Here is a 44857-nt window from a genome sequence, read left to right on the forward strand (position 1 = left end):
GAGCATAGCAATACGTGCCGTATGAATTAATTGTCCGCTGAGTATTCGGCAATTCATGCTAACCAGTATTTCACGGGCATGATAAACCAGTGTCGCCACTATTATGATCGGCAGTGCGGTTCCCAATATCATACTCATGACGGCAATCATTCCCCAATTAAACATACCGCTCGCATTAGCAAACACGAATACCATGATGTCCCCACAGCAGGGCGAATAGTAACCGCAATTGTCATCAAAATAGTGGAAATAACAATCACGATGGCTTTGTACATTTGGTTACTCAACGAAACCAATGACTCACGGAAAGGAAAATTTCATTCCTCTATGATTCTTCCAACGGCCCCACCGGGGGCTTAGCGAAATAAACTCTGAGGATTTTAAAATGAAAAAAGTATTAGCGCTGATCGTTGCTGCAACCATGGGTCTGTCTTCTGTTGCTTTCGCTGCTGAAACTACTGCGGCTGCAACAGCAGCACCAGCTGCAACCAGCACTGTTGCCGCGCCTGCTGCAGAAAAAGCTGCACCAGCTAAAGCAACTCATCATAAAAAACATAAAGCCACTAAACAAACCACAGAACAAAAAGCACAAGCTGCCAAAAAACACGAGAAAAAAGCCCCTGCTCAAAAAGCACAGGCAGCTAAAAAACACGAGAAAAAAGCGCCTACTCAAAAAGCACAAGCAGCTAAAAAACACCATAAAGCCGCTAAAAAATCAGCAACTGCACCAGCTGCATAATGATGTCAGAATGCGGGGTGCTGAGCACCGCACAATCTAGCCAATGACAGACACCCGGTTAATTCCGGGTGTCTTTTTTATAGACTAATCAGCATGATCAATTGTTATCTGTTTGAACTCATTTTTAGTGTGATGACATTGTGTGGTGTCTGACTTGCCTGTGCTCTGTTCCTCTGCGACTCTGGTATTTAGTTTCCCTTACCCCGTCTCAGTGCAGAATATGTTGTTGATGAAGGTAATTGATTATCTGTTGCGTTATTTGCTGATGTAATTGTTCTCTCTCAATGGCCGGAGTCGCACAGATAAAGTTTTCCCCCTCAGCGGCCAGAATAGTGCCCGCGGCAGGTTGGCATATTGGCAGGAAATCAAAATGGCCACTGTTGGCTAAGGTTATCGCGGTAATATTGGGTTGATTGAGTTGTTTTACCCATTTAGTACCAGCCAGATTCACTGAAGCATCTGGCGAGATAAAATAGTGGGCGTTAATCAGTAGCAGTGGGGCGGTCAAATGAGACAGGCTACTGTTTTGGTAAAAAGGTACCATGCCCGGATCCAGTGCAATCGCAAAGTCTAGGCGTCTATCGGCATAATTCCCTTCAAATTTTTCGACTGGCAGTGAGTCTAATTTCACCCGTGCACGAGTATAAAATTGGCAATTAGGTTGTGCTGGCTGTTGCTGGCAACCTGCAACAAATCTTGGTAGTGAAAGTGTGGCACCTAATGCTGCTATGGCGCTGTAACCTCCCTTTGAGTGGCCGATCACTCCAATAGGTTGGTTATCCAAAACGGTTTTCCAATGTGGGTCGGAAAGTAATTTACTGATGACAAAAGAGATATCTTCAGTTTGTAGCCACAGCTGAGCTGATTGCGCGGGTATTGAGTTACCGGTGGTGCTGCCCGGATGATTACTGGCGACCACCACAATACCTTGTTGTACCAGCTTATCCGCCAACCATGCCAAACTGGTATTGTTGCCGCCGCTGCCATGACTGAGAATGATTAAAGGGAAATGTCCGTTGGCAAGAGCCGCATTGAATAAAACAGATGTGCCCTGAAACACCGCATTTTTCCCCAGCAGACTCGGTTTACCCTGCTCGGACGTTGGATAGTAAATCACGGTATCTAACTGACGATGGCGCTGGAGATCATTGAATGAAATTTGGGTTGCTGCAGTTTGCCAGCCATAACTGCTCAGTGGAAAAAACAGGAAAAAACATAAATACAGAACAACATTTTTCATTGTATAACACCTTGATTGGTTGAGTTCTTCACCACCTTAAGAGGGGCGAGATGTTGCAGCGACCTCGATCATGATCCAGTCCCGGAACGTGCTTGTTTTCAACCATCTGGCTGTCTACACTGCGAAACAGTTATTCACGATATCTATTTGTTAAGGCAAAGATATGCCGCTAATTCCGGTCTCTTTTCTGCTATCCATTCTATGTATTGGTCTGTTTTATCATTTAATTAAAACCGGGCGGCAGAGTGTGTTTTTGCTGCTGTTATTGCTGGTTTGCGCGCTGCAAAGTGGCCTGATTGGTTTGCGCTATGGTTATCATTTGGCGCTATTCAATGGCCTACAACCAATAGTTGCCATGACTATTCCGCCACTGACCTATTTAGCTTTATTGAGTACAGCGAAAGGAAGTGTGGGTATTAGCCAAGAGTGGAAACACAGTTTAGCTCCCATGGGTACCCTAATCTGTGTGTGGCTGGCACCACAGTGGCTAGATGCTATCGTCATTATTAGCTATGTGGCATATGGCCTTGCTGTGTTGGTTTATTTACGCCTTGGCGAGGATCGTTTGCAGCAGGTTTCATTGGAAAAAAGCTGGCTCAGTTATCGCTTATGGTTACTGATGGCTATTTTACTCATAGGGTCCGGGATGGCGGATATCATCATTAGCGTGGATTATGCCTTATTTGCCGGAAATCAGGCCGGAGTCATCGTCAGCTTTAGTAATCTATTGATTACACTGGTGATGTGCTACACGCTGGCGACTAGCGCGCGTCGTGGGGAATCGATTTCCGAGGTACCGGCTGAAGCGGGAATAATAGACAATAAGCCGGATAATGAAGCATTGGAGGAACTATTTTCTGCTATCTTATTGACCTTAAAACAAAATAATCTTTATTTAGACAGTCAGCTTAATTTGTCTAAGTTAGCGCGTAAAGTGGGGGTGCCCGCGCGCAAAGTGTCGCAGGCGATTAATCAGCAAACTGGGCAAAATGTCTCGCAATATGTCAACCAGTTGCGGATTGACCAAGCAGCGAAGCTATTGTCGACAACTGAATTACCGGTGGTCGATATTATGCTGGAGGCAGGGTTTCAGACTAAATCCAACTTCAACCGCGAGTTCATGCGGGTTAAGGGTATGACACCCTCACAATGGCGTGAACAGCAACTGTCAACCGACACAAAGTAGCAGGCAAATAATATTTTATTATACAAATCTGATTCAGCCTGCAAACTTATCGGGTATGGTGAATAACACTTTCTATTTTGTTTGAGCACTGCATATGTCTGCTGATTCTGCTCCCGTGCTGGCTAATAGCACGCTACTGACGACTCGCCAAATCACTAAATGCATCCTGTCGATTCTTCGTTTGCTATCTGACGTTCAGTCTGCCACTAGCTGTGCTGCCCGGCTTGCTGGGGTGTAGACTATTCCGAAATAGTTGCTTTGAGCCAATAAAATCGTGGTTTCCCTTATTTATTGCGGTAAGGTCGCTCAATTGGAGTTAAAAAGAGGGGAAATAAATGTATTTACGGCCAGATGAAGTGGCTAAAGTCCTAGAGAATGCCGGCTTTGAGAGAGATTATACGGTTGATCAGGCTTACGGTTATCGGAAAGCGGAGCATTACGTGTATGTTAACCGTGAAGCCCGTATGGGCAGGACAGCATTGATTATCCACCCAGCGCAGAAAGATAAAAGCTTATTATTTGCTACACCAACGGCTACACTTCGTATCAGTGATAAGTATGTCGAATTTCCGCTCTATTTAGCGGGTGAAGCTGAAGATCGCTACGGTATTGCCCATGGTTTTAGCTCAAGAGAAATGTTATTGCGCTACTTGAACAGTATGTTCTAGACAGTTTTCTCGTCCCTCCTGCCGCAATAAATTTCATCCGCCGTAATGTCATCACTAGTGCAATACGGCGTCCGCTTCCTGGTTAAAATGCAGATTATAATTGCGGCGGAATTGCGCCAATTCAAAAGCATCTAAATCAAGCTCGGCAAAATAGAATAGCGCGGCTTCAGTATGCTCGGCTGTTAGCAGCGGGGATATGTGTGAGCGAATCAGCGTATTTCGCCATTGCATCACATTTTCGTCGGAAGGGTCTTTGATAAAGGTTTGATAAATAAAAACCAGATAAGCCGCTTTTCTAACATCTTCGGCATATCCATTGCTGGTGGAGCGAATAAACATCTGCGTTTGACGTTGCCCCATCTCTTGCAGCATTGATTCAATATAAATGGGTTTTATTTTCAGTAAATTAGCCAATGTGTCCACGGCTTTGCGGGTATCTGAGGTCAATACACGATAGCCCACAATAAAAACTACGATCAAAACAGCAATAATTATCCACGTCATGTAGTGTTTCTTTGCGCCATAAAAGGTGAAATTGACAACGTAAAATTATCGGGCTGTTGAATCGCCGGTACAGATAAAATCAACCCAATATCTACTGATTATCGCCACTGAAATTATCGCCATTTTTTTGCTGATTATTCAGATGATGATTAAACGCGGCGGCATCTTTTGCCAAGGCATCAAGATGCGCACCCAATACTTTGATCTGCCTAACCAGCGAATGTTGTTCCGGCAAGGTATTCGCGGTGTTGAGTTTTCTAAGTAACATGTCATTTTTAGCACGCAATGCAGTTTCCCGCGCTTTTGACTGCTCCAATTCATGTTGCAGTGCTGTGTAGCTTACCTGCCATGTCTGGTGCTGCTTCTCAAAAGTTGATTGCAACTCACTCATTGCATTAAGAAACTTTACTTCAAGCTCACGCATTGTCATTGCTTTTCCTTTATGACGGCTTCCGATTTTCAGTGGCAGTATAGCGAAATCTGAGCATAACCTCATCTGCAAGAGTTTGTCTTTTATTAACGGCACGGAACCCAATCCAATGACAGGCTACCCGTGGTTTTATCATAATTAATGAGTGATTTGTTTTTATCATTCATTAATGTGTAAAATAAATAAGCCTTGCTATTACCCTCTCAGCATGCGTTAATAGCGTCATCGGTTTGTAGCACAGACCTATTTATGTAAGCCATTTAAGTAAAGCAGTTCCTAGTTAAAGCGATATTTTTAGACATCACTTCTCCGACGAATTTCCTTCTTTAGTGCCCCCATAAGTAACTCTTGATAAGCAGACCTCAATTGCCAAAATTTGGCACTAATAATGAAGGAAATACCTCTATGTCTACTAAAATGACTGGTTTAGTAAAATGGTTTGATGCTGGTAAAGGTTTTGGTTTTATTTCTCCTGCTGACGGCAGCAAAGATGTTTTCGTGCATTTCTCTGCAATCCAGGGGACTGACTACAAAACTCTTGATGAAGGCCAGAACGTTGAGTTCAGCATCGAGCAAGGCCAGAAAGGCCCTTCAGCTGTAAACGTAGTTGCACTGTAATTTACCTTACTGCAATTAATGTTTCGCTGTAATTAAATCTGATCTAGGTTAGATTTAATGTTGGTGATTTTAATTAAAGTTGCCAACAACCAAAAAAACCTCGCTAAGGCGGGGTTTTTTGTTTTCTAAGATCTCGAATATATTTTATTCGTATGAGATAACTACCACTAATTATATTTAAATTGTCGCCGATATACCGCAGGGGTAATACCAACGGTTTGGCGAAATGCATTTCTAAACCCTTCAACCGTCTGAAATCCACAATATTCGGCAACGTCTACAATATTCATCTGATCCCTTTCCAGTAATTCTTTTGCTGCATGCATTCTTTCGTGTTGTAACCAAATTTTTGGTGTTTGACCGGTAGAGGCGGCAAAGCGACGTAAAAAAGTCCTTTCGCTGAGAGCTAACTCTGCAGCCATCTGGCTGATAGTCCAATTTTTCGCCAGCTCTTCACGCACTCGCTCCATCAATTTTGCCATATCTCGATAGGGTTCTTTGGTCACTGGCGTTGGAATAAACTGTTGTTGTCCTCCTCGACGAAGTGGTGCCATAACTAAGCGCCGGGCCACTTGATTGGCGATTTTAGCGCCAAAATCACGGGTAATAAGATGTAAGCAGGCATCAATACCGGCACTGCTGCCCGCCGAAGTGATGATTTGCCCTTCATCGACATACAGCACATTAGCATCGACATGAATATCGGGATAATGCTGTGCCAGATAATCAGTGTAGCGCCAGTGTGTGGTCGCACTTTTCCCCCGCAATAATCCTGCCGCCGCTAAAACAAACACACCAGAACAGATGGAGATAATACGAGTGCCGCGCGCGACTGCTTGCCGCAATGCCTCAATAAGTTCCAATGAAGGCTGAGCATTAGGGCTGCGCCATCCGGGAATAACAATGGTTTTAGCCTGCGCTAATTGGTCGATACCGGCATCAACCTGAATATGTAGGCCACCATTGGCAGTTGAGATGTTTTTATCCACGCCAACCACTTGGCACTGATACCAAGGGAAATTAAATTCCGGACGCGCCAGCCCAAATATCTCCTGTGCAATACCAAACTCAAACAGACACAGGCCATCATAGGCCAATATCGCGACCCGCCCCGGATCTTGTTCTATCGGGGGGTTAGGGTAATGAGTAGCTGAATGATTCATTGGCGTATCTCAGTGGTTTATTGTCATTTCTGCCACTGTAATCGGCTAATGCTATTTCTTAAAGTGATGCTTCACAATATTTAGTGGAGAAATCAAATGAGCAGTTTAGTTAGCCAAATACCACCGGCCTCTTCTAAGCAAGCATTGCAGCATTTTTCTCAGCGCCTGGCGTATGAAACGGATTGCTCGGATGTCTATACCAGTCAACAGCAAGGAATCGTGGATTTTATTTTAGTGGATGTGCGCAGTGAGGCAGCATTTGCAGCAGTGAATGTGCCAGGAGCAATTAATATTCCTCATCGATTAATGGATACCTCGCTGCTTTCACATTACCCGACAGAGACATTATTTGTCGTTTATTGTGCTGGGCCACACTGCAATGGAGTTCACCGAGCAGCAATAAACTTGAGCCAACTCGGTTTTGCGGTTAAAGAGATGATTGGCGGTGTTACTGGTTGGCGTGATGAGGGCTTGCCACTGAACTATGCTAACAACAGTTCGGTTGATCAAGTCAATGGGACTGTGAGCTGCGGCTGCCAGAGTTGAGTTTCTCTACTGTGATATAAAACGCATAGCTTTCCTTATGTTGGCGATTACCCGCTATTATTCTTGGTACTCATGATGAGTTAGCTGGTAGAGTAATGGCGGTTTAATTATTGCAGGAATTCTGTATGCGTTCTGTTTATCTGTGGGTAGTCGTAGTGGCTATTGGCATGACTGCGGTCGTATCACAGCTTAGTTTCTTTTTCATTGAACCGCAGCAGGGTGCCGATGAGGGGAAAGTGTTGGTGCTAAAGCGCACGCCAAAGATGAGTTTTATTGATAGCCCGCGAGGTTACTGCCAACGCGAGTATCCGACAGAAGATTATTTACGTTGCGAATCGAGAACTCTTCCTCAGCTACTGGAAAACACTCATGCTCTTTATGAGTTGCCGTTTAGCGCTTATTTTTACGAGATGACATATAAAACTAATTTTTAAGCATTATCTGTGAATTACCATCATTCCTATGGCACCATGCATATTAAGATTTTAATATAGATTGCTGTTAAATAGTTTCATAAATTTAATATATAACACATAAAGGAGTTAGCTGTGAATTGGACGGAGGTCTTGGTATCTGGAGGGGTAGCAGCGGTTCTGGGTATTGTTACAACAACATTACGCAACAGAAATAAATTGAGTACGATTAGTGCTATTTTATGGTTTATTATCCCCATAGTTATAGGGAATATTATTTATTACCAATATAATAATCCGAACTGGCTACGTGGCAATGAACGCACTCAAATAGAACAATCACTCGAGAGCTTCCCTGTCTTCCGAACACTCAAACAACAAGAGCCAGCCCTTTATACCCAGCTGATCGACAACTTTATTAAATCGAAGAATGCAGGGCATTCTGAACAACAACTGATTGATGAAATGAAACAATCTGTCGCTGAGTTAACCGTGCAGCGAATTCAGCGAGCATCTGATGAAAACGTGATCGACTATATGAAGATTATTTTGGAAGAGTTACGTTATTATCAGGCCAATAATCGCAGTGAAAAACTCTGTTTTAAGGCGTTGTTTCCACAAGTTAGCGGTGGTGTGAATACCACGAAAGTTCTACCCAGAGAGCTGCTAGATCGTGATCTTGATTCAGTTAATCGTTTGTTCGAGTCTTCAACCGGTGAAGTAATAAAGCCAAAAAATCAAGAGTATGAGAGCAAACTTAATATTGTTATTGAGCAAATGCAGCAGCAATACGGTGATGATTTGCACATGTTCTCAAACCCAGCAAGCGCTGATGTGGATCGAGAAAAAATCTGTGATATGGCCATCGATATGTATAGTGAAATATTGAAACTGCCTCCGAATGAGGCCGGTGCAATTTTACGTTCGATGCTGGGTGGTGAATAAAAAAATCTATCCTGGGTTGGGCATTAAAGAATTCCTATGCCCAGGAATGACTACTGAATCACTCTATTCTCCTTTCTATTATGCTTAGGTTTCGATTAGTGGATATTAACCTCTGATTGAAACTTGCCTTATTATTCTATGCTCTGTCTGGTTATTACAATTAAGAAAATAACAATTTAATCACTTAATGACTAATTAGTCATCTTGATAAAAACAGTAAACTGACTTTCTTATAGGAATTATCTCTTGATAGCAAAGAAACAATAGGTAAATCTTGTTATATATTCGCGTGTGAGAAATTGTCTTCGAAATTTTAATTGTACTTTTTGTCATATCTATAGATGTAGATCAATTTTATTTATTATTAATTTTATTTTTGGCTTGGTTTTTTTGATTTTCCTCATCTAAAACTGATATATGTCACATAAACACTTTAAAACTCTAATTGTCATGGGGAAAATTAGTCATTAGCGTTAAATTAGGTGTCTATTACCCATATTATTGTTTAGTGCTACGCTTAATTGCTTGTTGAATCTTTTTTCTGACTGGCAATGACCTATATTTGCTGGCTAATTTATCAAAGGATGATTCATGTCTAAACGTTTATGGCTCCGGAATAGCTTACTGACCGTCGCTTTATTGAGTGCTTTTTCTATTCCGGTTAGTGCTGCAACTCACACATTGCAGTTGGCTATCGGTGATGAACCGACGGAAGGCTTTGACCCCATGTTAGGGTGGAGTCATGGTAGTTATCTGCTGCTGCACAGCCCGTTACTGAAACAAAATGAAGATCTCAGTTGGAATAGTTTTCTACTGAGCCAGTATAAAACCAGCAACGATGGTAAAACGTGGTTACTGACGCTGAAACCCGACCTTAAATTCTCTGATGGCTCGCCCCTGACCGCGAAAGATGTGGTGTTTACCTACAACAATGCGGCAGCCAGCGGCGGTAAAGTTGATATGGGTAATTTCCTCAAAGCTGAGGAGATCGACCCTCTTAATATCCAGATTCAACTGAAAGCGCCACAAAGTACCTTTGTGAACGTCTTGGGGTCACTGGGTATTGTTTCAGCGGATAAATACGATGCTAAGACCTATGCACAAAAGCCAATTGGTGCCGGGCCATATCGTTTAGTGAGTTTCCAGCCGGGTCAACAAATGATCGTGGAAGCTAACCCGTATTATGCGGGAAATAAAAATGATTTCGATAAACTGATTTTTGTTTTCCTGGATGAAGACAGTGCTTTTGCCGCAGCGCAAAGCGGCCAATTAGGCGTAGTGCGTATTCCTCCCTCGATGGCAGTAGGCCCGGTTAATAACATGAAGTTATGGGTCAGACCGAGCGTGGAGAACCGTGGCATTGTGTTCCCGACGACACCTGCGGGTAAAAAGGATGCGCATGGTTATCCCATTGGTAATGATGTCACCGCCGATGTTGCTGTTCGCCGCGCCATTAACTATGCCATCAACCGCCAGCTACTGGCTGACCAAATCATGGAAGGCCATGCCGTTCCAGCCTATACCGGCGTGCAGGGGTTACCATGGAATAATCCAGACTCTGTCATCAAAGACGGTGATATTGAAAAAGCCAAGCAGATTTTGGAGCAGGCTGGTTGGAAAGTGAGCAGTAATGGCATCAGAGAGAAAAATGGTATTCCTGCTAAAATCACACTTTGGTATACCAGCGGCGATACCACACGGCGTGATTTGGCGCAGGCGATGCGCTCAATGCTGAAACCTATTGGTATTGATGTTGATTTGAAATCCGGCAGTTGGGAAACCGTCGAACGGAATATGCACGCCAACCCGACACTGTTTGGTTGGGGTAGCCTCGATCCGATGGAGCTGTATCATCACTACAGCAGTAAGGCGGCCGGTGTGGAATATTATAATCCTGGCTACTATCAGAATCCGGTAGTGGATAAACATCTGCAACAAGCGCTGGATGCCCCAACCTGGGAGCAAGCGGTGCCATTTTGGCAACAAGTGGATTGGGATGGTACAACCGGTGCAGGTATTCGTGGCGATGCGGCATGGGCGTGGTTATTGAATATCCAACACACTTACCTGGCTAATAGTTGCGTTGATCTCGGCAAGGGGGCGCCTGAGATCCACGGTTCCTGGTCACTGCTCAATAGCCTCGATAGCTGGAAATGGACCTGTCAGTAATGAAGGGCGTTTCACTATTTGCCTTGCGTTTAATTTGCCTACTGCTGATCACCGCTGTGGGCACTTTTACGCTACTGAGTTTCTCCCCTGTTGACCCGATACGTGCCTATATTGGCAGTGAGTTACTGCATGTCCCACCGGAGCAGTATCCACTGATTGCGGCACGTTGGGGGCTGGATTTGCCTTTATGGCAGCGTTTTCTGCATTGGTTTACCCAAGTTTTACAAGGAGACTTTGGTTACTCAATGCTGTACAACGCGCCGGTTTCTCAGGTTATCGGCGAACGTTTTGCTACCTCGTTTGCATTGCTATTTTCGGCATGGCTATTCTCTGGCATTGTTGGGCTATTACTGGGGCTGACTGCCGGGCGCTACCTAAATCGCTGGCCGGATCGCCTGATTTCAACTTTGTCATATTTATTGGCTTCATTACCCACGTTCTGGATTGGCTTATTGCTGCTGTCATTATTTGCCGTGAAACTGAATTGGGCTCCCATTTGTTGTGCATGGACTCCGGGAAGTAATGCTGAGACCGCCAGTTGGAGCGACAAGCTGCATCATCTCATGTTGCCTATGCTCGCCTTAGGATTATTGGGGGTGGGGAATATTGCTCTGCATACTCGCGCCAGAGTGGCCGAAGTGATGAACAGTGAGTTTATCCGCTATGCCCAGGCGCAAGGTGATGAAGGCTGGTCACTGGTTAATTTTCATATTTTACGCCATGCCATAACCCCCGCACTGTGCTTACAATTTGCCTCGGTGGGTGAATTATTGGGGGGATCTTTATTGGCTGAGAAAGTCTTTGCTTACCCAGGGTTAGGGCAGGCCACCATTGATGCCGGTTTGCACGGTGATATCCCGTTATTGATGGGGATTGTGATGTTTTGCGCCATTTTGGTCTTTTGCGGTAACAGCATTGCCAACGCACTGTTACACCGCCTCAATCGGGGGGCTGCACGGCAATTATGACTTATAACCCAAATCTGGCTTTGTTCCGACTCTTCGTTTCCCTAGCGCTATTAACCATTTTAATTGTCTACGGCTACGCAATATATCCTATTGAAATACCAATGGATTTAATGGCTCGTCGCCAACCGCCCTCTCTGTCTTATTGGTTTGGTACCGACAGTTTAGGCCGCGATTTGTGGCTGCGCTGTTTCCAGGGCATGACCACTAGCCTACAAATTGGTTTGATTGCAGCTTTTGTCAGCGGCCTGTTGGCGATGCTCGCTGCCAGTTTAAGTGCGGTCAATAAAACGCTGGATTATCTTATTCGTGGGCTGATTGATAGCATGCTGGCATTGCCGCATTTACTACTATTGGTGCTGATTTGCTTCACGTTAGGTGGGGGGAAACACGGTGTTATTCTGGCGGTGGCATTAACCCATTGGCCAAAGCTTGCCTTGATTTTGCGTGCCGAAATCTTACGTATTCGTGAAACCGATTACGTTATGCTTTCTCATCGGCTAGGTAATAGTAATTTTTACCGTTGGCGTCATCATCTGCTACCGTTATTACTGCCACAATGGATTGTTGGCACCTTGCTGATGTTCCCCCATGCGGTGTTACACAGTGCGGCATTGAGTTTTCTGGGGTTTGGCTTGTCACCTCATGAGCCGTCGTTGGGGATATTATTGGCCGATGCACTGCGCTACCTGAGCAGTGGAGCATGGTGGCTGGCATTTTTTCCGGGCCTGATTTTGGTGAGTTTGGTATTGATTTTTGACCAGTTTGCCCGATCACTGCAACAACTCTGGGTGAGGATAGCCTGATGCTGAAATTTTCAAGCTTTGCCATTGATGTTGCCCACTATCGCTGGCTAGGGCGAAAAACCTGGCACCCTTTGCTGAGTAATATTTCGCTGGAAGTGAATCCGGGGGAATTGGTCGCGCTAGTCGGTGGCAGTGGTGAGGGCAAGAGCCTGTTACTGCAAAGTGTCTTGGGTTTGTTGCCAGATAATATGCGCTGTCATGGTGAAATTATCCTTGATGGAGAGGTTTTATGTGCTCAGGACAAAATCGAGCGGCGCGGTAAAACCTTATGTTACGTGCCTCAAGGGGTGAGTGCGCTGAATCCCTTGATTAAAGTTGGCTCGCAAATGACCCGGGCAGCACAACTCAGTGGGGTAAAACTGCGGCTGGAAGATGTCGCCATGCAATTGCAAACCTACAACCTCGCACCGGGCTTGGTACATGATTTCCCTCGTCAACTCTCTGGGGGAATGGCAAAGCGAGTACTTACTAGCTGTGCGACACTGACGAATGCCCGCTATATCTTGGCGGATGAAGTCACCTCATGGTTAGATGAAGAACATGCCTGTCAGTTACTCACCCATTTACGTGCTTTTTGCCAGCAAGGGCGCGGAATTTTATGGGTAACCCATGACTTAGCGCTAGCAGCGCGTTTCGCCGACAAAATAGCGGTCTTACACCAAGGTGAATTGCACGAGACACTGAGCGCCGATGAATTGAAAAATAACGGTGGCAGCCTATGGTTGCAATCACTGTGGGCAGCATTGCCGGAGCAACAATTTGTTAGCCAGGCGCAGTCGTTAACGGAGGTGGCAGAGTATGTTTAGCGTCGATAATCTGACCATTGTCCAAGGTGGGAAGCGGCTGTGGGATTCTGTCTCATTTTCATTGATGCCGGGAGAGCGGTTAGGTATTTCAGCTCCCAGTGGTTTTGGTAAAACGACTTTAGGGCGAGTATTGGCACAATGGCAGTCGGCGACGTCAGGTCAAATTCGAGTCGGCGGGGCTTTACTGGCTAAAAAAGGGTATTGCCCAGTTCAATTGGTTCCTCAACACCCGGAACAGAGCTTTCACCCTTACCGGACCACCGGTGAGAGTTTGCATGATGCCTGGCAGCCAGATGCCCGGTGGCTTGAGCGGATGGTGGTTAATCCGGATTGGCTAAAACGTCGACCCGATGAGCTCTCTGGGGGAGAATTGGCCCGAATTGCCTTGTTGCGCGCATTGGACCCTCGAACTCGTTATTTAATTGCGGATGAAGTGACCGCACAACTGGATGCTCATATTCAAGCGCAAGTTTGGCAAGTATTACTCGAAGAGACCGCTCGTCGTCCATTGGGGTTAATTATTTTCAGTCACAACAAATCGTTATTAGAGAAAGTGTGTTCACGGATATGGATACCCGAAAGAGAGAGTGAAAAGACTCTTTATCCAAGACCACAGATTAGACCCCATCTTGGTTTGGCGATGATAAAAATAGGATGATTATTAGTAATTATTAATAGGTGTAGCATTAAGAGTTAACGACGAAATAATAATTCAGCGTGATAATCTCATGCTGGAAAGAAGGCTTTATCTTATTTCAAATTATAAATACCTTGATTAAGGTCATATTATTCTTAACTGGGTGGATAACGTTTTGCCATAAAAAGTTAATAATAATTAATATGCCAGATAGACAGGTTTAAATTAATAAATTGAGATATAGATAAATATTCGGCAGTGACAAATTTAATCCAGAAGGCGGTTTTGCTGTTCAATCTGGCATGTGCTATTTTGTGAGGTTAAATTCACCTCAGATTTACTTAGGTTTTTCATCTATATACTCGTATTTTACTAGCATAAAACCCTAATCAGATAGGGCCGTAATACTTTATTTTCGATAAATAAAAACCCCTTAAATAAAATTTGTAACCATTTGATTTTAATTTAAAAAATCATTTTAAATGTAAATGATATACAGTCATGCATATTAAATTTGTAATTAATGATGAATTTTTCAGGTTTTGGACTATATTGGTTAAAGATGTTTTTTTATAGCAAACCCTTGATTTATAGCCATCTCTGCTACAAAAAATCATACTAAAATCTTGTTTTGGAAAAAAGGGGCTCACTAGCTATGACATCAGCCATAGAAGGCAAACGATTAACCGGCTCATCCCCATGTTTATTACTGTTGATAAATAGAGTCATACTTTTCTTTTTCAGTAAACAAATATTAATAAGCACGACTTTAGTATTGCTTGAGATAACTAAAAACGGTAGAAAATACCTACCCATAAAAATCATCATACAAAAAATTCAACGAGATAATATTGTTATTTGCCATTGTAGTTATCTGCTATGTGATAGATGAATAGTCGTTTTCAGTCAGTTGTGCAGCAGAAAAGGTTACCGAATAAATATCTGGCAGCAGATTGATAGTAATTAAAATGTAGTATCAGAATTCGAATGAAGGAGCGGGCAGGAATACAGGAGGATACAGTTAAATTCTGAAACAAGCTCCAGGGCCTATTTTATCAGTAACAACAAGGGATAACGCTTTATAGACAAGTTTTAGAGCTTATAGGTTGTTTTTCTTACTCTCACTTTAACTTTCTTAACCAGATACAGGAGGGCTTATGCAGCTCACCCCAAGAGAAGTTGAAAAGCTCATGATCTACACGCTGTCTGATGTGGCGTTCAAACGCAAAGCGCGTGGCTTGAAACTCAATTATCCGGAAGCCGTTTCTATTATTACAGTGACTGCAATGGAAGGGGCCAGAGATGGTAAATCCGTTGAAGATGTCATGAAAGAAGCCAGCAAAGTTCTCACTAAAGATGATGTGATGGATGGGGTAGCTGATCTGATTCCGAATGTTCAGGTTGAAGCGATTTTTACTGACGGTAGCCGTTTGGTCACAGTGCACGATCCCATTAAATAATAGATGGTCATGAGTAACGGCAGCATGCGAGTAAAACCTGAATTGAATATTGCAGAGGATTAAAGCATGAGCGCAAAGAAAGGCACTAGCACTAAAGGCATTAGCACAAAAGGCACCACAGAAAAAAATATCCCCCTCGGTGGCTGCATTTTAGCTGATGAGCCGATCACCTTTAATGAGAATAAACCCGTTACCAAAGTTAAAGTCCGTAACACCGGTGACCGGCCAATCCAAGTGGGTTCCCACTTCCACTTCTTTGAAGCTAACCGCGCACTTGAGTTTGATCGTACCGCGGCTTATGGCAAACGACTGAATATCTCCTCAACTACCGCAATCCGCTTTGAACCCGGTGATGAAACTGAAGTTTCGCTTATTCCTTTCGGGGGCAAGCAAACACTGTATGGTTTTAATAACCTGGTCGATGGCTGGACCGGTGAGGGTGTCGTTCCTAATAGTGAACGCCCGGATAAGCTCGAGGCTATCCGCCGAGCAGCGGCACGTGGTTTCAAATCATCATCTAAATAACACCTTATCTCAATGAAAATCATCGAAATTCGCATACGTGTAATTAAGTAGCCTGTTACACGCACCGGAAAAAGAAAGGAGCGACAGATGCCTCAAATTTCTCGGCAAGAATACGCGGGTCTATTTGGCCCAACGACGGGTGATAAAATACGTTTGGGTGACACCAATCTATTTATTGAAATCGAAAAAGATCTGCGTGGATATGGTGACGAGTCGGTTTATGGCGGTGGTAAGTCTTTGCGTGATGGGATGGGGGCGAATAACCATCTGACCCGCGATAACGGTGTACTGGATTTAGTGATAACCAACGTCACCATTGTTGATGCCCGCCTAGGGGTGATTAAAGCAGATGTCGGTATCCGCGATGGTAAAATTGCCGGTATTGGTAAAAGTGGTAACCCTGGTGTGATGGACGGCGTGACACCGGGTATGGTGGTTGGGGTTAGTACCGATGCCATTTCAGGCGAGCATTTGATTCTCACTGCTGCCGGTATTGATAGCCATATTCACTTTATCTCTCCACAGCAGGCTTATCATGCGTTATCCAATGGTGTGACCACCTTCTTTGGTGGGGGAATTGGCCCAACCGATGGGACGAATGGGACGACTGTGACGCCAGGCCCATGGAATATTCGTCAGATGCTGCGTTCAATCGAAGGTCTGCCTGTCAACATCGGTCTTCTGGGGAAAGGTAACTCTTACGGGCGCGGTCCTCTTATCGAACAAGCAATAGCGGGTGTTGCCGGTTATAAAGTCCACGAAGATTGGGGGGCGACTGCGAACGCTATCCGCCATTCATTGCGGATGGCGGATGAAATGGATATTCAGGTTTCCGTGCATACTGACAGTTTGAACGAATGCGGCTATGTGGAAGATACCATTGATGCATTTGAAGGCCGCACTATTCATACCTTCCATACCGAAGGGGCGGGTGGTGGCCATGCACCGGATATCATCCGAGTCGCCAGCCAACCTAACGTGCTACCAAGTTCAACCAACCCAACCTTGCCATACGGTATTAACAGTCAGGCTGAACTGTTCGACATGATTATGGTGTGCCATAACCTCAACCCAAATGTGCCTGCAGATGTCTCTTTTGCTGAAAGCCGTGTACGCCCAGAAACCATCGCCGCAGAAAACGTACTGCACGATATGGGGGTTATCTCCATGTTCTCCAGTGACTCGCAAGCCATGGGGCGTGTCGGGGAAAACTGGTTGCGCATTATGCAAACAGCCAATGCGATGAAAGCGTCGCGCGGCAAATTACCAGAAGATGCCGCGGGTAACGATAACTTCCGCGTACTGCGCTATGTGGCAAAAATCACTATTAACCCGGCTATTGCACAAGGTGTCAGCCATGTCATTGGCTCCATTGAAGTGGGCAAAATGGCCGATCTGGTGCTGTGGGACCCGCGCTTCTTCGGTGCCAAACCTAAGCTGGTTATCAAAGGTGGCATGATCAATTGGGCAGCAATGGGCGACCCTAACGCATCACTGCCAACACCACAACCCGTGTTCTATCGGCCAATGTTTGGTGCGATGGGCAAAACACTGCAAGACACTTGCGTCACCTTCGTTTCTCAGGCTGCACTTGATGATGGTGTGAAAGAGAAAGCTGGACTCGATCGTCAGGTTATTGCCGTTAAGAACTGTCGTACTATTTCTAAATACGATTTGGTACGCAATGACCAAACACCAAACATTGAAGTGGATCCAGAAACCTTTGCGGTGAAAGTGGATGGCGTGCATGCCACCTGTGAGCCTATTGATACAGCGGCAATGAACCAGCGCTACTTCTTTGGCTAATAGATGAGTCTGGACGCAAATCCAGTTTATATAAGCATTCAGCTTGCCCATAGTAAGTGTCATCTGGCTTTTGGATGGGGCGATCAACAATTGCTGGGATGAATGGCACAGAAAAGGATTTCATTACTGTGGGCAACTGACAGTCGCAGGGAGTCAATAACATGATTTTGATAGAGCACATTCTTGGCAATGTGAAAAAAGATCCGGTTTGGCAGACAAAGCTCAAAGATGCCACTTTCGATATCTTGGTCTTGGATCAGCGGGAGGCGCAAAAAAGCCGCTGCCGTAAATCCAGTACCCAAGGTCTGGATCTCGGTATTTCTCTCGACCGAAACGTTGTTCTTGCTGATGGTGATGTGCTGGCATGGGATGAAAAAACCCATGTCGCTGTCGTGGTCCAAATCAATTTGCGTGATGTGATGGTGATTGACTTAAGCGAGCTGAAAAGCCGTTCACCGGATGAGTTGATCAAAACCTGCTTTGAGCTTGGACATGCGCTGGGCAACCAGCACTGGAAAGCGGTCACTAAAAATAATGAGGTTTTTGTGCCTCTGACCGTTGCCACCACCATGATGGACTCTGTCATGAGAACTCATGGCTTCCAACATTTGCCTTTCCGTTTTGTTAAAGGGGAAGAGATTCTGCCATTACTCAGCAATTCTGAAGCCCGGCTACTGTTTGGCGGCGCAGAAGACACTGATACCCATGTGCATGTGGCCAGTCCTCTGGATGAGCCGCATGGTTCCGGTTTACATATTCACGGCATTCATTCTCACGGCGATGGACATTCACATAGCCATGATAGTGGCCAGGGTCACAGCCACGCTGATCACGACCACGATCATAAACACTGATCCGGCAGGGGGGCACCGCAATGAATGCATCAGATCTCATTCGTATCATGCAATTTGGTGATTCCGTACTGCCGGTCGGGGCCTTTACCTTTTCCAATGGTGTGGAATCGGCTATCCAGACCGGGGTGGTGCATGACGTGCTAACACTAAAAGGCTTTGTACTCACGGCGCTAAAGCAGGCCGCTAGCTGTGATGGAATGGGGGTTGTCGCTGCTCATAGAGCAGTAGTCGCCGATGATCGCGACGGTATTATCCGGGCTGATTGGGCCGTCAATAACCGCAAGTTAAATGAAGAAAGCCGCCTGATGGCAACCCGAATGGGGAAAAAACTGGCTGAGATGTCCATTCATGTGGTGGAGCATCCACTGATTAGCTGGTGGCTAGAGCAGATAAAGAGTGGTAATACCGCCGGGACTTATCCCGTGACTCAGGCGGTGGTGATGGCAGCACAAGGGATTGGGCAGCGGGAAGTGGTCGTGATGCATCAATATGGTGTAGCGATGACGATTTTAAGTGCGGCTATGCGTTTGATGCGCGTTACCCATTTCGACACCCAACATATTTTATTTGAATTAAATCATGATATTGAGAAGTTCTGTGATGTTGCCGAGATTGGCGATATTGAGCAGATGTCTTCTTATGTCCCCATTGTGGATGTTTTGGCGGCGGTGCATGTGAAAGCGCACGTCCGCTTATTTAGTAATTAATAAGAATGAATTCTGAATACTGGGTTTTTCTGCCGACCGAGTACAGACCAACATCAGATTGCAATAAAGAGGATTATCCCGTGAATAGCCATTCAACTGACAAACGTAAAAAGATAACTCGTATAGGTATTGGCGGCCCGGTAGGTTCAGGTAAAACCGCTATTATTGAAGTGATTACCCCTATTTTGATTAAACGGGGTATTAAGCCACTGATTATTACCAATGACATCGTGACTACCGAAGATGCCAAGCAGGTAAAACGCACCCTGAAAGGCATTCTGGATGAAGAGAAGATCCTCGGAGTGGAGACGGGGGCTTGCCCGCATACTGCGGTGCGTGAAGATCCGAGTATGAATATCGCTGCGGTAGAAGATATGGAGGAGCGCTTTCCTGAGAGCGACCTTATCATGATTGAAAGTGGCGGCGACAACCTGACACTGACCTTCAGCCCGGCACTGGCCGACTTCTATATCTATGTTATTGATGTGGCTGAAGGTGAAAAAATTCCGCGTAAAAATGGCCCTGGTTTGGTGCAGGCAGATATTCTGGTCATCAATAAAATTGACCTCGCGCCTTATGTCGGTGCCAGTTTGGATGTGATGGAGAGTGATACTAAAGTGGTGCGCGGCGGTCGTCCTTATATCCTAACCAACTGTAAAACCGGACAAGGTATTGAAGAACTGGTGGATATGATTATGCGCGACTTCCTGTTTACTCACGTACAGCCGCAAGGAGAGCATGCATGACATCGCAGAGCCAGAATATCGTGGAAACTCCTTCACGGGTTCGTGCTCACGCATTAGGTGTTAACGCGCCGGAATTAGCGAAATATCAGGACGAACCGGCGCAAATGCGTAGCGGGGCAATAGGGAAAAGTGGCTATCTCAAACTGAGATTTGCCAAACGTGAACATCGCAGTATTTTGGCGGAAATGGAAAGACGCGTGCCGTCGTTGGTGCAAAAGGCGTTGTACTGGGATGAAGAGATGCCGCAATTACCTTGTGTCACCATGATTTCAACGTCGGGCTGTATTTTGCAAGGAGACCGGCTGGCCACGGATGTGCTGGTGGAGGCGGGGGCTTGTGCTCATGTCACCACACAGTCGGCGACCAAAGTTCACATGATGAATGCGAATTATGCTTCACAGATACAGAATTTCACGGTGGAAGAGGGGGGGTATCTGGAGTTTATGCCGGACCCACTCATCCCTCATCGTAATTCTCGATTTATTACGGAGACCACGATTCACATTCATCCTACGGCGACAGCGATTTATTCAGAAGTGCTGATGTCCGGGCGTAAGTATCATCATGAGGATGAGCGCTTTGGTTTTGACGTCTATTCATCGCGAGTAGCGGCACACAATTTGGCAGGTAAAGAGCTGTTTGTTGAGAAGTATGTATTGGAACCAAAGTCAGAGAGCCTTGATGCCACTGGCGTAATGCAATCATTTGATGCATTTGGCAATGTGATTTTATTAACGCCCAAAGAGCACCATGAGCGAATTCTGGCGCGAGTGCCCGCCCATTTCGATATCAAGGGGGGGATCGCCAGTGGGGCAACTCGCTTGCCAAATGACTGCGGCATTGTGTTTAAAGCACTGGGTATCGACAGTGCTGGTGTTAAGGCTGAAATACGGCAGTTCTGGAAAATAGCGCGTGAGGAAATTCTCGGCATAACTTTGCCGGAAAAATTCTTATGGCGCTGAAGTGTCATCTCATGTCAGTCAACCATCGCTACATCAGTAAGTGATTCAGGGAACGAGTGCAGCGAACACCGCTGCGGCTTCCAGTAAGAAGGGTAAAAAAATGAATGCGAAAACGGGCAACCAATCCGGCTGGGCACAACTGAGTGCTTCAAATGTCTTCATTGAATTTATCGATACAACGCTGCGCGGCTGTGCTCAGGTTATGTTCCAGAATAACCCGCTGACGGGGTTATTCTTCTTTATTGCGATATTTGTCGGCGCTTATGGTGAGGGCAATCCGGCGGTGGCCTATGGCTGTGTTCTGGGCACTGTGGTTGCGACATTAACCGGGTTAACCATGCGTGACCGCCAGTCATGGCGCTCGGGATTATATGGTTATAACGGGTGCCTGGTCGGAGTGGCATTACCCACATTTTTGGTGGCTACACCGGTAGTTTGGGCTTGTATTGTTTTGGGGAGCATTGTGTCAGTGATTGTTATGGTTTGTATCGCTGATATTTTAAAAACCTGGAAAGTGGCGGCATTAACTGCACCTTTTGTTCTTACCACTTGGATGATATTACTGGCCAGCTATGCCTTTGCCGGACTACATAGCAGTGGGTTACCCACACCGGTGCTACCCCATCAAATTGTTTTAGATGCCGGAGCACCCGCAGCGGGCAATATTTTTGTCAGTATGTTTAATGGTGTCTCTGAAGTCTTCTTATTAAGTAGCTTGGTCGGTGGCATTATTTTTGTCATCGGGCTGTCCATTGCCTCTCTCTGGGCGGCGGTGTTTGCTCTGGGTGGGTCGTTATTGGCACTTTTCACCGCCATATTTTTGGGGGCTGATCCTGCCAGTATTGATACTGGACTTTATGCTTTCAGTGCGGTATTGACGGCTATCGCATTAGGTTCAACTTTTAATAAACCCAGTTGGCGTGTTTTGATTTATACCATTATTGGCGTTATTTTTACGGTAATTGTACAGGGTGCTCTCAACATCTTATTGTCACCTATCGGCATTCCTACCTTGACGATGCCTTTTGTTCTGGCTTCGTGGTTATTCCTGGTACCGAATAAAGATGTCATGCCAGCCCATAGACAATAGCGTTTTATTCTGGAGTACACACATGGCGACTGAAATAGAGAAACGTAGCGCCTTTGGTGAGCCAAAAACGAAACGTCGCGCTATCTATTTGCTGATTGGCTTATTGGTCGTTAACGGGCTGGCGTGGTTTTGGGCTTTTACTGAATTTAATAATAATGCGGTATTAATGGGCATGGCGTTTCTGGCTTATAGTTTTGGCTTGCGACATGCCGTGGATGCAGATCATATTGCTGCTATTGATAACGTCACTCGAAAACTTATGCAGCAGGGGAAGACTCCGATTGCGGTCGGAACGTTTTTCTCACTGGGTCATTCAACTATCGTGATATTAGCCTCACTGGCTATTGCTGCGACCGCGATGGCATTTAAAAATAATATGGAGTGGTTCCATGAGATTGGGGGATTAATTGGCACCCTGGTTTCATCGGTATTTTTGCTATTATTTGCTTTTCTTAATTTAACCATCTTGATTTCAGTGTATAAAAAGTTCAAACAGGTCAAAGCGGGTCATGTGTATAAAGATGAAGAGCTTGACCTACTGCTGACTAATAATGGTGGCTTGCTCGCTCGAGTTTTCAGGCGCGTGTTTAACATGGTCAATAAAAGCTGGCATATGTATCCGGTCGGTTTTTTATTTGGTTTAGGTTTTGATACTGCCACCGAAATTGGTGTCTTAGGGATCTCCGCCGCCAGTGCAAGTCACGGTATCAATTTATGGTCAATAATGCTGTTCCCGATTTTATTTGCTGCTGGTATGGCTTTGATTGATTCGCTCGATAATTTTGTGATGATTGGTGCTTATGGCTGGGCCTTTTCTAAACCGGTACGAAAACTGTATTACAACATTACTATCACCGCAGCGTCGGTTATCATCGCTTTCTTTATCGGCGGTATTGAGGCTTTAGGACTCATTGCAGATAAACTTAATTTAACTGGAGGAGTTTGGACGCCGATTAATAATATCAGTGAGAATTTAGGTGAAATAGGTTACTGGATTATTGGGATGTTCCTGCTGTGTTGGTTAATTTCAGTCGTTAATTATTATATTCGTGGCTATGATAAATTGAGTATTGGTAGTTAACTTTTTACCGTAAAATAAGGCACTCATCAATGAGTGCCTTATTTGTCATATTGACCTTTTCAGATTACATATGATGTTTCTTAGCGAAATTTAAAATATCTTGTTTCATTTCTGACAGTTTACTTTCAGGGGACTTTTTACACACTTCGACCACTTTCGGTGTCACGATAGTGTCGGTCTCGTGAAAGTCTACATAATCGCCTTTCTTATATTGAGTATCATCATTTAGTACCCAATAAACTACTGGAGTAAATGATTTAGGATTCAGATCCAGAAATTCTTTGCAGGTCATATCACTCGGGGTCGTCGCTGTTGCGCTAGTCGTTGTCGGGGTGGCTGCAAAAGTCGTCGCGGCAGCAGAAAGCAATAAACCAGTCAATGCAATATTACGAAGTGATTTGTAGGACATGCTTAATTCCTTATTTGTCTGTTAGAAATCTACAGAGTTAAACTAAGGGTGATAAATATCACTCAGAGATGACGACTCCGGCGTTATTACTTGCTGGAGTACCTTTATATTATTAGTTATAAGGGACGCTAATGCCAATGATGAAGGTTATTATTAAATTCATGATTCAGTATGCATAACTTTACAAACTGTAAAAGTAGCTTTAAAGAATGACTGCCATTCTGTATATCATCATGATGATAATTACACCCTATTAATGTAATGTTTTTCGCTGATATTAGGTGGTTTTATTACTTGATTTTCATCAAAAATAATTTAATTTTAACATGAATTATCTGAGTTTTTATCTATAATCAATTAACCTATAACAATTTTAGTTACTCTATTGATGAAGATATTACAGAAAATTAAATCTAGGCTATCGATACCACATTGTCTGGCTATCCTGGTGGCAATTAATGGATATCTGGTTTTAAGTCCAGTACTTTTCCGGGCTATCACCCACTTTTCAGGAGTAACAAATGAGTTTAGTACTTGGAAGGAGACGCTGAGTTTTCTTGAGTTGGTTGAAATTCCACGGTTTATGATCGGTTTTGTACTGATTTTGATGGCTGTTGCCCTATCAATGAAAACCCGTATAGCCTGGTTTTTCACGGTGTTACTGATATTTACCATCGTTTCTATCAATATCATTATTCTAAAAGATCACAATACACTGACGACTTATTCCATTGTGATTATTGTCGCCTTGATATTTTACTGGCGGGAATTTAATTATTATAGCCTCGGTAGCGGAACGTTTCTTGCTATTGTTAGTATCGCTTCACTGATCGTTTATAGCATGCTGGGCACACTTTATATCGGCGATGAATTCGCGCCAGTCGTCACCGATTTACCGACAGCGTTCTATTTTGCGGTTGTTTGTATGTCAACAGTGGGCTTCGGGGATATTATCCCACATACCACGTTGGCACGAATGTTTACCCTTACGGTGATTATTTCCGGTATTACTGTCTTTGCTGCTTCAGTTTCTTCTATTGCCGGGCCGATAATCAGTAATAATGTTAAACGTATAGTTAAAGGTAGGGCCTCTGACGTGGAACGTAAAAATCATTTTATTATCGTGGGCACCAGCTCTCTGGCACTGAATGTGTATAACGGCCTACGAGAACGCGGTGATGAAGTCACGGTGGTTTGTGCTGTAGGTAGTCAACAGAATTATCCATCTGATGCGGATATTATCGAGGGCGACCCCTCTTCAGTGGTAACATTGAAGTTAGCGGGGGCCGACAAAGCAAAATATATTATCGCACTGTGTGACAGTGATGCCGATAATGCTTTCACCATTCTGGCCGCTAAAGAAATCGCCGGTGAATCCACCAAAACCTTAGCATTGGTGAATGAAACCGAAAATATGAAGAAAGTTAAACGGGTTGAACCTAGTATGGTCTTCTCTCTACCATTATTAGGCAGTGAGTTGCTGGTTAGAACCCTGAATGGCGATACCATTAATAATGAACTAATTACTGAGATGTTCTTTGGTAATTGCCAAAAACTGGATTAATTCAATACTCTGCACCCCTGATATATCAGGGGTGTTAGTGACGTTCAGTGATTCGACCCTTCCAGAGCGGCGACTCTGCGAGGCTGCTGCAAACAGCGATATGTTTATTCAGTCACGGCTTGTGGGTCTTTCGGCTTTTCTTTTGGCCCCACCATTAAACCTAATTCGACAGCAATAAAACCGACAATCAGACTGGCGATCAAATAGCCGATTGAAACGAAAACTTCGCTTGGGTTTTTCATCATTTCGACGGCACCAAAAACAAAACTGGAAAATGTTGAAAGCCCGCCCATGATTCCGGTTCCCACCATTAGATGGACATATTGATTAATTTTACCGTTTTTAAAGCAAGAGGTGACCAACCCTAATAAAAATGCGGCGATGATATTGGCCGCAAAGATATCCATGGGGAAGCCATCGGCCAGTCTGGGTACTGACATCATAATTAATTCACGACACATGGCACCAAAAGCGCCACCGATAAAAACCAGAATAATAAGATTCGGCATAATAATTATCTCCGATTAATAGAATCGTTTATGCTCAATAAGCCAGCCAGGCACCGAATGCCGCGGCGGCTAAACCAAGCAATACAGAAATAATCAGATATCCGGCAGCCATTGCTCTGCCTTGAGCGGTGGCCAGTTTTGCCGCATCTAATTGCATGCTACTAAAGGTGGTATAGCCGCCTAAAATACCGGTCAACACCGCAGCATTTATTAAATCGCCATAACGATCACGCCAGTCAATACTGAAAAGAATACTCAGATAGCCAATAACGAATGCCCCTGAAATATTGATGAGAAAAGTACCGAGGGGAAGATTGCCTTTATATACTTTGCCAACACCGAGTCCTAGCCACCATCGTAAAAGTGACCCGAGCCCTCCTCCAAGCCCTACCCACATTATGTCAATTGCAGTCATAGCAAAGCCCTCAATGGCAATTCGTCAGAGTAATCATAATTGTAGTACAAACAATTTTAGAAATGTTCGAAGAGATCACTTTCATGGGGAAGGGATGACGTTAAAATAGGAATGCCGTTTCAAAATACGATAAATGGAGACAGAAGCCATCATGCCTTACAACGCAGATCCTTCCCGCTACAACCAAATGCAATATCGTTTTTGTGGAAAAAGTGGCTTGCAGCTTCCCGCATTATCGCTTGGGCTTTGGCATAACTTTAGTTTTAACAATACATTAGAATCACAACGAACGTTACTGCGCAAAGCCTTTGATCTGGGAATTACCCACTTCGATTTAGCCAATAACTATGGTCCACCACCGGGTTCGGCCGAGCAAAATTTTGGTAAGTTGTTGCAAGACGACTTTAAGCCTTATCGTGACGAGTTGATTATCTCGACTAAGGCCGGTTATAACATGTGGCCTGGCCCCTATGGTGCAGGGAGCTCACGAAAATATCTGTTGGCTAGCTTAGATCAAAGCCTAAAACGTATGGGGCTGGATTATGTGGATATTTTCTATTCCCACCGTGTGGATGAAAACACGCCAATGGAAGAGACCGCATCAGCATTAGCTCAGGCAGTGCAAAGCGGCAAAGCACTGTATGTGGGTATTTCATCCTACTCTACCGAACGAACCGCCAAGATGGTGGAATTATTGCAAGAGTGGAAAATCCCATTACTGATCCATCAACCTTCCTACAATATTCTTAACCGTTGGGTTGAGCAGACGAATCTATTAGATACTCTGGATAACCATGGTGTGGGCTGTATTGCCTTTACACCATTGGCACAAGGGTTGTTAACTGGGAAATACCTCAATGGTATCCCGGATGACTCGCGGATGAAAAAAGAAGCTGGCGGCTCACTAAAAGAAAATATGTTATCAGCGGCCAATCTGCAGAGCATTAAGTTGCTGAATGAGTTGGCTGAGCAGCGTGGGCAATCATTGGCGCAAATGGCATTGAGCTGGTTATTGAAAGATAGTCGAGTGACGTCAGTTTTGATTGGTGCTAGCCGTCCTGAGCAGCTTGAGGAAAATTGTGCCGCACTGAGTAACCTGACATTCACCGTAGAAGAGTTAACCGCTATTGATCAGCATGTTACCGACGGCCAGCTTAATCTATGGCAGGCTTCTTCGGATCGTTAACTTGACGTAACTGAGTCAGTGTTTGGCATCAGGCAAAAGCCGGAAAATTTCTCCGGCTTTTTGTTGGTAACCATAGGTCTGTTATGGGTTTGTCGCGAGGCCGACTTTTAGCAGTTTACCGTCACTCTCATCCGTTAACAGATACACATACCCGTCTGGCCCGATGCGCACATCACGGATACGTTCACCGCGATCTCCTAGTAGCCGCTCCTCGGCAATCACTTTATCGTCATCAAGTTGCAAACGAATTAGCTCTTTCTGAGCCAACGCGCCGATGAACAACGAATGTTGCCAGGTTGGGAAGCGGGTTGCATCATAAAATGCCATCCCACTGATACCTGGAGATTTTTCCCAATAATATGCTGGCTGTTCGGTACCATCCACATGAGTACCTGTGGCCTCTGGAATGGGAAGACCAGAATAATTCACCCCGTGAGTTGCCAATGGCCAGCCATAGTTTTTCCCCGCCATTAGGATGTTGACCTCATCACCGCCTTTAGGCCCATGTTCATTGGACCACATCACCCCACTCCATGGGTTAAGCGCCAACCCTTGCGGATTACGATGCCCATAGGACCAGATCTCTGGCCTTGCGGGAGACTTTTTCGCAAAGGGATTATCTTTTGGCACCTTACCGTCAAGGGTTAGACGCACGACTTTACCTTGATGCAAGCTCAGGTCCTGAGCAGTAGGGCGCTGGTTATTCTCACCCAAGGTAATAAAGAGATGCTCTTGCTCATCAAAGGCCAATTTCCCACCGAAGTGGTTGCCTGTCGATAGTTTTGGCTGTTGGCGGAAAAAGACAGTGAAGTTCTCAATCGCTGTGCCTTGAGGGTTAAGGCGGCCATAACCTACTGCGGTACCGGCTTTACCCTCTTTTCCCTCCTCGGCGAAACTGAGGTAGACACGGCGGTCTTGAGTAAATTTCGGTGACAAAGCCACGTCTAATAAGCCACCTTGCCCCTTGGCATAGACTGTAGGCACGCCTTTCAGGGGGGCTGATAGTGGTTTCTCTGACTGCCATAAACGCAATTGCCCGGAACGTTCAGTAATCAAGATTCCGCCATTATCAGGCAAAAATGCCAGTGACCAAGGATGGTCCAGTCCATTTTGTAGTTCAGTAACTGTCACGGTGGGGGACGGGGCTGCTAACACAGGCGCTGAGAAAATCACACTGAGTAAGAGCAATTTGACTAATTGCCCGCTCAGGCGAGAGGTCGGTGTTCTATTTCCAAATAACGTCATCACTCACTCCATAAATGTGCAAACACCTGTTAACTTTAGAATATTAATAGAAAATCGGCTATTTCGAATCAAAAACCTGTGATGCTGAACAGCAGATTAATAGCGCGGTGATAGCTAAAATAGTGACATGAACTTCGCTTCACGAATAAACCCATGACGAAAAATCCCGATAAAAGTGGAAAGGTTTGGATGAAACAATTATCAAACCAATAAGATCCCCTAATTTATCCTTCCATATGTTTCAATTCATTTTTACTGTTTTATTTTGTTGCTTATCGATAGGCAAATAAAAACTAACCATATGAAATACAAATGAATTAAACTTAATTCGCCGAGCAAAAAAATAATCATTTTGCGATAAGCATCACATTGTAATCGCTGAGAAATGTGAAGGGCATCAAGATGAAAAGTCAATTAGAGACGATTATAGTGACGCTTGAATTACTGGCTTGTCTGTCAACTCCGTATACTGCCGACAACCAGAAGCAATGGAGCTGGGCAAGGGGCACGATAGAGTACAGGTAAAGGGAATTCACCATTGCACTGGCATATGAATAACTTGTGTCTTTTGAACGTCAAAAGGTGTTGGGTATGGAAAAGAAAAAAATTTATCTATTTTGCTCTGCCGGTATGTCTACCTCGCTACTGGTTTCCAAAATGAAAATACAAGCAGAGAAGTATGAAGTGCCAGTAGTTATCAATGCTTACCCGGAAGCGTTGGCAGCACAACATGGTAAAGAAGCAGATGTCATCCTATTAGGGCCGCAGATTGCTTACATGTTGCCAGAGGTCACCAAAATGTTCCCTAACAAACCCGTTGAAGTGATTGACTCGATCCTTTACGGCAAAGTCGATGGCTTAGGGGTATTAAAAGCTGCTGTTGCCGCAATAAAAAAAGCAAAACAATAAGGGGAGCACTGTGAGCGCATTTATTAATTCTCTGGAAAGGGTCATATTGCCCTTCGCCATTAAGATTGGCAAACAGCAACATATTAATGCTATCAAGAATGGGTTTATTCGGCTGATGCCATTAACCCTGACGGGGGCGATGTTCGTTCTTATCAATAACGTATTCTTAAGCTTTGGCGAAGGGTCGTTCTTCTTCTCGATGGGTATTCGTTTAGATGCCGATACGATTACTACCCTCAATGGTTTTAAAGCGATAGGCGGCAACGTTTATAACGGTACTCTCGGCATCATGTCATTAATGACGCCATTCTTTATCAGTATGGCCTTGGCCGAAGAGAAAAGAGTCGATCCACTGGCTTCGGCTCTGTTGGCCATCGCGGCCTTTATGACCGTAACACCTTACAGTGTTGGTGAGGCTTATGCCGTCGGTGCCAACTGGTTGGGTGGCGCGAATATTATCTCGGGCATTATTATTGGTTTGGTGGTTGCAGAGGTCTTTGCCTTTATCGTGCGACGTAACTGGGTTATCCGCTTGCCAGACAGCGTGCCAACGTCCGTTTCCCGCTCGTTCTCTGCCCTGATTCCTGGTTTTATCATTCTGTCCATTATGGGCGTCATTGCTTATTCCCTTGGATTGCATGGCACTAACTTCCACCAGATCATTATGGACACCATTTCAGCGCCGCTGTCGAAAATGGGCAGTGTTGTGGGATGGGTGTATGTTATGTGCTCTTCACTGTTGTGGTTCTTCGGGATACACGGTGCAATGGCCTTATCTGCACTGGAAAGTGGCATTATGATGCCGTTTGCCTTGGAAAACGTGGCAACCTATACCCAATATGGTTCGGTTGCAGCGGCAGTGGCGGCGGGCAAAGAATTCCATATGTGGGCCAAACCTTTCGTTGACTCCTATATCTTCCTCGGCGGCACCGGCGCAACACTTGGGCTGGTTATTGCTATCTTTATCGGCTCGCGCCGTGAAGATTACCGTCAGGTGGCAAAATTGGGCGCGCCAGCGAGTGTTTTCCAGATTAACGAACCTATTTTGTTTGGTCTGCCGGTCATTATGAACCCACTGTTCTTTATTCCGTTTATCTTGGTTCAACCGGTGTTGGCAATTATCACATCGATTGCGTATTACACCGGTTTTATTCCGCCAATCACCAATATTGCGCCGTGGACTATGCCGGTCGGCTTGGGGGCATTCTTTAACACCAACGGCAGTATTGCTGCGATGCTGTTAAGTCTGTTCAACCTCGGGGTTGCCACCATGATTTATCTGCCGTTTGTGATTATTGCTAACAAAGCACAGAACGAGATAGATCGTGAAGTTCAAAGCGAAGAAGAGATAGCTGATAGCTTGAAATTCTAATCAGTAACCCTATTGAACGTACAAGGCTGGAGGCTGGAATGAAATATCAATTTCCCGATGATTTCTGGTGGGGGAGTGCCACTTCTGCAACCCAATCTGAAGGGGCGTCATTGCAGGATGGCAAGAGCAAGAATATCTTCGATTATTGGTATGACATTGCGCCAGAGCGTTTTCATGACCAGATTGGCCCGGAAAACACTTCCACCTTTTACGAAAACTATCAGCAGGATATCTTGCTGCTAAAACAACTGGGGCATAACACCTTCAGGACATCGATTTCATGGTCGAGACTGATCCCAACGGGTGACGGCGAGCTTAACCCCAAAGCCGTCACTTTTTATAACGCGGTGATTGATTCCTTACTGGCGCAAGGTATCACGCCCTTTATTAACCTCTACCATTTTGATATGCCGCTATGTATGCAAGAGAAGGGGGGGTGGGAAAGCCGCGCAGTAGTGGATGCCTATGCACGTTACGCCAAAATTTGTTTTACCCTGTTTGGCGACCGGATAAAACATTGGTTTACTTTCAATGAGCCAATTGTTCCGGTTGAAGCTGGTTATCTGAATGACCTGCATTACCCTTGTGTGGTTGATTTTAAACGTGCTGTCACTGTGGCCTATCACAGTGTATTGGCGCATACCAAAGCAGTTGAAAACTATAGGGAAATGAAGCAGGGTGGTGAAATTGGTATCATTTTGAATCTGACTCCCACCTATCCTCGTTCTGACAGTGCGCCAGACTTGGTTGCCGCTAACTATGCTGATTTACTGCTTAATCGCAGTTTCCTCGACCCTGTGACTAAAGGTGTTTACCCCGAGGAGCTTATCACGCTACTGCGCGAACATGACTTGCTACCACAGATTGAATCCGATGATTGCCAACTTATTGCCGCTGGCGTCATCGATATATTAGGGGTTAACTATTACCAACCAAGAAGGGTTCAGGCGAAAGATATCCCAACCCCGCTGGATAAAGTAAAAACACCCGAAGACTTGTTTAGTTTCTACCCAATGCCAGGGCGGAAAATTAACCCCCACCGCGGCTGGGAAATTTATGAAAAAGGGTTATATGACATCCTGATCAATCTGAAACAGAATTATGGCAATATCCCCTGTTATATCTCCGAGAATGGTATGGGAGTTGAGGGGGAAGAGCAATTTCTCACGCCATCTGGTCGGGTTGATGATGACTACCGCATTGAGTTCATTCGCGACCATCTGAAGTGGTTGCATCAGGCATTGCAAGAGGGCAGCAACTGCAAAGGCTATCATTTGTGGACCTTTATTGATTGCTGGTCTTGGCTCAATGCTTATAAAAATCGTTATGGATTAGTCCGGTTAAATATCGCGGATCAGTCGCGAGTGATAAAGAAAAGTGGCTATTGGTTTGCGGATGTCGCAAGGCAAAAAGGCTTTAATTAATTGGAGTTACAGTATGTTTGATTTAGATAAAATTATTGATGATGTGCAGCCGACTGATGAGTTGGAAGATGTGGTTATGGGGCTGATTATTAATGCCGGGCAAGCGCGGAGTTTGGCTTATAAAGCTTTAAAGCAGGCCAAAACGGGCGACTTCATCCAAGCCAATGAACTGATGGCACAATCACGTCTGGCACTGAATGAGGCGCATCTGGTTCAGACTCAGCTTATTGAAGCTGATCAGGGGGAGGGCAAAACTAAAGTCACGTTGGTATTGGTTCATGCACAGGATCATTTAATGAACGCCATGTTAGCCAGAGAACTCATTGCAGAGTTGATTGAATTGCACCAGAAGATAGACTAACTCCACCGCATTAATAGCCGTTGTTTTAAATGAGTGAAGGTAAATAAGATGGAAGTCAGATTAGTACGTGAAAAAGACTTTTTTAACGGGAAAGAGTTCCATCTGTTTATTTATAACAAAACGGAGAGTGCGACCGGGTTACATCAGCATGACTATTATGAATATACCCTGATATTAACCGGCATGTGTTACCAGGAAATTAACGGCAAGCGGGTCTTTTTAGAACGTGGCGATTTCGTTTTTATTCCTATGGGCTCTCATCATCAAAGTTTCTATGACTTTGGGGCGACACGAATTTTAAACGTTGGGATCAGAAAGAGCTTCTTTGAAGAGCACTTTTCCCATCTGCTCTCAAGGCCAATTGTGGCCTCGCAAGCTTATCGTCTAAAAGGTGATTTTCTCTCGTATATTGAATCGGCTATTTCTGCACCGCACTTTAGGGAAGACGAACTTACCGAGTTGGTTGAGCTGCTGACATTTTATGTCACTAACCGCATCAGCCATTATAAAGAGAGCGAGGTTAACGACGATATTCCACAATGGCTGAAGAACAGTATCGATAAAATGCATGATAAGTCGATGTTTGGTGAGAAAGCGCTGGTGAATATGATTGAGTTATCCGGTAAAACTCAAGAATACCTTACCCGTGCCACCCGGCGTTATTATCAAAAAACTCCAATGCAGATTATCAATGAAATCAGAATCAACTTTGCTAAAACCCAGCTTGAAATGACGAACTATTTTGTTTCTGATATTGCCTTTGAAGCCGGATATAGCGATACCACCTTATTTATCAAAAACTTCAAGAAATTGACCTCTTTTACACCTGGGAATTACCGCAAGAAATTCAACTGTGTCAGAGAGGGATTATCCGATTAATTCTGGCTGAACATGCGCTGCCGGAATAGGCTTATAAGGCATCCTCGATGGAAAAGTTACTTATTGTAAATGCTGATGATTTTGGTTTATGCAAAGGCCAAAGTTTTGGGATTATTGAAGCATTCCGAAATGGTATTGTCTCCTCGACCACCGCAATGATGAATGGCGCAGCTATTTATCATGCAGCAGAACTCAGCAAACAAAATTCTGACTTACCGGTAGGGATGCATTTTGTTCTGACCTATGGCAAGCCATTAACGGCCATGCCCTCTTTGGTTGATGCCAACGGGGAACTGGGTAAATGGCTGTGGCAGCGTGCCGAGGCTGGAGAGCTGAATCTCAATGAAATAGCTCAGGAGCTGGCGGCACAGTTTGATCGATTTGTTGCTGTATTTGGCTGTTTCCCCACACATATCGACAGCCATCACCATGTTCATATGTTGCCGCAGATTTATCCGCTGATTGAATCTTTTGCCCACGAGAAAGGGGTTGCGCTGCGTATTGACCGCAACCAAGCACAACAGCAGGGTATTTTGCTCAATACACCACGTAGCACTGAATGGTTTGATGCCGGTTTTTATGGCGATGAACTCTCGGAACAGTCATTCTTGCAACTGCTGGATTATGCAGATCAACAGCAAATTCAGTCACTTGAAGTTATGTGTCATCCGGCGTTTGTTGATAAAACTCTCATGACTAGCGGCTATTGCTACCCACGGCTGACCGAGTTAGATGTTCTCACTTCACCGGCATTAAAACAGGCGGTTGAACAGCGCGGTTATCGATTGGGGTCGTATTTAGATTGTTGATTTTCCTGTGAAATAAACTGCGTTGCTGTCCTCGCCAATCTTCAAGCTATCTTGGACAAGGGCATGCGTGCTGCTCTGCACGAACTTGATAGTCATTAAGCCTTTCTATTACAGGAAATGACGTTGATCGTTATTTCCTGGCCATTAACCTATCATCCCGGTGCCATACAGTTATTCTTTAAGAGAGGCCTATAAAGGAGAGCATAAAATCAATGGCCTCACTATTTTTGCAACATTGATTTTTTATGTATGTTGACTTGCTTAAATCTATCCGACGTAACTACGTGTAAAAATATCCGCACCTTGATGAGTTTCGTACCTGATGGGGCAGACGTCAGCAATTGTCTTCGGCACCACTTTTTATATGGCTGTTTTGTATCGTAAAAATAGGGTGTGAAAGTTTATATTAACGATACTTGCGACAAACTTACCTGAGGTTTGGCCATGCAGAGAGGTTATGTGCGTGTTTCGACCAGCGACCAATGGATTGCTTTGCCTATAGTAGGATGCCACCTCATTTATGAAGAAAAGATATCTGGAGCCAAACGAGTCCACCCAGCACTCACTCGCTTGAACATTTACGCTAAGGGGACGTTCCTGGCTGAACCATCAAGCCAGCAGAAACGAAACCGCTAGACATTTTGCAAGGGACTCGGCAGCATAATCAATATTAATTAACGTTGATTCCGAGAAATGCGATTTTATAATGAAAAATATACATATGCCGACAGCACGAGTTTTAAATATAATTGAAGTTATTTCATCCACGGATGACGGTATTAACTTAACCCAATTATCATTAAAAACAGGAATTAACAAGGGAACTATCCATCCTATATTAAAAACACTAGTTGAATATAATTATATTAACTTTGATAAAACCAATAACCTTTATTTCTTGGGGATATCCTGCTCAACTTTATCGCGCTCATTTTTTGAAAAAACATTTTGGCTTAAAATGATTAATCAAGAGATGCAAGGTATTGTCAACTCTTGCAATGAGGTTTGCCAAATGGGCATTCTTGATCGTGGGGAGGTTTTATATATTGATAAAATTCAGTCAGATCAAGCAGTACAGTTAGTTTCAAATATTGGAACTCGATTACCCGCTACGCTATCCGCGTTAGGTAAAGCAATGCTGTGTGATTTTACGGATGAGCAGATCAAGGAATTATACCCAAATGGTTTTATATCACTGACACCTAATAGCGCCGCTGATATTAGCGAGCTGCGAGAGCAATTTAATCAAGTAATTAAAAAAGGTTATGCTATTGATAACCGTGAAATTAATGAAGAGACAATTTGCTATGCTGTCTCTTTAAAGCAACGTGGGAAAACTATCGCTGCAATCAGTGTTTCCATACCTTATTTTCGTGCCAGCGAAGAAAAGGTTAAACAAGTTATAGATGTCCTGATTGATGCGAAGCAACGGATTGAAAACTCTCTCGATAATTTACAGGATATTAAATTAAACAACAGCGTTTCCTAATTCTCCTCCCAGAGCTACTGTGATATAGCTCTAATCATTTAGAAAAAAAACCGACTTGCTTTGACTCTTTTTTGAGCCTGTGATTAACTCGCCTTGTTCATAAATAAAAACATTGTTCATATATACGAATGAGGCAGCTATGCAAAGTACTTACATCACACCCGCAGTAACTGTTTTTGATGAAAAGGGTCGGTTAGATTTAGACAAAAATATTCAATTATATGAATACATTAAGGATTATGTTTCTGGATTTGTGGTAATGGGGAGTACGGGCGAGTTCTTTTCATTAAGCTTTGATGCCTCTAGACAGTTGATAAAACTCGCCTCAGACTTTCAAAAAGGCAGCATGAAAGTGTACGCTGGTGCCAGCCGAATGGATGTAAATGAATCCATCGCATTGGCTAACTATGCCGATGAGTGTGGGTTAGATGGTGTAATGATCATCAGTCCGTATTACTTTAGGTTAACCGATGAGAGTATTTATGATTTTTATAGCCAAATAGCAAAAAATACTAAGGCCAAGATCTTTATCTATAATTTCCCAGAAAAAACTGGCTATAGCATTTCACCAGAAATATGTTTTAAGTTAGCAACAACCTTCCCTAATATTATCGGTTTCAAAGATACCATCCCCGACACCACTCACACTTGTGAAATTATCAATCTGGTAAAAAAAGAACTGCCTTACTTTGAAGTTTATGCCGGATATGATAATAACTTCGCACACAATATTCTTTCTGGTGGTAATGGCTGTATCGGCGGCTTATCTAATATTTTTCCTGAGTTCTTTAAGTCATGGCGCGATGCCTTTACAGATAACAATCTCTTAAGTATTTCGAAGCATCAACAAACCGTAGATAAACTGATGGCCATTTATAATTTACATGACCCATTTATCGCCACACTTAAAAAAACGCTTCAATTACGGGGTGTTATAAATTCTGATTTCATATGTCCACCATTCACCACTGTCAGTCCAGATAAAACAGATTTAATTATTTCGATATTAAAAGAAGCGAACATTCAGATAAAAAACTAACAAATACAATATATACCCAATAGATTTCAAGATAACGGGTATACCCGTCATAGGAAAAGGAGGGTTTAGTGAAGATAACCGCTTATAATAATGAGATACTCAATTCTGCCATCAGTAAATCATGGAAACGCCTCGTACCTTTAATGTTCATGCTTTACTTTATTGCATTTATTGACCGGGTTAATGTGGGCTTTGCTAAAAGTGCCATGCAACTTGATATTTCACTGTCTGACTCAGCATTTGCCTTCGGTGCGGGTATTTTCTTTGCCGCTTACGCACTGTTCGGCATTCCTGCCAACCTCATTTTAAATAAAATTGGTGCACAGAAATGGCTAAGTATCACCACTATTATATGGGGTGTGTTGTCATCACTTACCGGCTTTGTTACCAATGAAACACAATTTATTGTCCTGCGCTTCCTGTTAGGTTTAGGTGAGGCAGGCTTCTATCCAGGCATCTTGCTACTCGCCTCCATTTACTTTCCGAATAAAGTTCGTGGTTCAGTGATTGGTATTTTTGTACTCGGTGTTCCGATGGCACTGACTTTAGGGTCCCCTTTGTCTGGTGCATTACTGGAACTCAATGGCTGGTTAGGCCGACCTGGTTGGTTCTGGATGTTTGTCATTGAAGGGCTACCCGCTATCTTCTTGGGGATATTTGCCTTCTTCTACTTAGATGATAACCCGACTAAAGCCCGCTTCCTGACACAAGAAGAGAAAGAGGCACTGAATGCTCAACTTGAAAGTGAACGCCAGAATACAGATACCAGTTCAGTGCGAATCGCACTAAAAAGTATCAAAGTTTGGCACCTTGCTCTTATCTACGGCACCATTCAAATTTCAGTGTATGGCTTGATGTTCTTCTTACCATCTCAAGTGGCGGCATTAATGGGGTCAACCCTTGGCTTTAAAGAGTCTGTGGTTGCCGCAATTCCATGGGCATGTTCTGCATTCGGCGTCTATTACATTCCACGTATTGCCGACCGCAATCCGCAATATCGAGTGCCAATCTCAGTGATGTGCATGCTGGCAGCGGCTATCGGGTTGGTAGTATCCGCTTACGCAGGCCCGGTATTCGCCATTGCAGCGCTCTGTTTATCTGCCATTGGTTTCTTATCCGTTCAACCTATTTTTTGGACTTTTCCCTCTCAAATATTGTCGGGCTCGGCTTTGGCGGCGGGTATCGGTTTTTGTACCACGATGGGCGCATTCTGTTCATTCCTGGCACCAATGATACGCGTTGAAGTTGACCAAATGATGAATAGCACCACTGCTGGCTTAGTCGCTCTCGCACTCATTACGGTCATAAGTGCAATTTTGATTGGCATGCTGAAAAATAATAATTCAACAGTAACAATTGACTCAAAATAATAATGGAATGCCTTCAATACCACTCATTAAAAGAAGGAAGCAGAACATGTCAAAAATTCTGAAGATTGATGAAAGCGATAACCTGATTGTGGCCCTGAAAAATCTGCAAAAAGGTGAGACGGTTTGCTGGGGTGATGACCATTTTACTCTGATGACCGATGTCAAAGCCAAACACAAGTTTTCGGTTGAAGACATTGCCATTGGTGGCATTGTCTCGATGTATGGTACCCCGGTAGGCAAAGCGACTAAACCCATTGCCAAAGGGGAGGCCGTAACTGTCGATAATATCAAACACTATGCCGCACCAGTGCAACTTAATGATGAACAATACAACTGGCAAGCACCTGATATTTCTTCTTATATTGACCGTACCTTCAAAGGTTACCTGCGCAGCGATGGTCGCGTCGGAACCGCTAACTATTGGCTTGTGTTCCCGCTGGTATTTTGTGAAAACCGCAATGTGACGAAATTGACCGATGCCTTAAATGATGCTCTTGGTTACTCTGACCATTCGTTAACCCGCTTTGCCATGAATTTAGCTGGCGGAGATGCACCACAAGTAAAAGAAAAACTGTTACCGCATATCGAGGGGGTTCGCAGCATTACCGTGAGTAGTGGTTGTGGGGGAGCGGCATCAGACAGCATGACAATGTGTGAAGTGCTGGCGGCTTATGCTGATCACCCGAATGTTATCGGGATTACCGTATTCAGTTTAGGTTGTGAAAAAGCCCAAGTCATCGATTTCAAAGATGCGCTCAAAAAATGCAATCCACAGTTTAGTAAACCCACCCTATATTTTAAACAACAAGAGTGGGAAAACGAAGAGCAGATGATGCAATCAGCGTTGAAAGAAACCTTTGCCTGCATGAATGAGGTTCAACCCACTCCGCGTGTCGATGTCCCTCTATCGCATCTTAAACTCGGAGTTAAATGTGGTGCATCCGATGGATTCTCCGGGATTTCCGGAAATCCGGCAATGGGGCTGGTTTCTGATTGGGTCGTCACATTAGGCGGAGCATCAGCCTTGGCTGAGTTCCCAGAGTTGTGTGGTGCCGAAGGTGATATGGTTAAGCGTTGTCGTCATCCTGAAGACAAGAGTAAATTCTTGAGTCTGATGGCCGGTTACGAGAAAACAGCTAACTTTTTTAACACCTCAATTGCTGATAATCCCAGCCCAGGCAATATTGCCGATGGCTTGATAACTGATGCGATAAAATCGACCGGTGCTGCCAAAAAAGGCGGACGAGCCCCGATAAGTGCTGTTTGCGATTATGCTGAACCCATGCCTGATACCGGACTATCTCTTGTTTGTACTCCGGGCAATGATGTTGTTGCCGTGACAGGTTTGGTTGCGGCAGGCTGTAATGTCGTCATCTTCTCAACGGGATTAGGGACGCCAACCGGTAACCCAATCGTCCCTGTGCTCAAAATTTCTACCAATACTGAAATTGCCAATCGGCTAAAAGATATTATCGATTTCGATTGCGGGCCAGTTATTGAGGGCACACCTTTGTCGGATGTCAGCCAGGCTTTATTTGAGCGGGTTATTGAGACAGCAAGCCGCGATTACGTGGTGAAGTCAGACAGATTAGAGCAGTATGACTTCTTGCTATGGAAACGCTCACTAGATTTGTAAAACAGCAAAATATAAATCGCAGTTACCTTCTGGATAGCTGCTTTTTTATTCTTACCCAACGTTAGATGGAATTAATAACCTTGATGGCTAGGAAGCTGGGTCGTTCTTTTGTCTCGGTTTCCTAACCATAAATATTGACAGCCACAACGCAAATATTACGTTGATGAATAATTGATTTCAGTCATTGCTACCAAGAACTCAAGATTGTGCTGGGCGTCGCTGCAATATGGCGATGATTTTAAACAGTACTCAGCCTGGTAATAGCACGACACAGCGTTATCATCTGACCTGTAACTCGTTGATGGTAAAATAGGTATTGATTACTCCTCTTACGCTAGTCAATGCCGCGTTTAGAGACTACGGGAAATCTTTGGTCGTTTGTTGTCGCAATAATGGGTATCACTCCATTCCTAGTGGCAAAGGTGAAAAATATATTGATCTGACTTTAATTTAATATTCCCCTTGTTTGCAAATCAATATCCCACTAATTTATGAGTAAAATCATCGACTCTTATTATTCCCTCCATAAAAAAATGATGAAGGATCATGATACTCCATCGTTCAGCCATTTTTTCAATAAGCCCGACCATCACGTTTAAGGAAATTTCCCACATAAAAAAAGTCATGTCTGATATAAAGGCAATCATAATTAATTTATCTTTCACATAAGTTAGCTGAAAATATATTCAAATCCGCTTTTATACTCTAGTCAATATGATTAGGCAGTGTTTCCAGTAACTTATCTCAATTATCTTTCACCCGTAAATAGATAATCAAATAATCAACATTAAGAGTCTCCATTCATATGAATAAAAATCCCAATCCCATTAATCGCTCTGCAACGGTTGGTTGTGGAGCACAATTAATACGCCAGTATCCTCGTGGCAACCTGTCAGTTTTAGCGCTTCTTATTTTCGGTATATTAGGCAGTCCCTGCGCTTCAGCTGCCTTTACCCCCGAGGTTATTGGTGAAGAAGTGACAGGGGAAACTCTGGAGTCAGGAGAGACTCAAAATGTCAGAGAGGGCGGCACCGCCAATAACACCACGATTAATGATGGTGGTAGTCAGTTTGTCGAGGATGGCGGCATCGCCAATGACACCACGATTAACGATGGTTATCAGTTTGTCTACGGTGGCATCGCCAATAACACCACGATTAACAATTCTGGTCGTCAGGATGTCAGATATGACGGCATCGCCAATGACACCACGATTAACAATGATGGTTCTCAGTCTGTCGAGGATGGCGGCATCGCCAATGACACCACGATTAACGATTATGGCCGGCAAGGTGTCTACAATGGCGGCATTGCCAATGACACCACGATTAATAATCGTGGCTGGCAGAAAGTCTACAGTAACGCAATAGCCAACAATACCACCATTAATCACAACGGCCTCTTAGAGGTGGACGCCGGGGGAACACTGACAGGACAGACCATCGTCAACGACCGGGGAACCATGACTTCTTATGATGGTGTCATACACAATGAGGGCGAGGTGATTTTCCAGCGTAGCGACGATTACACCCTGAACTTCGACCTCACCGGCACGGGTGGTCTGACACAAAATGGCCCGCACACACTGACCCTTTCTACCGCCAGCACCTATTCCGGTGCCACCACGGTCAATGGCGGTATTATCAAAGCCGGAGCAGACAATGTGTTCAGCGCCAGCTCTGATTATATCACCCAGGCCGGCGGCTCGTTGGATTTGGACGGCTACAACCAGACACTTCAGTCCCTCAATCACGGCGGCACGGTGAACTTTGGTGGGATTGGGGGCAATACCCTGACCATCACCGGCGATTATATTGGCAACGGTGGCCTGCTGAATATGAATTCAGTTTTAGAAGATGACGATTCTGTCACCGATAAACTGATTATCGGTGGCAATACCGCCGGTAACACCTTTGTGCAGGTGAATAATCTGGGGGGCAGCGGCGCGCAGACGTTGAACGGCATTGAGCTGATCACGGTGGGCGGCGTGTCTGAGGGCGAGTTTACTCAGCAGGGGCGTATCGCTGCCGGGGCCTATGACTACTATTTACAGCGCGGGGTGGGCAGCAATGCCGCCAACTGGTATCTGAGCAACGCGATCCCGACAGAGACCCCGGAAGTTCCGGGCGAGCCATCTCCCCCACTGGTTGAGCGGCCTGAAGCCAGTGGCTATAGCGCCAACCTGGCGGCGGCCAACAACCTGTTTGTCACTCGCCTGCATGATCGTCTGGGTGAAACTCACTACATTGATGCGCTGACCGGCGAGCAGAAAGTCACCAGTTTGTGGCTACGCAATGAAGGCGGCCATAACCGTTCCCGTGATTCTCAGGACCAGTTGCGCACGCAAAGTAACCGCTATGTGATGCAACTGGGGGGTGATATTGCTCAGTGGAGCCACACGGGTGCAGACCGTTTCCATCTGGGCCTGATGGCCGGTTACGGTAACAGCAAAAGCACCAGTGAATCACGTTTATCCGGTTACAGCGCCCGTGCCTCGGTGGACGGCTACAGCACTGGGGTGTACGGCACCTGGTATGCCAATAGCGCCGATAAAACCGGCCTGTATGTGGACAGCTGGGCGCAATACAGCTGGTTCAATAACACTGTTAATGGTCAGGGTTTGGCGGCTGAAGAGTACAAATCCAAAGGGGTCACCGCCTCACTGGAAAGCGGCTATACCTTTAAGGTGGGCGAAAATACCGCGAAAAACGCCACGTATTTTATCCAGCCGAAAGCCCAGGTCACCTGGATGGGCGTCAAAGCCGACGAGCATCAAGAAGCTAATGGCACTCATGTTTCAGGCGAAGGCAATGGCAATATCCAGACTCGCCTGGGGGTAAAAGCCTTTATGAACGGCTATGCGGAGCAGGATAAAGGTAAAGATCGGGTATTCCAGCCATTTGTCGAAGCCAACTGGATCCACAACACCAAAGACTTTGGCACCACCCTGAATGGGATCACCGTGAAACAGGACGGTGCGGCGAATATTGCTGAGCTGAAACTCGGAGTGGAAGGCCAGATTAATAAGAGCGTCAATCTGTGGGGTAATGTCGGCCAGCAGGTGGGTAATAAAGGCTACAGCGATACGGCGGTGATGTTGGGTGTGAAATATAACTTCTAATTGACGCTGCACTGATGAATATAAAAGGCGCATACATCAGCTATGCGCTGCTTAATTATAGGCTCTGTTGTCAAAATCTAGTGATAATAATCTAACGACACCATGTCAGCTGAAGGTGTCGCCATTACATGCTTATCATTTTTCACGACAAGCTAGTTAGGAGATTATATGAGATTTTTAATAATTTATTTTTATTGAAAAAATTTTATAGTAAGCAGAATAGAGTTTGTCACTTATTTAATAAAATAGAGTTCCATTTTTAAGTGTTTGGCATGTTAAGATACTTTGTTAATAATATTAAATATTTTTGATTAAAGAATCTCTCAAGTTTCATAAGGTAATTTTTATTCGCTAACGTTTTATTGCGAGGTTACTGCCATGATCACTTTATGGAATACGGTATATATTGAAAACGCGATTAACCGTCTGAAAAGAAAGGAACTGCATTTCGATGATAAATTGCTGTCATATATATCTCCACTGAGCTGGAAGCAAATGAATCTGACGGAAGATAATAGCTGGCGAAACAATAAAAAACTGGCTGAAGAGAAGTATCGACCTTTGCAGCCAGCTGATATCAGTCAGTACAAAAAAAATCTTAATGTACAAAAATTCCGTTTCCCAAACTGATCCTTTATCGCTCGATCTCACACATTTACGTATGAATCTTTACCTCTGGCCAATTTAGGTTAACGACCCGCCGCTGTCCCTTTCTAGTTCCATTTAGACTTCATGTAGTTCTTTGGAATTGCTCATGTGAATAGACCCGGATTTTCTAGAAGGTTCCGTCCCTCATGAACTAGGTACTTTCATAAACTGCAGGTGGTTGATCTTCACTGGCACTGTGAAGATGTTTGGCATTATAAAACATCTCTTTCCAACGATAGCCAGATATCTTCAGCATAATTTTCAGTTATGCAGGTTTCCTTCACGTTCCATCAACGTTCGGCAATCAATTTGAAAGTATTGGTTTTAGCCTCTTGTGAAGACCGGAGCTGCTCTTTTTGATACTTAAGAGGATCGAACTGTTTGCAAGTAACGCACGTGCTTTTGCTCTCAGTTTTCGTGCGTCAGAAAGTGTGACTGAGGGATAGGCTCCAAAACTCTGCTTAGTGCGTAGTTTGGTGAAAGGGCGATAGTAGCGAAATTGCCAAAGTTTATTGCCGCTCGATTTGATTAGCAGTGACAGGCCATTTCTATGATGCAGATGATAATCTGCGTCTTTGGATTTTGCTGCTTTGATTTCCGTATCGGTCAACGGCTTGGTTTGTCTAGCCATGATCAGTCTTCGCTCTTGTAGACCCAACGAAAACCATAATAGCTTTCATTGGGCCTATCAATGGGCCCAAAAGGATTGGATTTAATTAGGTTAGTTCAGACTTCGCGGGACAAATTGAAGGTACAAAAAAGCCCGCAAGGCTTGCGCCATGCGGGCTTTTCGTACTTCATCGGCCTTATCTGGTAATAACCGATGTCTAAATTGGTGGAGCTGGGGGGATTTGAACCCCCGTCCGAAATTACTACACCGTCGGTACTACATGCTTAGTCCAATCATTACATTCGCCGGCCAGCTGCGGATGGACACGCCACTGACAAACTATCCTGATTAGTTTTAATGCTTCCACCCCAGGCAAGGTTTCCACACGAGCTCTTTTAGTTTTGACCTCTCTTGATCCCCGTCCTAAGAGCGGAGGCTAGGGAGAGAGGGCTCTAAGCAGGGTATTAAGCTGCTAGTGCGTAGTTTTCGTCGTTTGCGACTATTTTTTTGCGGTTTTTTACGAGGCCACCGCACCTCGGCATGCACCTTGGGTTTCGCGAATCCCGTCGAATCCAGAATCAGCCCCAAAGAACTTCACTAGTATAACAGAACTATGTCCTGCTAAGCCAGTGACTTAACGATTTGCGTGCTTCATGATGCGCGCTTTATCCAACTTCCATTCGCGATCACGAATATCATCGCGCTTGTCGTTGTCTTTCTTACCTTTGGCCACACCAATTTTAATTTTCGTCCATGCATTTTTCCAATACATAGAGAGTGCGACCACAGTGTAACC

At 44.5% G+C, this 44857-nt stretch carries 45 protein-coding genes, 1 other RNA gene and 2 pseudogenes (1 of these 48 cut by a window edge); 36 read left to right on the forward strand and 12 right to left on the reverse strand.

The genetic code is table 11. The features are described 5' to 3' along the window. A protein-coding gene (locus DJ58_RS0121785) for a hypothetical protein (protein WP_050300835.1) crosses the window boundary here: on the reverse strand, positions 1 to 195 show its 5' portion. Its footprint begins 96 nt before the window's first position; only the first 195 of its 291 coding nucleotides appear in the window; its start codon is at positions 193 to 195; its stop codon lies beyond the left edge, outside the window. Between the two features lie 190 nt (positions 196 to 385). Here DJ58_RS0121785 and asr point away from each other — a divergent pair, with 190 nt between their 5' ends. Further along, complete coding sequence (gene asr / locus DJ58_RS12090) at positions 386 to 739, forward strand: acid resistance repetitive basic protein Asr (RefSeq protein WP_004711614.1); 354 nt, start codon at positions 386 to 388, stop codon at positions 737 to 739. A 208-nt stretch (positions 740 to 947) separates the two neighbouring features. On the opposite strand, the gene DJ58_RS12085 is transcribed toward asr, so the two are convergent. Further along, complete coding sequence (locus tag DJ58_RS12085; RefSeq protein WP_115155716.1) at positions 948 to 1979, reverse strand: alpha/beta hydrolase family protein; 1032 nt, start codon at positions 1977 to 1979, stop codon at positions 948 to 950. Between the two features lie 163 nt (positions 1980 to 2142). On the opposite strand from DJ58_RS12085, the gene DJ58_RS12080 reads away from it, so the two are divergent. Further along, positions 2143 to 3165: a helix-turn-helix domain-containing protein gene (locus DJ58_RS12080; RefSeq protein WP_004711609.1), complete on the forward strand. Its 1023-nt coding sequence runs from the start codon at positions 2143 to 2145 to the stop codon at positions 3163 to 3165. Positions 3166 to 3500: 335 nt separating this feature from the next. Further along, positions 3501 to 3833, forward strand: coding sequence for a DUF2002 family protein (locus DJ58_RS12075; protein WP_004711607.1), 333 nt, complete (start codon positions 3501 to 3503; stop codon positions 3831 to 3833). 54 nt (positions 3834 to 3887) lie between these two features. Here the strand turns inward: DJ58_RS12075 and DJ58_RS12070 are convergent, their stop codons facing one another. Both DJ58_RS12070 and DJ58_RS12065 read right to left on the reverse strand, forming a co-directional pair. Continuing rightward, positions 3888 to 4337 (reverse strand): DUF1198 domain-containing protein, encoded by a 450-nt coding sequence (locus DJ58_RS12070; RefSeq protein ID WP_004711604.1) that lies wholly within the window; start codon positions 4335 to 4337, stop codon positions 3888 to 3890. 91 nt (positions 4338 to 4428) lie between these two features. Continuing rightward, on the reverse strand, positions 4429 to 4767 hold the full coding sequence (locus tag DJ58_RS12065; RefSeq protein WP_032911699.1) for an MbeD/MobD family mobilization/exclusion family protein: 339 nt from the start codon (positions 4765 to 4767) through the stop codon (positions 4429 to 4431). Between the two features lie 405 nt (positions 4768 to 5172). On the opposite strand from DJ58_RS12065, the gene cspE reads away from it, so the two are divergent. Next, the gene (gene cspE, locus DJ58_RS12060) at positions 5173 to 5385 is read left to right on the forward strand and encodes a transcription antiterminator/RNA stability regulator CspE (RefSeq protein ID WP_032816455.1); all 213 of its coding nucleotides are present in this window, start codon (positions 5173 to 5175) and stop codon (positions 5383 to 5385) included. A 167-nt stretch (positions 5386 to 5552) separates the two neighbouring features. Here cspE and ftrA read toward each other — a convergent pair whose 3' ends face one another. Continuing rightward, complete coding sequence (ftrA, locus tag DJ58_RS12055) at positions 5553 to 6548, reverse strand: transcriptional regulator FtrA (RefSeq protein ID WP_004711599.1); 996 nt, start codon at positions 6546 to 6548, stop codon at positions 5553 to 5555. 96 nt (positions 6549 to 6644) lie between these two features. Between ftrA and DJ58_RS12050 the strand changes: the two genes are divergently transcribed. The 17 genes from DJ58_RS12050 to DJ58_RS11970 all read left to right on the forward strand — a co-directional run bounded on the left by DJ58_RS12050 (position 6645) and on the right by DJ58_RS11970 (position 23066). Further along, positions 6645 to 7094, forward strand: a complete 450-nt coding sequence (locus DJ58_RS12050) for a rhodanese-like domain-containing protein (protein ID WP_004711598.1) — start codon at positions 6645 to 6647, stop codon at positions 7092 to 7094. A 125-nt stretch (positions 7095 to 7219) separates the two neighbouring features. Further along, a complete protein-coding gene (locus tag DJ58_RS12045; RefSeq protein WP_004711595.1) occupies positions 7220 to 7528 on the forward strand; it encodes a hypothetical protein in 309 nt (102 codons plus the stop codon). 114 nt (positions 7529 to 7642) lie between these two features. Further along, positions 7643 to 8452, forward strand: a complete 810-nt coding sequence (locus tag DJ58_RS12040; RefSeq protein ID WP_032911698.1) for a hypothetical protein — start codon at positions 7643 to 7645, stop codon at positions 8450 to 8452. 591 nt (positions 8453 to 9043) lie between these two features. Beyond that, positions 9044 to 10621, forward strand: coding sequence for an ABC transporter substrate-binding protein (locus DJ58_RS12035; RefSeq protein ID WP_004711592.1), 1578 nt, complete (start codon positions 9044 to 9046; stop codon positions 10619 to 10621). Then, positions 10621 to 11589, forward strand: a complete 969-nt coding sequence (locus DJ58_RS12030) for an ABC transporter permease (protein ID WP_080544667.1) — start codon at positions 10621 to 10623, stop codon at positions 11587 to 11589. The genes DJ58_RS12035 and DJ58_RS12030 overlap by 1 nt, the downstream gene beginning before the upstream one ends. Continuing rightward, a complete protein-coding gene (locus DJ58_RS12025; RefSeq protein WP_032911696.1) occupies positions 11586 to 12392 on the forward strand; it encodes an ABC transporter permease in 807 nt (268 codons plus the stop codon). Before DJ58_RS12030 ends, DJ58_RS12025 begins: the two co-directional genes overlap by 4 nt. Further along, a complete protein-coding gene (locus DJ58_RS12020) occupies positions 12392 to 13198 on the forward strand; it encodes an ATP-binding cassette domain-containing protein (protein ID WP_004711591.1) in 807 nt (268 codons plus the stop codon). The genes DJ58_RS12025 and DJ58_RS12020 overlap by 1 nt, the downstream gene beginning before the upstream one ends. Then, the gene (locus DJ58_RS12015; protein ID WP_032911695.1) at positions 13191 to 13856 is read left to right on the forward strand and encodes an ATP-binding cassette domain-containing protein; all 666 of its coding nucleotides are present in this window, start codon (positions 13191 to 13193) and stop codon (positions 13854 to 13856) included. The genes DJ58_RS12020 and DJ58_RS12015 overlap by 8 nt, the downstream gene beginning before the upstream one ends. A gap of 1136 nt (positions 13857 to 14992) precedes the next feature. Beyond that, on the forward strand, positions 14993 to 15295 hold the full coding sequence (locus DJ58_RS12010) for an urease subunit gamma (RefSeq protein WP_002215288.1): 303 nt from the start codon (positions 14993 to 14995) through the stop codon (positions 15293 to 15295). Between the two features lie 66 nt (positions 15296 to 15361). Beyond that, entirely contained in the window at positions 15362 to 15820 is a 459-nt protein-coding gene (gene ureB / locus DJ58_RS12005; protein ID WP_004711588.1) for an urease subunit beta, read from the forward strand. An 87-nt stretch (positions 15821 to 15907) separates the two neighbouring features. Continuing rightward, positions 15908 to 17626 carry an urease subunit alpha gene (locus DJ58_RS12000; RefSeq protein ID WP_004711585.1) on the forward strand — a complete coding sequence of 573 codons (1719 nt, stop codon included), beginning with the start codon at positions 15908 to 15910 and terminating at the stop codon, positions 17624 to 17626. A gap of 161 nt (positions 17627 to 17787) precedes the next feature. Continuing rightward, a complete protein-coding gene (ureE, locus tag DJ58_RS11995) occupies positions 17788 to 18480 on the forward strand; it encodes an urease accessory protein UreE (RefSeq protein WP_004711584.1) in 693 nt (230 codons plus the stop codon). A gap of 20 nt (positions 18481 to 18500) precedes the next feature. Continuing rightward, positions 18501 to 19187 (forward strand): urease accessory protein UreF, encoded by a 687-nt coding sequence (locus DJ58_RS11990; protein ID WP_004711583.1) that lies wholly within the window; start codon positions 18501 to 18503, stop codon positions 19185 to 19187. 80 nt (positions 19188 to 19267) lie between these two features. Next, entirely contained in the window at positions 19268 to 19933 is a 666-nt protein-coding gene (gene ureG / locus DJ58_RS11985) for an urease accessory protein UreG (protein WP_004711580.1), read from the forward strand. Then, on the forward strand, positions 19930 to 20895 hold the full coding sequence (locus DJ58_RS11980; protein WP_032911693.1) for an urease accessory protein UreD: 966 nt from the start codon (positions 19930 to 19932) through the stop codon (positions 20893 to 20895). Before ureG ends, DJ58_RS11980 begins: the two co-directional genes overlap by 4 nt. Positions 20896 to 20995: 100 nt before the next feature. Further along, positions 20996 to 21985, forward strand: a complete 990-nt coding sequence (gene yut / locus DJ58_RS11975; RefSeq protein WP_032911692.1) for an urea transporter — start codon at positions 20996 to 20998, stop codon at positions 21983 to 21985. A gap of 22 nt (positions 21986 to 22007) precedes the next feature. Next, positions 22008 to 23066, forward strand: a complete 1059-nt coding sequence (locus DJ58_RS11970) for a HoxN/HupN/NixA family nickel/cobalt transporter (protein ID WP_004711575.1) — start codon at positions 22008 to 22010, stop codon at positions 23064 to 23066. 64 nt (positions 23067 to 23130) lie between these two features. Here DJ58_RS11970 and hdeB read toward each other — a convergent pair whose 3' ends face one another. Beyond that, entirely contained in the window at positions 23131 to 23475 is a 345-nt protein-coding gene (gene hdeB, locus DJ58_RS11965) for an acid-activated periplasmic chaperone HdeB (RefSeq protein WP_004711572.1), read from the reverse strand. Between the two features lie 388 nt (positions 23476 to 23863). Here hdeB and kch point away from each other — a divergent pair, with 388 nt between their 5' ends. Further along, positions 23864 to 25039: a voltage-gated potassium channel protein gene (gene kch, locus DJ58_RS11960; protein ID WP_032911691.1), complete on the forward strand. Its 1176-nt coding sequence runs from the start codon at positions 23864 to 23866 to the stop codon at positions 25037 to 25039. 104 nt (positions 25040 to 25143) lie between these two features. On the opposite strand, the gene crcB is transcribed toward kch, so the two are convergent. Both crcB and DJ58_RS11950 read right to left on the reverse strand, forming a co-directional pair. Then, positions 25144 to 25548: a fluoride efflux transporter CrcB gene (gene crcB, locus DJ58_RS11955; protein ID WP_004711567.1), complete on the reverse strand. Its 405-nt coding sequence runs from the start codon at positions 25546 to 25548 to the stop codon at positions 25144 to 25146. Between the two features lie 34 nt (positions 25549 to 25582). Then, complete coding sequence (locus DJ58_RS11950; RefSeq protein ID WP_032911690.1) at positions 25583 to 25963, reverse strand: fluoride efflux transporter FluC; 381 nt, start codon at positions 25961 to 25963, stop codon at positions 25583 to 25585. A 151-nt stretch (positions 25964 to 26114) separates the two neighbouring features. Here DJ58_RS11950 and mgrA point away from each other — a divergent pair, with 151 nt between their 5' ends. Continuing rightward, complete coding sequence (gene mgrA, locus DJ58_RS11945; RefSeq protein WP_032911718.1) at positions 26115 to 27149, forward strand: L-glyceraldehyde 3-phosphate reductase; 1035 nt, start codon at positions 26115 to 26117, stop codon at positions 27147 to 27149. An 81-nt stretch (positions 27150 to 27230) separates the two neighbouring features. Here the strand turns inward: mgrA and DJ58_RS11940 are convergent, their stop codons facing one another. Further along, on the reverse strand, positions 27231 to 28394 hold the full coding sequence (locus DJ58_RS11940) for a PQQ-dependent sugar dehydrogenase (RefSeq protein WP_032911689.1): 1164 nt from the start codon (positions 28392 to 28394) through the stop codon (positions 27231 to 27233). A gap of 591 nt (positions 28395 to 28985) precedes the next feature. Here DJ58_RS11940 and DJ58_RS11935 point away from each other — a divergent pair. The 13 genes and pseudogenes from DJ58_RS11935 (at position 28986) to DJ58_RS11880 (ending at position 43433) form a co-directional block, all read left to right on the forward strand. Next, the gene (locus DJ58_RS11935) at positions 28986 to 29303 is read left to right on the forward strand and encodes a PTS sugar transporter subunit IIB (RefSeq protein ID WP_032911688.1); all 318 of its coding nucleotides are present in this window, start codon (positions 28986 to 28988) and stop codon (positions 29301 to 29303) included. Positions 29304 to 29313: 10 nt separating this feature from the next. Further along, positions 29314 to 30675 carry a PTS N,N'-diacetylchitobiose transporter subunit IIC gene (gene chbC, locus DJ58_RS11930; protein WP_004711558.1) on the forward strand — a complete coding sequence of 454 codons (1362 nt, stop codon included), beginning with the start codon at positions 29314 to 29316 and terminating at the stop codon, positions 30673 to 30675. 38 nt (positions 30676 to 30713) lie between these two features. Beyond that, on the forward strand, positions 30714 to 32099 hold the full coding sequence (locus tag DJ58_RS11925) for a glycoside hydrolase family 1 protein (RefSeq protein ID WP_032913236.1): 1386 nt from the start codon (positions 30714 to 30716) through the stop codon (positions 32097 to 32099). A 13-nt stretch (positions 32100 to 32112) separates the two neighbouring features. After that, positions 32113 to 32460, forward strand: coding sequence for a PTS N,N'-diacetylchitobiose transporter subunit IIA (chbA, locus tag DJ58_RS11920; RefSeq protein ID WP_004711553.1), 348 nt, complete (start codon positions 32113 to 32115; stop codon positions 32458 to 32460). 48 nt (positions 32461 to 32508) lie between these two features. Further along, positions 32509 to 33339, forward strand: coding sequence for a transcriptional regulator ChbR (gene chbR / locus DJ58_RS11915; protein WP_004711550.1), 831 nt, complete (start codon positions 32509 to 32511; stop codon positions 33337 to 33339). Positions 33340 to 33386: 47 nt separating this feature from the next. After that, on the forward strand, positions 33387 to 34148 hold the full coding sequence (gene chbG / locus DJ58_RS11910) for a chitin disaccharide deacetylase (protein ID WP_004711547.1): 762 nt from the start codon (positions 33387 to 33389) through the stop codon (positions 34146 to 34148). Positions 34149 to 34854: 706 nt separating this feature from the next. Then, a complete protein-coding gene (locus DJ58_RS11905) occupies positions 34855 to 35637 on the forward strand; it encodes an IclR family transcriptional regulator (RefSeq protein WP_004711544.1) in 783 nt (260 codons plus the stop codon). A gap of 139 nt (positions 35638 to 35776) precedes the next feature. Next, entirely contained in the window at positions 35777 to 36676 is a 900-nt protein-coding gene (locus DJ58_RS11900; protein ID WP_004711543.1) for a dihydrodipicolinate synthase family protein, read from the forward strand. Positions 36677 to 36819: 143 nt separating this feature from the next. Then, positions 36820 to 38046: an MFS transporter gene (locus DJ58_RS11895; protein WP_004711541.1), complete on the forward strand. Its 1227-nt coding sequence runs from the start codon at positions 36820 to 36822 to the stop codon at positions 38044 to 38046. A gap of 46 nt (positions 38047 to 38092) precedes the next feature. After that, the gene (locus tag DJ58_RS11890) at positions 38093 to 39682 is read left to right on the forward strand and encodes a UxaA family hydrolase (protein WP_004711538.1); all 1590 of its coding nucleotides are present in this window, start codon (positions 38093 to 38095) and stop codon (positions 39680 to 39682) included. 805 nt (positions 39683 to 40487) lie between these two features. Next, a pseudogene (locus DJ58_RS24130) lies at positions 40488 to 40757 on the forward strand (hypothetical protein); the annotation flags it as partial. 12 nt (positions 40758 to 40769) lie between these two features. After that, positions 40770 to 42803, forward strand: a complete 2034-nt coding sequence (locus tag DJ58_RS11885; RefSeq protein ID WP_425314933.1) for an autotransporter outer membrane beta-barrel domain-containing protein — start codon at positions 40770 to 40772, stop codon at positions 42801 to 42803. Between the two features lie 378 nt (positions 42804 to 43181). Beyond that, positions 43182 to 43433 carry a Tn3 family transposase gene (locus DJ58_RS11880; protein WP_004708018.1) on the forward strand — a complete coding sequence of 84 codons (252 nt, stop codon included), beginning with the start codon at positions 43182 to 43184 and terminating at the stop codon, positions 43431 to 43433. Positions 43434 to 43669: 236 nt separating this feature from the next. On the opposite strand, the pseudogene DJ58_RS0121795 reads toward DJ58_RS11880, so the two are convergent. The 3 genes and pseudogenes from DJ58_RS0121795 to DJ58_RS0121800 form a co-directional block, all read right to left on the reverse strand. After that, a pseudogene (locus DJ58_RS0121795) lies at positions 43670 to 44082 on the reverse strand (integrase arm-type DNA-binding domain-containing protein); the annotation flags it as partial. Positions 44083 to 44284: 202 nt separating this feature from the next. Beyond that, positions 44285 to 44647: a transfer-messenger RNA gene (gene ssrA, locus DJ58_RS22680) on the reverse strand. A 48-nt stretch (positions 44648 to 44695) separates the two neighbouring features. Then, a partial coding sequence (locus DJ58_RS0121800) for an SsrA-binding protein (RefSeq protein ID WP_032913237.1) occupies positions 44696 to 44857 on the reverse strand: 162 nt, incomplete at its 5' end.

The organism is Yersinia frederiksenii ATCC 33641, assembly GCF_000754805.1.
In the GTDB taxonomy this organism is placed as follows: domain Bacteria; phylum Pseudomonadota; class Gammaproteobacteria; order Enterobacterales; family Enterobacteriaceae; genus Yersinia; species Yersinia frederiksenii.

What these genes read in the sequence shown, in the direction of transcription:
- DJ58_RS12080 (WP_004711609.1), top strand. Translation starts at nt 2,143, where the DNA reads ATGCCGCTAATTCCGGTCTCTTTTCTGCTATCCATTCTATGTATTGGT.
- DJ58_RS11940 (WP_032911689.1), bottom strand. Translation starts at nt 28,394, where the DNA reads ATGACGTTATTTGGAAATAGAACACCGACCTCTCGCCTGAGCGGGCAA.
- DJ58_RS12070 (WP_004711604.1), bottom strand. Translation starts at nt 4,337, where the DNA reads ATGACGTGGATAATTATTGCTGTTTTGATCGTAGTTTTTATTGTGGGC.
- DJ58_RS12035 (WP_004711592.1), top strand. Translation starts at nt 9,044, where the DNA reads ATGTCTAAACGTTTATGGCTCCGGAATAGCTTACTGACCGTCGCTTTA.
- DJ58_RS12065 (WP_032911699.1), bottom strand. Translation starts at nt 4,767, where the DNA reads ATGACAATGCGTGAGCTTGAAGTAAAGTTTCTTAATGCAATGAGTGAG.
- hdeB (WP_004711572.1), bottom strand. Translation starts at nt 23,475, where the DNA reads ATGTCCTACAAATCACTTCGTAATATTGCATTGACTGGTTTATTGCTT.
- ureB (WP_004711588.1), top strand. Translation starts at nt 15,362, where the DNA reads ATGAGCGCAAAGAAAGGCACTAGCACTAAAGGCATTAGCACAAAAGGC.
- ureE (WP_004711584.1), top strand. Translation starts at nt 17,788, where the DNA reads ATGATTTTGATAGAGCACATTCTTGGCAATGTGAAAAAAGATCCGGTT.
- DJ58_RS12020 (WP_004711591.1), top strand. Translation starts at nt 12,392, where the DNA reads ATGCTGAAATTTTCAAGCTTTGCCATTGATGTTGCCCACTATCGCTGG.
- DJ58_RS11905 (WP_004711544.1), top strand. Translation starts at nt 34,855, where the DNA reads ATGAAAAATATACATATGCCGACAGCACGAGTTTTAAATATAATTGAA.
- DJ58_RS11950 (WP_032911690.1), bottom strand. Translation starts at nt 25,963, where the DNA reads ATGACTGCAATTGACATAATGTGGGTAGGGCTTGGAGGAGGGCTCGGG.
- DJ58_RS11880 (WP_004708018.1), top strand. Translation starts at nt 43,182, where the DNA reads ATGATCACTTTATGGAATACGGTATATATTGAAAACGCGATTAACCGT.
- DJ58_RS12015 (WP_032911695.1), top strand. Translation starts at nt 13,191, where the DNA reads ATGTTTAGCGTCGATAATCTGACCATTGTCCAAGGTGGGAAGCGGCTG.
- kch (WP_032911691.1), top strand. Translation starts at nt 23,864, where the DNA reads ATGAAGATATTACAGAAAATTAAATCTAGGCTATCGATACCACATTGT.
- DJ58_RS11970 (WP_004711575.1), top strand. Translation starts at nt 22,008, where the DNA reads ATGGCGACTGAAATAGAGAAACGTAGCGCCTTTGGTGAGCCAAAAACG.
- DJ58_RS11900 (WP_004711543.1), top strand. Translation starts at nt 35,777, where the DNA reads ATGCAAAGTACTTACATCACACCCGCAGTAACTGTTTTTGATGAAAAG.
- asr (WP_004711614.1), top strand. Translation starts at nt 386, where the DNA reads ATGAAAAAAGTATTAGCGCTGATCGTTGCTGCAACCATGGGTCTGTCT.
- DJ58_RS12025 (WP_032911696.1), top strand. Translation starts at nt 11,586, where the DNA reads ATGACTTATAACCCAAATCTGGCTTTGTTCCGACTCTTCGTTTCCCTA.
- crcB (WP_004711567.1), bottom strand. Translation starts at nt 25,548, where the DNA reads ATGCCGAATCTTATTATTCTGGTTTTTATCGGTGGCGCTTTTGGTGCC.
- DJ58_RS11935 (WP_032911688.1), top strand. Translation starts at nt 28,986, where the DNA reads ATGGAAAAGAAAAAAATTTATCTATTTTGCTCTGCCGGTATGTCTACC.
- DJ58_RS12075 (WP_004711607.1), top strand. Translation starts at nt 3,501, where the DNA reads ATGTATTTACGGCCAGATGAAGTGGCTAAAGTCCTAGAGAATGCCGGC.
- DJ58_RS11895 (WP_004711541.1), top strand. Translation starts at nt 36,820, where the DNA reads ATGTTCATGCTTTACTTTATTGCATTTATTGACCGGGTTAATGTGGGC.
- DJ58_RS12030 (WP_080544667.1), top strand. Translation starts at nt 10,621, where the DNA reads ATGAAGGGCGTTTCACTATTTGCCTTGCGTTTAATTTGCCTACTGCTG.
- chbR (WP_004711550.1), top strand. Translation starts at nt 32,509, where the DNA reads ATGGAAGTCAGATTAGTACGTGAAAAAGACTTTTTTAACGGGAAAGAG.
- ftrA (WP_004711599.1), bottom strand. Translation starts at nt 6,548, where the DNA reads ATGAATCATTCAGCTACTCATTACCCTAACCCCCCGATAGAACAAGAT.
- DJ58_RS12000 (WP_004711585.1), top strand. Translation starts at nt 15,908, where the DNA reads ATGCCTCAAATTTCTCGGCAAGAATACGCGGGTCTATTTGGCCCAACG.
- yut (WP_032911692.1), top strand. Translation starts at nt 20,996, where the DNA reads ATGAATGCGAAAACGGGCAACCAATCCGGCTGGGCACAACTGAGTGCT.
- cspE (WP_032816455.1), top strand. Translation starts at nt 5,173, where the DNA reads ATGTCTACTAAAATGACTGGTTTAGTAAAATGGTTTGATGCTGGTAAA.
- DJ58_RS12045 (WP_004711595.1), top strand. Translation starts at nt 7,220, where the DNA reads ATGCGTTCTGTTTATCTGTGGGTAGTCGTAGTGGCTATTGGCATGACT.
- mgrA (WP_032911718.1), top strand. Translation starts at nt 26,115, where the DNA reads ATGCCTTACAACGCAGATCCTTCCCGCTACAACCAAATGCAATATCGT.
- chbA (WP_004711553.1), top strand. Translation starts at nt 32,113, where the DNA reads ATGTTTGATTTAGATAAAATTATTGATGATGTGCAGCCGACTGATGAG.
- DJ58_RS11925 (WP_032913236.1), top strand. Translation starts at nt 30,714, where the DNA reads ATGAAATATCAATTTCCCGATGATTTCTGGTGGGGGAGTGCCACTTCT.
- chbG (WP_004711547.1), top strand. Translation starts at nt 33,387, where the DNA reads ATGGAAAAGTTACTTATTGTAAATGCTGATGATTTTGGTTTATGCAAA.
- DJ58_RS11990 (WP_004711583.1), top strand. Translation starts at nt 18,501, where the DNA reads ATGAATGCATCAGATCTCATTCGTATCATGCAATTTGGTGATTCCGTA.
- DJ58_RS11890 (WP_004711538.1), top strand. Translation starts at nt 38,093, where the DNA reads ATGTCAAAAATTCTGAAGATTGATGAAAGCGATAACCTGATTGTGGCC.
- DJ58_RS12010 (WP_002215288.1), top strand. Translation starts at nt 14,993, where the DNA reads ATGCAGCTCACCCCAAGAGAAGTTGAAAAGCTCATGATCTACACGCTG.
- DJ58_RS12085 (WP_115155716.1), bottom strand. Translation starts at nt 1,979, where the DNA reads ATGAAAAATGTTGTTCTGTATTTATGTTTTTTCCTGTTTTTTCCACTG.
- DJ58_RS12050 (WP_004711598.1), top strand. Translation starts at nt 6,645, where the DNA reads ATGAGCAGTTTAGTTAGCCAAATACCACCGGCCTCTTCTAAGCAAGCA.
- DJ58_RS11980 (WP_032911693.1), top strand. Translation starts at nt 19,930, where the DNA reads ATGACATCGCAGAGCCAGAATATCGTGGAAACTCCTTCACGGGTTCGT.